The organism is Arthrobacter sp. TS-15, assembly GCF_006964045.1.
Classification (GTDB): Bacteria; Actinomycetota; Actinomycetes; order Actinomycetales; family Micrococcaceae; genus Arthrobacter.
In genome coordinates this window covers 1-56,846 of record NZ_SDXQ01000007.1, presented here as the reverse complement: position 1 = coordinate 56,846, position 56,846 = coordinate 1, and the positions used below count along the sequence as shown (strand labels likewise).

The window sequence follows — 56,846 nt, the reverse complement described above, 5'->3', positions numbered from 1 at the left end:
GCCAGTGGGCAGCAAGTCGCGGAAGAGCTTGTTGACTTTGGTTCGTGACACCACGGCCATGAGCCCGACCAGAATGGGTTCCGGTACGCGGGCAAGTGCTGTACCAGCCTCCATGCCCCGCTTCATCTTTGCCATGGCCTGGTTGATGTCACCGGCATTGACGGAGTCCTCGAACCCTTTGATCCACCCGGTGTCCATGCTGCCGTCAATGTTTACGGCGGCGTCGTACACGGCAAGTTTGTCCGGCTGGTGGGGCGTGCCTGCGAAGGCCTGGGCCGCGTTGAGCGCCACGGCGCCGCCCAAACTATGGCCCATGATGTTACGGGCGCCCGTGGCGTCCATGATGGTGCGGACATCGGCGATTTCCGTCGCCATGGAGTAATTGTGGGGTTGCTCGCTTGACTGGCCCCGGCCGCGGCGATCGTACACATCCACGGCCCAGCCTTCGCCCAGTCCCTTGGATAGGGCTATGGAAAAAGGACGGTAGATCAGAGCAGTGAGGAATGCGCCTCCAATGAGCACCACACGGCGCTCCCCGGGCGCTTCTTCCGTGCCGTAGCTGTACAAGGCGAGATTGCCGCCGTCGTGCGTTTTGATGTCCCGTTCCCTCACCGGAACATCCTAGGGGGCGCTGTCGGTTTCGTCCTCCACGGGACTACCGGGACTACCCGACAGGAACCGGGCGATCCGCGACGCGAGCCGTTTCCCGGGCCGGAGCGGACCCTCATGGAACTGAAGCGGCACCACCGCGAAAGTGATTGCCGGCACGGCACCGGCCAGAATCCGGCCGGTTTCTGCGAAATACGACGGACTCCACCCACCGCTGAGCATGAGAGTAGGGGTGGAGAGCTGCATGAAATCGTGAAGGTGGGCGTCTGCGTCCAGTACCGCGCGCATTTCCGTGACGGCGGTGGGTAGGAGGGAGCGCATCTCCAAACCCAGCCGGGTCCGGGCTGAGAGGACACTGAGCGCACGCAGCGCACCCATGGGCAGATAGGAAATCGGCCCCGCCGTTCCCAGTCCTTGCACCAGATGGGCCCAAGCGTGATCCAGCTGGCCGGAGGTTACAGCTTCCTCGAGCTCGGGCCGCCACCGGCTGTTGAGGTTGCCTGAGAGCGACACGGCGGCGTCGTACGTCACCAGCTTGTTGATTCTGGCTTGGCGCGCGGCCTGCAGTGCTACGAATCCGCCATAGCTGTGTGCCACCACATCCGTGGAGCCGGTGCGTTCCATGACGGTTTGAAGGTCCGCGATCTCAGTGCCCACAGAATAGTCGGGCGGCTGCGGTGTGGAATGTCCCCTTCCGCGCCGGTTATAACTGTGCACCGGACGTTCCAGCATGACGCTCAGCGTCCGCGCGAACGGCCAGTACAGGGCGTCGGTCACCAAGGTGCCATGAACAAGTACGACGCCGGCTGGTTCAGCAGGTGCCTTCGAACCCGGAAGGGAAGCACCTGCAGAATCGGCAGGCCGAAAGGTGTGCACCTCAAGCTGCCCGCCGCCGTCGTTCGTTTCAACCGTCCACGTTTCCACAGCCTGAGTCTATGCGTTTCCCCGATCTGGGCCCCCGGAAGTAAAGGCCCTTAATCACCGGTAAACTTAAGGATTGTGACTTCCGCAAACACCCCCGCCCAGAAAACCTCCGCAGAGCCCATCGATGCCAGCGAGCAAATGCGCATCCGTATGGAGAAGCGCGCCAAGCTGATGGAGCGCGGCACCGAGGCCTATCCGGTGGGTGTAGAACGGACCCATTCCCTCAGCGAGATCCGCGAGAAGTACGCACACCTGGAAGCCGATGAAACCACGGGAGACACCGTGGGCGTCACCGGCCGCGTCGTCTTCGTCCGCAACACTGGCAAGCTGTGCTTCGCCACGCTCCAGGAGGGCGGGGTGGACGGCAAGGGGGTGCGCCTCCAGGCAATGCTGAGCCTGGCCAATGTTGGTGAGGAAGCGCTCGCTGACTGGAAGGCCCTTGTTGACCTTGGAGACCACGTCTTTATCAAGGGCGAGGTCATCTCTTCCCGCCGCGGCGAGCTGTCTGTCATGGCCGACTCCTGGTCCATGGCATCCAAGGCCTTGCGTCCGCTCCCGGTCCTGCACGCGGAACTGAATGAGGAAACCCGTGTTCGCCAGCGCTACGTTGACCTCATGGTCCGCGACGAAGCCCGCGAAATGGTCTACAAGCGTGCAGCCATCACCCGCTCGGTCCGCGACACCCTTGACCGCCACGGTTACGTGGAGGTGGAGACTCCCATCCTGCAGCTGGTCCACGGCGGAGCTACCGCACGTCCGTTCGAGACGCACATGAACGCTTTCGACCAGAAGATGACCTTGCGCATCGCTACTGAGCTCTTCCTCAAGCGCGCCGTTGTTGGCGGCATTGACCGCGTCTATGACATGGGCCGGGTCTTCCGCAACGAAGGCGTGGACTCCACGCACAGCCCCGAATTCACCACCCTCGAATGCTACGAAGCGTGGGCGGACCAGTTCGTCATGGCCGAGCGCATGAAGGAAATCATCCTGAACGTGGCCGACGTCGTGGGGACGCGCACCATCCAGACGGACGCCGGGGAAATTAACCTCGACGGCGAATGGGCGTGGATTTCGGTGTACCCGGGTATTTCCGAAGCTGTGGGGATTGAAATTACTCCGGACACCACGGTGGATGAACTGCTGGCAATTGCTGCCAAGCACGAGGTCAAGGTGGACCCCAAATGGGACGCCGAGAAGATCGTTGTGGAACTGTTCGGCGAGATCGTGGAACCAACCCTGCTGAACCCCACATTTGTTTACGACTACCCGCCGTCCGCCCAGCCGCTGGCTCGCCCGCACCGTGAAGACGGCCGGCTCATTGAGGCCTGGGACCTGATTATTGGCGGCATGGAGCGGGGAACGGCGTTCTCTGAGCTCATTGATCCCGTGATCCAGCGTGAGCGCCTCACAGAGCAGTCCCGTCGCTCCGCTGCAGGCGACGAGGAAGCCATGCAGCTGGACGAGGACTTCCTGAGGGCCCTTGAATACGGTGCACCACCCATGGGTGGCATCGGGTTGGGTATTGACCGCCTGGTGATGCTGTTTACCGGTGCTGGTATCCGCGAAACCATCCTGTTCCCGTTGTTGAAGCCTGAAGGTCACTGATTATGGAGTACATCGCAGTCCTGGCGCCATCCATTGTGGTGGGATTGATCTTCTGGTTTGCCATGAAGTCGATCTTCAATGCGGACAAATCAGAACGTCAGGCGGAAGCCAAGGCGCAGGCCGAAGCGAATTTGAAAAACTCGGGACCTGCCTCCGAGGGGCCGGCAGCTAAATAGCTCAATTGGGTTCAGCTAACTGAAGAGAATCCAATTGCGCTTTGACGTGCATGCTTGCCGTGAACGATAATCATCAAAGGAATCCGGGGAATTTCTGAATATCCAACCCTCCAAATGAGAGGCACCTCATGGCACAGAAAGTAAAAATCATCCTCGTCGATGACCTGGATGAAGGCGCCGCGGACGAAACTGTCCGTTTTGGCCTCGATGGCGTGAGCTACGAGATGGACCTGTCCACTGCCAACGCAGCCTCGCTGCGCAAGGCGTTGGAGCCCTACGTCGCAAAGGCTAGGAAGACTTCTTCCGGTCGCGCAACCAGGGGCCGTGCAACAGCCGCACGTAACCAGGATTCCGCGCAAATCCGCCAGTGGGCCCGTGACAACGGCTACACCGTCAACAGCCGCGGTCGTATTCAGGCTGAAATTCAGGAAGCCTACCAAAAGGCCAATTCCTGATTATCCGCTGCAATGCCCCGGCAGTCTCTTGCCGGGGCATTGGCGTTTAAGGCGGAAGTTTGCGGGAGTCCCTCCCAAGCCTTGGAATATCCTGTGAATCCCCAGGAGTAGCAAGGTTCGAATACCGGCGTGAATGGGGTTTCAACTAACTCGCGGCCAAGGGCGGCCGGAAATGCTTCCGGCCCGGCGCCGCTGTGTGATGCCCGGTAAGGCGACAGGGTGACACCGGCGGCTGGCCGAGGTCAAGGGCTGGAGCCGGATTTATTCCGCAATCACGTCATGTTTCCCCTGTGGCGAACACGCCCCAAAAGTGCTTCTCAGACACGTAGCATCAAAGTACGTCGTAGCTAGGAGTGTGGCGAAATGTTTGAGAGATTTACGGACCGTGCCCGTCGCGTGGTCGTCCTTGCCCAAGAAGAGGCACGGATGCTTAACCACAATTACATCGGTACCGAGCACATCCTCTTGGGTCTGATCCACGAGGGTGAAGGCGTTGCTGCCAAGGCGCTCGAGTCCCTGAGCATTTCGCTCGATGGCGTTCGTGAGCAGGTGCAGGAGATCATCGGTCAGGGCCAGCAAGCCCCGTCCGGTCACATCCCCTTCACCCCGCGCGCCAAGAAGGTGCTTGAGCTTTCCCTCCGCGAAGCACTGCAGCTCGGCCACAACTACATCGGTACTGAGCACATCCTGCTCGGCCTCATTCGCGAAGGCGAAGGCGTGGCCGCCCAGGTGCTGGTGAAGCTTGGGGCGGACCTGAACCGGGTCCGCCAGCAGGTTATCCAGCTGCTCTCCGGCTACCAGGGCAAGGAGACCGCTGGCAGCGGCTCGGGCCAGGGCCAGCCGGAAGGTACTCCTGCCGGTTCGGTGGTGCTTGACCAGTTCGGACGCAACCTCACCCAGGCTGCCCGCGAGAACAAGCTCGATCCCGTGATCGGCCGCGAGCAGGAGATGGAACGCGTCATGCAGGTCCTCTCCCGCCGTACCAAGAACAACCCCGTCCTGATCGGTGAGCCCGGCGTCGGTAAGACTGCCGTCGTCGAAGGCCTCGCCCAGGCGATCGTCCGCGGCGATGTCCCGGAGACCATCAAGGACAAGCAGCTGTACACGCTTGACCTCGGTTCCCTGGTTGCCGGTTCCCGCTACCGCGGTGACTTCGAAGAGCGCCTGAAGAAGGTTCTCAAGGAAATCCGCACCCGCGGCGACATCATCCTCTTCATCGACGAGATTCACACCCTCGTTGGTGCAGGTGCTGCCGAGGGTGCCATCGATGCTGCATCCATCCTCAAGCCGATGCTGGCCCGTGGTGAACTCCAGACCATCGGTGCTACCACCCTTGACGAGTACCGCAAGCACATTGAGAAGGACGCTGCGCTTGAGCGTCGTTTCCAGCCCATCCAGGTCAAGGAACCCTCTGTTGCGCACGCGATCGAGATCCTCAAGGGCCTGCGTGACCGCTACGAGGCACACCACCGCGTAACGATCACCGACGGCGCCCTCGCCTCGGCGGCGCAGCTGGCCGAACGTTACATCTCGGACCGCTTCCTTCCGGACAAGGCGATCGACCTCATCGATGAAGCCGGCGCACGCCTGCGCATCCGCCGTATGACCGCTCCGCCGGAGCTCAAGGCCATGGACGAGCGCATTGCTGACGTCAAGATGGAGAAGGAATCGGCAATCGACGCCCAGGACTTCGAGGGTGCTGCCTCGCTGCGCGACAAGGAGCAGAAGCTCATTGCCGAACGCGCAGAGAAGGAACGCACATGGAAGTCCGGCGGCATGGACGACATCTCCGAGGTTGACGAGGACTTGATCGCGGAAGTTCTTGCGAACTCCACGGGCATTCCGGTCTTCAAGCTCACCGAGGAAGAGTCCTCGCGCCTGCTCAAGATGGAAGACGAGCTGCACAAGCGCGTTGTGGGCCAGGACGAGGCAATCAAGGCCCTGTCCCAGGCAATCCGCCGCACCCGTGCAGGCCTGAAGGACCCCAAGCGTCCTGGCGGCTCGTTCATCTTCGCCGGGCCCACCGGCGTCGGCAAGACCGAACTTGCCAAGGCACTTGCCGAGTTCCTGTTCGGTGAAGAGGACGCCCTCATCACGCTGGACATGTCCGAGTACTCCGAGAAGCACACGGTTTCGCGTCTCTTCGGTGCACCTCCGGGCTATGTCGGCTACGAAGAAGGCGGCCAGCTGACCGAGAAGGTCCGCCGGCGTCCGTTCTCCGTGGTCCTGTTCGACGAAGTGGAAAAGGCCCACGCGGACCTCTTCAACTCTCTCTTGCAGATTCTGGAAGACGGCCGACTGACCGACTCCCAGGGCCGCGTGGTGGACTTCAAGAACACGGTGATCATCATGACCACCAACCTTGGTACCCGCGATATCTCCAAGAGCGTGGCCACTGGCTTCCAGTCCGGTACGGACACCCAGACCGGCTACAACCGGATGCGGGCCCGCGTGACGGAGGAGCTCAAGCAGCACTTCCGCCCCGAGTTCCTCAACCGTGTTGACGACGTCGTGGTGTTCCCGCAGCTGACGCAGGACGAGATCATCGAGATCGTGGACCTGTTCGTGACCCGCTTGGAGCGTCGCCTCAAGGACAAGGACATGGGCATCGAGCTCACGCCCGCCGCCAAGGTTCTCCTGGCCACGCGTGGTTACGATCCCGCCATGGGCGCCCGGCCTCTGCGCCGGACCATCCAGCGCGAGATCGAGGACCAGCTGTCCGAGAAGATCCTGTTCGGCGAACTCCACTCCGGCGACATTGTTGTGGTGGACGTTGACGGCGAAGGTGACGACGCCAAGTTCACATTCGAAGGCAACGCCAAGCCGCGAATCCCGGAGATCGCTCCGACCGCGTAGTCTCTACAGCACAAAGCGCACCAGCACTAAGCCCCGCCCGCTCCAACAAAGAGCGGGCGGGGCTTTTGCGTTGGCGCGTGCCGAGTTTTTGTACAGATAATGCCCATAAGGTGGCTTCATAAGGGCGTTATCTGTACAAAAACTCCGAAGAAGGGAGGTGGGACCGCATGCGCGTTCTCATGGTGGCTCCGGGGACTCGGGGAGATGTCGCGCCCATGGCGGGGCTGGGAAACCGTCTACAAAACCTGGGCTATGAGGTGGCCATCGCGTCCAACCCTGCCTATGCGCCTCTGGTGGTTGAGTCGGGTTGCGAGTTCAGGCCGCTCCCCGGAGATCTTGAGGCACTGATCAGGCAACCAGCGCCCGGCGCCAACGCGTCATCCGCGGGCGTGCCCACTTTCTGGCGGAAGCTCACTGAATACATGGATGACGCCGCCACCGGTACCTTGGCTGCGGCTGAGGCCGGCGCCGACGTGATCCTGGCTAATTCAGTGGCGCCCTATGCGTACGAGATCGCCGAGGCCATGGGCATTCCGGCCATAGGCGCACATTTGCAGCCCACGGAGCCCAGTGCAGCATACCCGCCGGTGCTCATGAATTCTGCCCGAAGCCTTGGCGCTTGGGGAAACAAGATTATTGGTGAGCGCGCAGCTGCGGGCCCGGCTCCCTACGATCGCCCCAGTGCGCGCCTTCGCAAGGAGCTCGGACTGGGCAGGCAGAGCCGCGCAGCCGGTGAGCGCCGTCGTCGTAAAGCGCACGCCACTATTCTTCACGGCATCAGTCCCTCAGTGCTGCCGAGGCCTGCAGATTGGCACGCGGGCCTGGTGATGGCGGGATATTGGTGGCCGGCCGTGAGAGCGGATTGGCAGCCTCCGACGGACCTGGTGGCCTTCCTTGCCGACGGCCCACCGCCCGTTTTTGTTGGTTTTGGAAGTAGTGCCCACATCGACCCCACTTTCATCCTCGAGGCAACCCGCCGTGCCGGAGTGCGGGCTGTTGTACAGGGAGCGGACGGAGCCCTGGGTGACGATGCGATTGGCATTGGGGGCGTTCCGCATGAGTGGCTGTTCCCGCAGATGGCGGCAGTGGTACATCACGCCGGGGCGGGAACCACGGCGGCCGGCTTTCGCGCGGGAGTGCCTGCCATTGGCGTCCCGGTCTACACGGACCAGCCGCTGTGGGCGGCCCGCATTGCATCACTCGGAGCGGGTCCCCAGCCGATGCCCTATAAGAAGCTGACTCCGGAGCGTCTTGGTGACGCGATCACTCAAGCCGTCAGCACGCCGTCGTACGCGCACCGCGCCGCGGAAGTGGCGGCGGCCATCGCAGCGGAGGACGGAACCGCGCCTGTGCTCGAAGCCCTGGAAGACCTCCCAAGTAAGTAGCAGCAGAGCGCGTTTTGAGCGTTCAAAACGCGCTCTGCTGCGACTCAGTTGGGTGAATATGTGAAAGTACTGTTTCACTGTGAGTGAACCACTCTGTGATCTGGTGCACAATCCGTGTTGAATCGGACCATGGACTCTGCTGACACTCATACACGGGCCGAGCAGCCCGAAACCCCGTTCCACGACATTGACCACTACCTCGCCATCCCCCGGGTCGGTGGCCTCACCCTCAGTCCGGACGGCAAGCGATTGGTCACCACCGTGACCACGCTGAACGGCAAAGGAACCGAGTTCGCCACTGCGCTCTGGGAGCTGGACCCCAGCGGCCGGAAACACGCGCGCCGCATCACCCGCAGCTCAAAAGGCGAATCCGGTGCCGTCTTCGCTGCCAACGGCGACCTGTACTTCACCTCGGCCCGTCCCGATCCGGAAAGCCCCGACGCGGACCCCGTGAATGCACTGTGGCTGCTGCCCGCGGACGGGGGAGAGGCCCGCGTGGTCCACTCACGTTCGGGTGGCATTGGCTCGGTCATGGCCGCCCGGGACGCCCATGCCACCTTCGTCAACGCTGAGGTCCTGGCTGGATCCGCGGACGAGGAGAACGACGAGGAACGACGCAAAGCCCGCAAGGACAACAAGGTCTCGGCCATTCTGCACAGCGGCTACCCGGTCCGCTACTGGGATGCCGACCTCGGTCCGGCCGAGCCGCGGATCTTCGCGGTGGAGCAGGGTGAAGAAGAAGCCCCCGGCAAGCCGTCCACCGTGGATGCGTCAACGCCGCTGCGCCTCCGGAACCTGACACCCGGGGTCGGCGGATCGCTGCGCGAAGCCAAGACAGTGGTGAGCCCGGACGGCAAGACCATCTACACCAGCATGACCAAAGCGCTCGCGAAGGCTGACAGCCGCGAGGTGCTTGCCGCCGTCGACGTCGCGACCGGGACCGTCAAGGTCCTGCTGGACCACCCGGGAATGAGCTACTTCCCCGGTCCGGTGAGCCCGGACAACCGGACATTGGTGGTGCAGAGCGAGAGCGACACAACACCCGCGCAGGCTCCCCAAGTGAAACTCCACCTGCTCAACGTCGCCGGCGGCGAGACCACCGACTTGGAGCCGCTCGCGCACCAATGGGACCGCTGGGCCAACCCCGTCGCCTGGCTCCCCGACGGCAGCGCCGTGCTGGTAACAGCGGACGACGACGGCGCGTCGCCGGTTTTCCGGATCAGCGTCGCGGATGGAGCAGTCACTCGGGTGACGGAAGACGCCTCCGCCTATTCCGACGTCGTGGTTTCCCCGGACGGAACCACGGCGTATGCGCTCCGAAGCTCGTACGAGTTCCCCGCCGAGGCTGTACGGATTAATCTCTCCACCGGTGAGGTGGTCCGGTTGCAGGCGCCGGCGGAGCGGCCGGTTTTCAAGGGCAAGTTGGAGCGCGTGGAAACGACTGCCGAAGATGGCTCCCGTATTCCTGCATACCTGGCGCTCCCTGAGAGCGCGTCCAGGGACAACCCGGCACCGCTCCTGCTGTGGATCCACGGCGGGCCATTGGGTTCGTGGAATGCCTGGACGTGGCGCTGGAACCCGTGGCTGCTTGTAGCCAAGGGCTATGCCGTCCTCCTTCCCGACCCCGCCCTGTCCACCGGCTACGGCCAGGAGTTCATCCAGCGCGGGTGGGGCGAATGGGGAAAGAAGCCCTTCACGGACCTCATGGCCATTACGGACGCCGTGGCTGCCCGCCCGGACGTTGACGAATCGCGGACCGCGGCAATGGGCGGGTCCTTCGGCGGATACATGGCCAACTGGGTTGCCGGGCAGACCGACCGCTTCAAGGCAATCGTCACCCACGCCAGCCTGTGGGCACTGGACCAATTCGGCCCCACCACCGACGCCGCCCAGTACTGGCTCAAGGAAATGACCGTGGAAATGGCGATGGAAAACTCGCCGCACCGGAACGTGGGCAATATCAACACTCCCATGCTGGTCATCCACGGTGACAAGGATTATCGCGTTCCCATCGGCGAAGGCCTCCGCCTCTGGTACGAGCTACTGTCCTCATCCCAGCTGCCGGCCGATGAGAACGGCCAAAGCCCGCACCGCTTCCTGTACTTCCCCGACGAGAACCACTGGATCCTGCAGCCTCAGCACGCGAAGGTTTGGTACGGAGTGGTTGAGAGCTTCCTGGCCAAGCAGGTGCTGGGCGAGGACGTTCCTTTGCCGGAGGAGCTGGGAGTGTAGATCCGGTGACGCGGGAACCCTCATTGGCCGCCGCTACCGTTTGTCTTGGTGTTATCGGGACAGGATTCTGCGCAGGTCCCCGTTGAAATCGCCGCCGTAGACAAACCGGGCAAGCCATGCGATCGGCCCGATCGCTTGTGCCTGAGCGATGACATGCGAGGGTGTCCCTTGTTGCTCCAGCTGCTTCAGTTGTGCCTTCCATGCCGCTGATACCGAGCCGCTGGCTCCTCGGTCCCAATGTTCAACCGACGTTGCCGCAAGGTGTTCAGCCGCCGACCGTAAGTTTCGCATCGCCTCTTTGCGAGCTGCGGGACTGAGGTCCCGCTGGAGTTCCAGCAATCGTTTGCGGTTCAGGCGCCAAGCGAGGAGGGCCAGGAGTGCAAGTGTCAGCGTCATCTTGATGAGCCACGGTGCGACCTGCCCGGTATCAAATCCTCGATCATCGGCGACGCCCGTGGCAGCCCTGAAGGTCACGAGGCCGACGACGAAAAGTCCCACAATCAGTGTGCACACGGTTCCGTATCGTGCTGCCGGCCTTGCGGGCACCGGGAGGAAGAGTGCAACTGCCAGGAGAACGATTCCGATCACCGCGGCAGGGGAGGCTACCGAAGCTGCCTGCTCCGCGGTGATATAGGTGCTCTTGCGATCTGAAGGACCGAACATCACGGCTGCTGTCAGTGCGGCCGACAAGCCGGCGCTGAGGAGGAAGCCCCACAATGCCTGCCACAGGATTCGCTTTCGTCCCCTCGTAATGTCGGGGGCTTTTGCTAATGCACCACGACGCTCGTGCAGCCTATGCAACTCGCGGTACAGCCGCTGCCGAACCCTGTCATTTACGGCAATGGCCTTCGCTGCCGCTTCCGAGACGGCGACAACATCGCTGAGGGTGCCCTCCAGAGTGAGAACGGCCTTCTTCATCTCAATACCTTTCCAGTTGGGTGGCACCACTTGAGACTAGTTCCTCCCTGGCGTCCTGTCCGACGACCGGACTCCGGATCATCCGTTCGCGAACCATGTGGTGCTGTGTGCGCGGCCGGGACCTGTTTGCCTCGTTAGGATGGGGGAGTGAATCCGACCTTTAGCCTTCGTCCTGCCCGCACCAGCGATGTGGCGGCTATCAAGAGGCTTGTGGCCCCCTTGGCCGAGGAGCGGATCCTCATGGCCAAGGAGACTGTGGCGTACTACGAGAGCCTCCAGGAATTTCGGATTGCTGAATCCGACGATGGCGAAGTGATCGGCTGCGGGGCCCTGCACGTCATGTGGGAAGACTTGGCGGAAATCCGCACCCTTGCCGCAGCCGACTCCTGGCGCGGGCGCGGAGTGGGTCACGTCCTTGTGGAGAACCTTCTGGAAGAGGCGCGAGCCCTGGGCGTGAGCCGCGTGTTCTGCCTGACGTTCGAGGTGGACTTCTTCAAGCGTCACGGATTCGAAGTCATGGCTGACCAGTCCGTGGTTGATCCGCAGGTGTACTCGGAGCTGCTGCGCTCGCATGACGAAGGCGTTGCCGAGTTCCTTGACCTTGCCCGCGTAAAGCCCAACACCCTGGGCAACACGCGCATGATCAAGCAGCTCTAACACCCGCCGCAGCACTCTTGCGGTTTAATTTCCGCCACCAAGGCCAAGTGGCTCAGGCCTGCCCGATTATGCGTGATTTATTTTCCCTTCTCTTATATCCACTTGATGGATAAACTGATGGTGGCTTGCTGGGGAAGCTTCCACCACATCGGTCAATTGAGAGAAGATCATGCAGTCCCACGCGTCCTTTTCAGATGTTTCAGAACTCCAACTCAGCGTGCACGGCCCCGTGTTCACGCCTGCCGATCCGGGGTTCGCTCCCGAAGTAGCGGCTTTCAACCTCTCTACACAGCACCAACCTGATCTTGCCTTCGGCGCCCTCGATGCTGAGGACGTTTCCGCGGCTGTTCGCTGGGCGGCTGAGCGCGGTATGCCCGTCTCCGTCCAGTCCACCGGTCACGGCGCCACCAATGCCATTGAGGGCGGCCTGCTCATCAGCACCCGCCGGATGCTGGAGCTGAGCATTGACCCCATCGAGAAAACTGCCCGCGTTGGTGCGGGCGTCCGTTGGAAGGCCGTGGTGGATCTCGCCGCGACCTTCGGTTTGATGGGCCTCTGCGGTTCCACTACCGACGTTGGGGTGGTGGGCTACACCCTGGGCGGCGGCCTGCCCATCCTGGGCCGCAAATATGGTTTCGCCTCAGATCACGTCATTGCCTTTGAACTCGTCACCGCCGACGGCACGCAGCGCCGGGTGACCAAAGACGAGAACCCGGAGTTGTTCTACCTTCTCCGTGGCGGCAAAGGAAACCTTGGCATCGTCACGGCCATGGAATTCCATCTCTTCCCGGCGGACGATCTTTACGCCGGCGGGTTGTACTTCGACGGCGGATATGCGCCTGAGGTCCTGCGGGCATTCCGGGAGTGGGTGCCTTCGCTGCCGGTGGAGGCATCAGCGTCCATGGCGTTCCTGCGCCTCCCGGAGATGGAAATGATTCCGGAGCCACTGCGTGGAAAGTTCGTCATCCATCTCCGCTACGCCTATCAAGGTGATCCGGCAACCGCCTCGGAAGTCCTGGAGCCAATGCGCACTTGCGCACCCTTTATGATGGACGCCACCGGGCCTTTGAGCCCCACCCAATTCGACACCATTCACCAGGACCCGGACCAGCCGGTGCCTGTGCGGGAGCATGGCTTCCTGCTGGATCGTCTGGACGAACAAACCGAAGATGCCCTGTTGCGGCACTTTGGTCCCGGGGTGGACAGTCCTGTGTTGTTGGCGGAACTGCGGCTCCTAGGCGGCGCCCTGGCAAAGAGTGCGGACGGAGAAGACATTGTGGGTGGCCGTGACGCAGCGTTCAGCTTCTTTATGGGAGCCATTGCTGTCCCGCCGGTCCTGGACATCCTGCCAACAGTCTTTAACTCGGTTCATGAAGACCTTCGTCCGGCTGCCAATGCGGGGACGTTCGTGAATCTGCACGGCCACTTTGTGGATGCTGAGGACAGGGAAAGGCCGTGGCTGCCCGGTGCACGCGAACGGCTCAGGAAGGCGAAAGCGGAGCTGGATCCGAAGAATATGTTCAGCTTCGGTCACGTTGTAGGGCTTCCGGTCATCGATCAGACGGTGCTGCTGCAGGACGTTGTCTCTACCGGCGGCGACGCCGTCCTGAATAGCTAAGGGGGATGCGAACAATGGACCCCAGGGTCACGTTCCCCGATTTCTCCGCATTCCAGATCGATATGCCTTACGGATCATGGCCCCACGAAACCTCTTGGCAGGACGCGGGCCACTCGAACCCTGATCTGTACTCCGCCTTCTGGCCCGAGTATCAGGCCGGAAGTAAACCCGAGGCGGTGACAACCCAAGCGGCCGAGGATTAGCGGACCGAAAAGCAGCATCACCGGAAGGGATAGTCATTGGGGGCTGTCCCTTCCGGTCATTAAGAGGGTGGTCCTAGCGCTATTTATGCACAACCGGCGCTTCAGGCCTACCGTGCCAACAGCCCCCGGTAGTAGGGTCAGAGCACCAGCCACAGCACGCCCAGGAGCATCACATGAAAAAGCTCATTAATGATCCACGCGCCGTGGTGGACGAGTCCGTTGAAGGTTTCGGCATGGCCCATGCCGACATCGTGGACGTCCATCCCGACCCCAAATACGTCGTCCGGAAAGGCGCTCCCGTAGCGGGCAAAGTAGCCCTGGTCTCCGGTGGCGGCAGTGGTCACGAGCCCCTGCACGCGGGCTTCGTAGGCCTCGGCATGTTGGACGCCGCGGTCCCCGGCGCAGTTTTCACCTCGCCCACACCCGACCAAATCATCCCGGCAACCGTCGCCGTGGACTCAGGCGCCGGCGTCGTCCATATTGTGAAGAACTACACCGGCGATGTCCTGAATTTCGAAACGGCCGCCGAAATGGCGCAGGCTGAAGGCGTACGTGTCCGTTCAGTGTTGGTCAACGACGACGTCGCGGTGGAAGACTCGCTGTACACGGCTGGCAGGCGCGGGGTTGGTGGAACGGTCCTGGTGGAGAAAATCGCCGGCGCATCCGCCCAGCGAGGCGACGACCTTGACGCTGTCACCGCCATCGCTGAGCGCGTAGTGGCCAATGTGCGGACCATGGGTGTTGCCCTGTCCGGCTGCACGGTTCCGCACGCTGGTACGCCGAGTTTTGAACTCGCGGAGAATGAGATTGAGATCGGCATCGGCATTCATGGCGAACCTGGACGGCACAAGATTGCGATGGAAAGTGCTGACGCCATCACGGACCGCCTCCTGGAGCCTGTGCTGGAGGACCTGGCCCTCGCGTCAGGCGAGAAGGTACTGCTCTTCGTCAATGGCATGGGCGGCACCCCGCAGAGCGAGTTGTACATCGTGTACCGACGCGCTGCCCAAGTTCTGGCCGAGCGCGGCGCCACCGTGGAGCGCTCGCTGGTGGGGAACTACGTGACCTCCCTGGAGATGCAAGGGTGCTCAGTGTCCGTGCTGCGCCTCGATGACGAGCTGACCAGGCTGTGGGACGCGCCCGTCCACACTGCAGCCCTGCGGTGGGGAGCCTGAGCATGGGTTTGGACGTTCAGTGGGCGCTGGAATGGTTGAAACTCTCCGCTAAAGCCATGGACGAACATCGGGTTGAGCTCATTGAGCTGGACCGGGCGATCGGCGACTCGGACCACGGCGAGAACATGGACCGGGGATTCCAAGCTGTGCTGCAGAAGCTCGACGAGACCTCGCCCGAGACTCCCGGAGCGGCGTTGAAGGCTGCAGCGATGGCGCTCATGTCCAAGGTGGGCGGAGCTGCCGGACCGCTTTACGGCACGGCGTATCTGCGGGCAGCAACCTCCCTGGGGGACGCGAACGACATTGAAGCGGAGGCGTTAGCCGCAGCCCTCGTGGCCGCCCGTGATGGCGTGGTGGCCCGGGGCAAAGCCGAGCTCGGCGACAAGACAATGATCGACGCCTGGACGCCGGCGGTTGAAGCTGCCCAAAAGGCGGCCGCGAGCGGTGCAAGCGTGCTGGCGGTTCTGGAAGCGGCTGCGGACGCTGCCGAAACCGGGGCCGTGGCCACCGATCCTTTGGTGGCACGCAAGGGGCGGGCCAGCTACCTGGGGGAGCGCAGTGAAGGCCATCGCGACCCCGGCGCCGCTTCCACCGCGCTGCTCCTCCGCGCGGCCGCAGCAGCTGCCGCCGGTTCCACTGGCGATACAGGAACCGACGCCGTATGACCGTGGGGATTGTGGTGGTGTCGCACAGCAGCAAGATTGCTGAGGGTGCGGTGGAACTCGCCGCGCAGATGGCACCCGACGTCGAACTCGCCGCCGCCGGGGGAACTGACGACGATCGAATCGGAACCAGCCTGGAGAAGGTGCTGGCCGCCGTCGAGCAGTCCCTGGTTGATTCCGGGGGCGACGGCGTGGTGGTGCTGACCGATCTTGGTTCTGCTGTGATGACAGCCGAGTCAGCGGTGGAGTTCGCCAGCGATCCCGATGCTGTCCTCCTCGCCGATGCGCCGCTGGTTGAGGGGCTCGTTGCTGCGGCCGTCGCCGCTCAGGGAGGTGCCGGCGTCGAGGATGTCCGCAAAGCAGCCGAAGCTGTGGCGTTCGGCAACACGCCCGCAGGTGATGCGGGCCCGGAGGCCCCTGATGTCAAGGATGAGCCGGATGCAAGCGGTGAATTCGAGCTCATCAATCCCTTGGGAATGCATGCCAGGCCGGCGGCTAAAATCGCCGGCGGGCTGTCCGGGCTGGATGTGGAGGTGACGGTCAACGGCGTTGATGGCATGTCCATCATGGCGCTCATGGCATTGGCCGCCGGCAAGGGTTCCACCCTGCGCGTTGAAGCGATCGGCAAGGACGCCTCGAAGGCCGTGGAGTACGTGGGGCGGCTTGTGGAGGAAGGGTTTGGAGAACTCTAGGTTCTGACAATTTTCTCCGAAATATTGCTAAGTACACTGATTAGTGATGTTGTAGAGGTACAGGTTCACTACAAGGAAGAGGTACGAAACATGGGTGCTGACGACAAGATGGAGAACGCTGGCGAGAAGCTGGGCGGCAAGGCTAAGGAAGCTGCCGGAAAGCTGACGGACAACGAGCGTCTGGAAGCCGAAGGCAAGGGCGACCAGACGAAAGCCGACCTCAAAGGTGCCGGCGAGAAGCTGAAAGATGCCTTCAAGAAGGATTAAGAATCCAGGCAGGGCCGCTGCAATTGCAGCGGCCCTGCCTTGTTTCTGAGGCGGTTGTTGTGTGAGACGTCGCTTGGCGGCGCCCTATCTTATGGAGGATCTTGGTGAACATACTGGTAAAAGTGTTTGGCCTGGCAATTGGCCTTGGAGCTGGCACGCTCGCAAACAAAACGCTCGAAGGCCTCTGGGAGAAGAAGACCGGCAAACCTGCCCCCAAAGACAGCACGGACCTCAACGATTCACTACCGGGCGTGCTTGTGTTCGCCGTTGTTTCCGCAGGCGTGGGCGCAATAGTTCACGTTCTCACCCAGCGCGGCACCAAGAGTGCCATTGCCCGCATGAAGAAAACTGCTGACGAGGTTTAACACATGGCTATAGCTAAATACCCGAGTGTGGTTATCGATTGTCCTGATGCCGGCGCCTTGGCCGCCTTTTACGGCGAGCTCTTCGGCTGGGAAGTGGAGGACAAAGGTGACTGGTTTGATATCCGACCCAGCGACGGCAGCAACTGCATCTCCTTCCAACAAGTGGAGGTGTACCAGGCGCCCAAATGGCCCGGCCAGACCATCCCGCAGCAAATGCACCTGGACATGATCGTGGAGGATTTGGACAAGGGCGAGGAAGTTGCCCTGTCCCTTGGTGCGAGCAAGGCTGACCACCAGCCAGGAGAAACGTTCAGGGTGCTCCTTGACCCGGCCGGGCATCCATTCTGCCTCTGCCTCACGTAACGGAAGCCCGCCGGGCATGGCCTCTTAGTGAGTTCAGCCCTGCTGGGCGGCCCACTCATCAACGCGGCGGTTGCTCTCTTCCTCCGAGATATCCTCAACCCGCGTCATGATGGACCAGCGCACGCCGAACGGATCGCGAATGCTCGCGTAACGGTCACCTGAGACGAACGTGGACAGCGGCTCGCGGATAGTTGCCCCAGCATGTTCGGCCTTCTTGACCAGTCCGTCCGCGTCCTGGCAATACAGGCCGAGGGAGTAGCAATCGTCCTCGCCGCTTGGCGCCGGCACCAGATGGTATTCCGGGTTGGGCTCGCCGAGTTGAAGGTGGCCGTTGCCGAAGTCGAGTTCGGCGTGGACAACCACCCCTCCCATCTCGGTCTCGCCCACAACCCTGGCCCCGAACACATCACGGTAGAACGCAATGGCTTCCTTGGCGTTGGGCACCGAGAGGAACGGCGTCAGGCTTGTCAGGCCGATCGGGATGCCATGTGTGGTGTGCTCGCCGTGGGCTGCTGTGATGGACTCTGTGCTTGTGGTATCTGTCATGGTTATGACGCTACGGGCACCTTGCCCTGTTGCGCTTGGAGATTTGCGACAGCTTTGATCCTCAGTGGAGAGGCTCCAATGGAAGGTTCGTTCAAGGGCATCCTGTATCCGGCGCGACTGCCCACCTTCCATCGCATCCCGGCTCCGGCTTCTGTGTCCCATTTGGTGCAGTGGTTCTGGATTCCGGAGTGGGACATCGAACCCGGCCGGTCATCACGGCAACATGTGATCGCCTACCCCACATCCAACCTGGTGGTGCAAGGCGATGCGGTGGAGTTCTCCGGGCCAACCACCCGCGCCGCCTACCGCGACCTGACAGGCCAGGGCTGGGCCGTGGGCGCACTACTCCGGCCCGCAGCAGTGCCGCTTTTCACCGACAACCCCGCCGCTCTCCGCGATCAGGAAGTGGTGCTGGACTTCGCCCACCTTCAGAAGGCAGTGTCGGCAGCCATGACGGCCACTTCAGGTGGCAACACGCACGACGGCGGCGCTCGCCGAGAGCGGGCAGTGGAAGCCTTTGTTGCGTGGCTGGTTTCGCTGGAGTGCGTTGCTGACGAGGAAGCCCTGCTCGCGAACCGGATGGTGGATGTGATCGCATCCGAGCCCGATGTGTTCTTGATTGAGGATGTGGCGTCCCGTCTTGCCGTATCGCCCAGAACCCTGCAAAGAATCGCTGCAAAGTACGTCGGGTTGAGCCCTTCCGCCCTCATACGGCGCCGCAGATTGCAGGATGCCGCCGAGCTTGCCCGGTCCAACCCAACAGCGGACCTTGCGGCGATCGCCGTCGAACTTGGCTACGCAGATCATGCGCACCTAACGAACGACTTCCGTAAGTACCTGGGTTTCACGCCAAGTGGTTACCGGAAGGCTGTTGGGGGACCACCGGGATAGTGTTTGCCCGAACCCGGCTCGCTCATGGTGACTAGGAGGCGGTTCACGTGGCAGCTGCAGGCGCTGTACACGTTGCGGGAAGGACGAAGACGACTCCGGCGGTTCGAGGCTCATCATCGACGCAGGCGCATAGCCAGCACTACCGCTGCCGCAAACCTGCTCCGTCCAGCGTCAGGCCAGCCGAAATGACCCGCCCACACTGCTCACCGTAAGGGTACTCACCTCGGGGAGTGAAGGTCAGGGTACGCGTCGGCAACGCGACACCGGCCCGGGAAAAGCCAGTCACGGTTGCCTCAAGAGGACTTTCGGACAGCGCGGGGAGCTCCATAAACCCGTGAAGCGTCCCGTCAGGCGAGGATGTCGCAGAGCACACGCCATCGGGCGTGCAGCCCTGGTCCACGGAGGTTGCCCCGGGGTTCAGCATGAGGTCCTTCTCCGTGCAGATGCCATCCTGGCAGGCCTTCAATCGAAGCGAAGCGACGTCCGGGGCATAGTCCGCCGCCACGGTCAGGGATACGCCGGCAACGTGCCCGATCGCCGGACAACCCACGGGTTCGGCGAGGCAGCCGGGAAGCAATGCTGCGGTCCCGGCAAGGGTCAACGCCAATCCAATTCTGCCCATGCTTCAGGGTAGGCCTGCACTCAGTGGGTGTCGCGGGAATGCCGCTGGCGCAGGGCAAACGGCGCCTGCATTGTTATGGATCCTGGAAGCCTGTTGCCCAACCGATACCGCACCCGGCCAAAGCTACGCCGGAAGCCGCAGACCGCCGTCGTGCATTTCCGCCAAACCGTCCATCAAGAGACCCTCCAAGGCGCGCTCGAGTTGCTCGGGCGCGGAGTTGAGCCGGTGCAGTGCGGCGAGCGGGATTCCGACGCCGGACGGCGCGAACCCGAGATCCGCCGGTGCTTGCTGGAACATTTCGCGGGGCACCGGGGTGGCCGCCTCGCGGAGGACGGCCATCACGGCACCGCGCACCTGGCGGTCCGTGCCGTGCCAGGACTGCCCCTTTGGAGTGTACGACGGCGGCGGCTCGCCGGCGGCGAGCCAGGCGCAACTGGAACGGACCGGGCATTCAGCGCACTTGGGACTGCGGGCGGTGCACACCATGGCGCCGAGTTCCATGACCGAAGCGTTCCAGTGCACGGACAACTCCTGGTCCTCGGGCATGAGGGCCGCGGCCAGCCGCATCTCCGCAGCGGTCAAGGCCGGCGCCGGGAGCGCGCTGCCGGAGATGAGCCGCGCGTGGACGCGCCGGATGTTGGTGTCCACCACTGTTTCGCGCCGGCCGAACGCAAAAGCCGCGACGGCGGCCGCCGTGTAGTTGCCTACACCCGGCAAGTCCAGGAGCTCGTCAAAAGTGTCAGGAACCTTGCCGCCGTGCTGATCACGGATTGCGACGGCGGCCGCGTGCAGCCGCAGAGCCCGGCGTGGATAACCGAGCCGCCCCCAATGGCGGACGGCTGCGCCCGACGGTTCGTCGGCAAGGTGGGCGGGTGTGGGCCAGCGTTCCATCCAGTCGAGCCAGACCGGCAGCACGCGGACAACGGGTGTTTGCTGAAGCATCACTTCGCTAACCAGGATGCCCCACGCGCTGCAATCCGGCTCGCGCCACGGGAGGTCGCGGGCCGCCTCAGCGAACCACTGATCAAGGGCTTGGTGGAGGCCTGCCAGCTGGCCTGAATCGGGAAGTGTCATGCTGCCATCCACTGTAGTGGAATCCGGAGGCATGGCGGTCCGGGAGAGCCCATGGCCGACGTCACACAGGCCGGCATGAGGCTCTTTCGGCGTGGAGGTTAGGTCCCAATGCGGCTGCGAGCCTAGCCTAGAACCATGGCCAACAAGGGTAAGCAGACGCCGACCGCGCGCACATCAGCGGCGGCGAAGGGCGCTTCCCCCAGCGCAAAGCGACGGCCGAGCCCTGCCGTGTACCGGCGCCGTCGGCAAGTGTTTTTCGGCGCCCTGCTGCTGGTTATCGTAGTGGTAATCGGCGGCGTCGTGGCCCTCGCCGGCGCGCTCTCCGGAAATCCGGAGCCGCAGGCCGTCAGCACGTCCCAGGCATCAACGGCGCCGACGCCGGGAAGTACACCGACGGGCACAGCGGCGGCATCGCCGTCGCCCACACCCGTGTGCGACTTGAACTTGATGACTGTGGCCGCCAAGACCGATAAGCCCGCTTACGGTCCGGAGGAAAAGCCGCTGCTGACTATGACCATCACCAATGGCGGCACGGCCCCGTGTGAGGTCAACGTGGGCACCTCCCAAATGGAGTACCTGCTGATGAGCGGCTCGGACCGGATCTTCTCCTCCAAGGACTGTCAGACGGGCGGCGAGGATCTCATCAAGACCATCCAGCCCGGCAAGAGCGAGACGGCGAACTTCCCGTGGCAGCGCAACCGGACGCTGGAAGGCTGTGCCAGCATCGCGGCCACGCCGGGCGCGGGCGGCGCCTACTACACGTTCGAAGCCCGCCTGGGGAACAAGGCGAGCCCCAAGGTCGCCTTCCAGCTGAACTAGTTCTCGTCCGAAACAGGGCCCGACGGCGGCCGTCGCCTTTAGAGGAACCGGTCCAGCAGGCTCGCTTCGGCCATGCGGCTCAATCCTTCGCGGACTGTGCGGGCTCGCTGATCGCCGATTCCGTCCACGGTCATGAGGTCGTCAATAGTGGCAGCCATGAGGTTCTGGAGTCCGCCGAAGTAGTCCACCAAACGGTCGGCCACTGCCTTGGGAACGGACTTGAGGCCGGACAGGAGGCGGTACCCGCGCGGCTGAACCACGGCGTCCAGCTGCTCTACTCCGCCGGCGAAGCCAATGATGTGGGCAATGCGGCTGAGGTCGATCAATTCTGTGGGGCCAAGGTTGAGGAGTGCCTGGACGGCTTCCTCGATCTGCTCAGGAGTGGCGTCGGGATCGGAGTAGTCGCGGATGATGACTTCGCTCCCCGGGCCGCGGCCTACGGTGAGTTCTTCCACCTGGAGGGAGAGCAGTCGGCCGTCTTCACCGAGTTCCAGCACGTACTGGGCGATTTCCTCGGAGATACGGCGGACCATTTCCTGGCGCTGCAGGGTGACCGCAACGTCCCTGACCGTGACCAGTGCTTCGATCTCCAGGGCCGAAAGTGAGCTGGTGACCTGGTCCAGTCTGGCGCTGTACCGCTCCAAGGTTGCCAGGGCCTGGTTGGCGCGGGCGAGGACCTTTTCGGAGCCTTCCAGGACGTGGCGCAAACCGTTCACGTAGAGGGCGATGATTTGCATGGATTGGCTGACGGAAATAACGGGAACGCCGGTCTGGATGGCTACACGTTCTGCGGTGCGGTGCCTGGTGCCTGATTCCTGGGTTTCGATGCTGGAATCGGGAACCAGTTGGACGGCGGCCCGGACAATGTTGCTGGCATCCTTGTCACAGATGATGGCGCCGTCCATCTTGGCCAGTTCGCGCAGACGTGTTGGGGAGAAATCGATGCCGATGTCGAATCCGCCGGAACAGATGGAGTCGATGGTGCGGTCGTAGCCCAGCACGATCAACGCACCAGTCCGTCCACGAAGAATGCGTTCAAGGCCGTCACGCAGCGGAGTTCCGGGTGCGACTCTGGCAAGGGTCGCCTTGAGCGACTCTTCCGGGCTCCGGGCCATAGGGTTTCCCTTCGAAGGTGCAAGCCATGGCTCACAGACAAGCTGAATCCGGCGTCAGCGAGCACTACCAAAAATGCCCACATGACGACAAGCACAATGATAGGGCTTCCGGACACCGTTAACCGCACCAGCAAGCCCCAAAGTGGGTCATTTCGTGATGTTCGGTGCTGCCTCGAAAGTGGTTTGGCTGCCGATTGATGAAACCCTATTTCCGTCAACCGGCCGCCCACCGCGCTAGCGCTGGCCGCGGCCAAGGCCTGTCAGCAAGGCAGTGCCTGCCTCCCGCCACAGTCCTTGGTTGCCCGGCAAGGAGGTACTTTCTTCCAGATATTTAATCCAATCGCCGTATTCGCTGATGTCCCGCGCGCTGGCCGCAGCTACGGCATCGCATGCGAATCCCACTGCCGTGCTCCCATCGTCCAAGGTGATGGACCCCAGCAGCATGGGTTCGGGCAAGTCAGCGAGGAAAGACCCCAGGGCGGACTCGGACAGCAACCACCGCTCTGCAACCAGCCCGGTTCCCTGTTCAGATCGAACCACGCCAGGCTTAGGGGGTGTGGTTTCCAGCGCCACCATGCGGTACCTCGCCGCAGTGACTACCCGGCCATCCCAGAAAGCTCCACGCCGCTCAAGTTCCGCCGCCAACGGCTGGCCCTTCCGGTGGGCGCCCACCACCACAAGAGGTACGACGACGGCGCCCGCGGCAACCGGCCAGGGAACCTTTGGCGCGGCGTCGCTGGCAGCGGCAGCTCCGGCAGCGAACAGTCCCGGCTTCTCCGGGGTGAGCTCGATCCGCCGTGCAATGTCCGCGGCCACGCCGTCCTCGAAAGTTCGGGCCACCACAGTGAGACCGAACTGGGAGACGCTCCCTGACTCCCCGGTTTCAGCGGTGTCAGTGACAGTCCCGGCCGGCACTGCCACAGCGCTGAGGTCGAAAAGGTTGCAGAAATTGGTATACGTACCCATCCGGGAATTGACCCCCACGGGATCGGCCGCGACCTCTGCCAGCGTCGGATGGAAAGGTGCGGTTGGCACGATCAGGGCATCGAAGCCCTCCAGTCGCAGCATGGCCTCACGGCGGAGCTTCTCCAGGGCCCCGGTGTCAGTCACGTACTTGTGCGCAGGGACCTTGCCCGCGGCTGTGATGATCCCGGCCACTGTGGGGTCGAGCGTGGCGGAAACCCCTCCGTCCTGCACCGTGTCAACAAAGCTGCCGACGGCGGCATAGCGTTCGGCCACCAATCCGCCGTCGTACAGCAGCCGTGCAGCCTCAAGGAAGACGTCCAGCTCGATGGCTTCGGCCACCACGCCCGTGGAGCGCAGCCGTTCGATCTGTGCCTTGAACTCGAGCGCCCACGCGTCCGGGAGGGCAGGCAGGGCAGCGGGGTAGGCCACCCGCGGTGTGGCCGGCGCAGCGAGTTTGACGTCCGCGGGCCAGCTGCGCCCCTCACCGGCCATGATGCCCATGGCGAGCTCGGCCGTGGCGAGGTCGCGCGCGAAAATCGTGGCGGTGTCCCAGGAACGGCACGCCGGAACTACGCCGTCGGTGGACACCACGCCCAGGGTTGGTTTGATCCCCACAATTCCTTGCAGCGCCGCGGGAATCCGGCCCGAACCGGCGGTGTCCGTCCCGATGGCAAGGTCCACCAGGCCCAAGGCCACTGCCACGGCAGAACCCGAACTCGAACCGCCGGAAATCCTCTCAGGACGCCGCGAATCGCGCACAGCTCCATACGGGCTGCGGGTACCCACCAGTCCCGTGGCGAACTGGTCCAGGTTGGTAGCTCCCAGCACCAACGCCCCCGCAGCGCGGAGCCTCGCAACCGGCACCGCATCCCGGGCGGGCACCTCGCCAAAACCGGGGCACGCCGCCGTCGTCATCACACCGGCAACGTCCACGTTGTTCTTCACGGCGAGCAGGAGACCCGCAAGCGGCAGGTCCTCCCCGGCGGCAGTCGCGGCGTCGATCCTTGCCGCCTCTGCGAGCAGTTCATCCCGCCCGCGGAGGTGGACCCAGATTTCAGGGCGGTCGACGGCGTCAATCGCCTCAAGCGCGGCAAGGACGCGTTCCGCAGTGGTGACTTTGGGGCTGATCATAGTGCGCTTCCTTCCAGCACAAGTGCCGGTTCCCGGACATCCACAGGCTCAAGCACCACCAAAGCCTCGCCTGCTACCACCTGCGCGCCGGCCGTGGGCAGGACTCGTTGGACCACACCATCCACCGGAGCCTGGATGACCGTCTCCATCTTCATGGCCTCCAGGGAAACCAACGACTGGCCGGCTACCACCACGTCGCCGGGTTCCACGTCCACTTTCCACACACTCGCGGCGAACGGGGACGTGACCAAGGTGCCGCCGTCGGGAATCACCACATCGTCCGCCGGCGGGGCCAGGGAAACAGCCTGCTCTGCGCGATCGAACTCGCCGGCTTCCTCCCACGCCTGACGTTCAACGGCGAATGCGGCCGCCTGTGTTTCACGGAACTCCGCAATGGAGACGCTGTTGCGTTCCAGGAATTCCTCATGTTCGGCCAGCGAGAAGGTTCCGTCCTCAATCTCCACCCCACGGCCCCTGCCGGCAGCCATATCCGCCCGAAGATCCAGGAGTTCCTCAGGGCTGACGGGGTACCAGGAAATGCGGTCGAAGAACCGGAGCAGCCACGGGGAGCCCGGCTCAAAGGGCGCAGCGTCCGCATAGCGCGACCAGACTTGCGTGGTCCGTCCAACAAACTGGTAACCGCCGGGACCCTCCATGCCGTAAATGCACATGTAGGCACCGCCAATGCCCACGGCGTTTTCCGGGGTCCACGTGCGGGCGGGGTTGTATTTGGTGGTGACCAGCCGGTGCCGCGGATCCAAGGGCGTTGCCACCGGAGCTCCGAGGTATACGTCGCCCAGCCCCAACACCAGATACTCGGCGTTGAAGACGGTATCAAAAACGTCGTTCACGGAGTCCAAGCCATTGATACGGCGGATGAACTCGATGTTCCACGGGCACCAGGGGGCGTCGTCGCGGACACCGGCCATGTAACGCTCAATGGCTTCACGGGTTGCGGGATCATCCCAAGACAACGGGAGCCGGACGCTGCGGCTGGGCACCACCAGCTCCGAACTAGCAGGCAGTGAAGCATCCACCTCGCGCACAAGGCCCAGCAGTTTGGACGTGGGCAGGAGGGACGGATCGGCCTTGATCTGCAAGGACCGGATGCCCGGAGTCAGATCCACGATGCCCGGGACACCAAGGCGTTCGAGTTCCTGGTGCAGGGCGTGGACCCGTGCGCGGAGGCCAAGGTCCAGCACCATATCCCCGTATTCCACCAGAAGATTGTCATCACCTGAGCGGCGGAAGGTGACCGCAGGCCGGCCCTCGCCTTCGGGCACCCGGCCCAGCACGCCGTCGTCGCCGTCTCCGCGCAGCACCCCGGCTGCGCTGCTGCTGAAGTCCGTTCCGCCCGGGAGTATCAGCTGCCGTGCAGCGCCGAGTTCCTTGACGGACGGTGCATCAACCGATCGGATCGGCGCGAAACGGACCTTGTCGCCGGGCCGCAACTGCCCCAACTTCCAGCGCTCGCCGGTCACCACGGTGACGGGGCAGACAAAACCGCCAAGGCTGGGACCATCCGGGCCCAGCAGGATGGGGGTGTCGCCGGTGAAGTCCAGGGCGCCTACCGAGTAGGCGGTGTCGTGAATATTGGAGGGGTGCAGTCCGGCCTCGCCGCCATCATTGCGCGCCCAGCGCGGTTTGGGCCCGATCAGGCGGACGCCGGTGCGGGCGGAGTTGAAGTGAACCTCATATTCGGCGGAATAGAGCTCCTCTATGTCTTCGCGTTGGAAGAATTCCGGTGCGCCATGGGGCCCTTCCACCACCTTCAGCTCCCATTCGGAAGTGAGCACCGGGCGGCTCTCGGCCGGGACCGCGCCGGGGACCGTTTCAGGCAGGTGACCGGTGACCGTTCGGAGCACATCGCTGGCCCGCAGCACACGGCCGCCGTGGCCGCCGAACTGGCCCAAGGTGAAGGTGGACGCGCTGCCAAGGTACTGGGGAACATCCAGCCCGCCTTCAAACAGGATGTAACCCCGCAGCCCGGAACCGTCAGCCGAGCCGACATCCAACAGGCCGTTCCCGGGGACGGTGATGGGCTCCCAAGTGTTAGCCGCGACGCCGTTGACGGTGACGGCGACGTCAGCGCCGGTGACGCACACCGTGGTGGCGTGGGTGAACCGAAGCGCCGGCCCGGCCATGGTGAACTCCAACCCGGGCGCGCCCTCGGGGTTACCCAGGGCGGTGTTGCCCAGCCGGAACGACAAGTCATCCATGGGACCACTGGGCGGCACGCCGATCTGCCACAGTCCGGTCCTGCCCGGCCAGTCCTGCACGCTGGTTTGGAGGCCCGGCCGTTCAACGGTGATCCGCGGTTCGGGATCACCTACGGAGTCCAGGGTTCCGGTGGAATGTTCTGCAGCTCGGACCACGTCCATCCCGGCCACGGCACGCAGCATGCCCAGGTTCGTCTCAATGCCATCAATGCGGGTCTCTGCCAGCGCAGCGGCCAGGGCGTCGAAGGCGGCGTCGCGGGTGGTACCGGACGTGATGACCTTGCCCAGCAGGGGATCGTAGCTGGTGGAGACTTCGCTGCCGGTTTCCACCCAGGCGTCAATGCGTACGACGTCGGAGGCCGGGTACTGCGCGTTGGTGACGGTTCCGGCGCTGGGCTGGAAATTGCGGGCAGGGTCTTCTGCGTAGATGCGGGCTTCCACGGCATGTCCTGAGACGGGCACGCTGTCCGGCACGCCATCAAGCACGGGCTCCTGCTGGGCCAGATTCAGCATCCACTCCACCAGGTCCACGCCGGTGATGGCTTCGGTGACGGGGTGCTCAACTTGCAGCCGGGCGTTGACTTCCAGGAAGGATGCTTCCTGGCGGACGGGGTCGTAGACGAACTCCACTGTGCCTGCAGAGCGGTAGCCCACGGAGGCGCAGAGTGCGCGGGAGCTCCGGTGTAGTTCCTCCCGCAAAGCGTCCGGGAGATCCGGCGCGGGCGCTTCTTCGAGTACTTTCTGGTGGCGTCGTTGCAGCGAGCAGTCACGGTCACCGAGGCTTACGACGCGGCCCTCACCGTCGCCGAATACCTGGACTTCCACGTGGCGGGCGTGCTCGATGTACCTCTCAGCGAAGACCCCGGCGGTCCCGAAGCTGGAGCTGGCCAAGCGGGCCACCCGGGAGTAATTGCTGCGGAGGTCCGCTTCGTCGCGGCACACTGCCATGCCGATTCCGCCGCCACCGCCGGTTGCTTTGAGCATGAGCGGGTAGCCGATGGTTTCCGCTGCTGCCACGGCCTCGTCCACGTCTTCCAGCAGGCCGGATCCCGCGATCATGGGAACCCCGGCGCGCTGGGCTGCATCCCGCGCGGTGTGCTTGGTCCCGAAGATTCGGAGCTGTTGGGGGGTAGGCCCCACAAAGACGAGCCCTGCTGCCTCCACAGCTTCGGCGAAAGCAGCATCTTCGGACAAGAATCCGTAGCCGGGGTGAATGGCGCCGGCACCGGTGGCAGCCGCCGCACTGAGGATGGCTTCAACCTTCAGGTAGGACTCCTTGGCCGGTGCTGGTCCCAACAGGACGGCCTCATCTGCGAGCTTCACATGCTTGGCGCCACGGTCAGCCTCGGAGAAAACGGCGACAGTGCGCAGCCCCGCCTTGCGTGCCGACTCGATGATCCGGCAGGCGATCTCTCCGCGGTTGGCAATGAGGAGGGTGTCGAAACGGGTCATGCGCGGGCCTCCGGACGTGTGACGATCATGCGCACCGGCGTGGGGTTGAAACCGTTGCAAGGGTTGTTGATTTGAGGGCAGTTGGACACCAGCACCAGGGTGTCCACCTCGGCGCGGAGTGCCACCCGCTTACCCGGTGCGGACAACCCGTCCACGATGCCCAGGGCACCATCCGGGTCCACCGGCACGTTCATGAACCAGTTGATGTTGGACACCAGGTCCTTCTTGCCCAGGTCCCACTTGGCGCCTTCAATGAGGAAGTTCTCCACGCAGGCGTGCTGTTCATGGGTGTGCTGCCCGTAGCGGAGGGTGTTGGATTCCTGCGAGCAGGCGCCGCCGATGGTGTCGTGGATGCCCACTTCATCGGCCACCACGGTCATGAGTTCCTGGCCGCTGTCCGAACGGAGAACCGAGCCGGTGGTGAGGAAGATCGAGCCCTGGCTGGCGATTGTCATGGCGGCGGAGTATCGCGTGCCGGTGTCATGTGCTGCGTAGAGGATGCAATCCACGGCCTGATTACCGTCCAGGTCCACGATGGTGAGCACGTCGCCGGCAGCCACTACGGCCGACCATGGGCCGCGGGCTTCCACCAGCTCGTCCAGTACCACTTTCCCCGCTATGAGCGCGGGGCTGATTTCTGCGATGGCGTTCATGCGGAAGTCCTTGCGTTGTAGTCGAGTTCAGTGTTGTGGAGGGCAAGACGCCCTTCCGGGCCAAGGTCAACAGTGGAGGTTCCGTCCACCAGGGCTGTGAGGTCCTGCGGCGCACGCCACGCGACGATGTCCACAGCGCTGCCTGTGAACTCCGGGCGTGGGTCCAGCGGGTGGGCGGTATTGGTCAGTACCAGCACCGCGTCCATGTGGAGGAGAAGTTCGACGACGGCCCCGGCGCCGGCGCTGCCGGCAAACTGCGTGCGGCCATTCCGGTCCACGGTGACGCCCTTGAAGAACGACAACGACGGCGGTAGTTGCCTTTGGCTGACTCCGTGCTTCATGCCGCCGAGGGTGAGGAGTTCGCGGCCTGCCGGTGACGGACTGTGGGCTGATCCGGCACCGTACTTGGCGGTGTTACCGGCCAGGCTGGTGGTGCCGGTGAGGGCATCGTGCTTGCCGGAGGAATCAGCCACCACGGTTGCCATCAGACGGCCGGCGTCGGAGAGAAGCGGGTGGCCCGTGGTTATGTAGGCCTGCCAAGGGACTTTTACGGTGTCCGCAACGTTGAGCCGCTCATGCTGGGCACCGCTTCGGAGGACGACAGCGTGAACGCAAGCATCGCCGTCGAGGTCCGTGAGCCTCAAGCGCGTCCCGCGGGCCAGTTCCATATGGGTGTAGCGGCCGAAGGCGAGGGTCTCCGCCCAGGTCAGCGAGTCCTTCGCCTCGGCAGGGAGGTTTTCGATCAGGCGGGCCGGGGCAGAAGCTGGCGGGACGTGGATCATGGTTTCGGCCGTGCGCCCGTGCTGGGCTCGTGCGTGCAGCTTGGCGCCGGCTGTTGTGGCGGTGCCTTCAGGGGTCTGTGTTTCAAGAGTCTGTGTCATGGCAATCATTTCTGTGCTTGAACTGTCTGTGCTTGAACGTGAAGTGGTCTGATGTTGGGCGGGTCAGCCCGCGTTGGCGGATTCCGCGGCCAGCGCCGCCTTGTCCTCCCGAACCCGGATGTTCCGCCGGACCCAGATACCCAGGAGCAGGACGGCGCCCACCATGATGGGGGCGGAGTAGAGCAGGATCCCGTGTTCACCGGAGGGGTCATACACTTCGGGGCGGGGCCAGGACAGGTTGATGACCATCAGTGCGCCATACATGACGGCGAGGATGTTGACCGGTAAGCCCCAACGGCCCAGGGAGAAGAGCCCGGCCGGCATGGTCTGACCCACCCGGTTCCAATCGCCGCGGAAACGGCTGAGCAGCTGCGGAACCGTGACCATCAGGTACGCCAGGTACACCATCACGATGCACACACTGCAAAGGGTGGTGAAGAGGGCGGAGTTGCCGATGTTGATGGCAAGGATGCCCACCGCCAGGGCGCCAATCGCGATGGAGGGCCACATGGGGGTTCCACGCTGCGGGTGGACCGTGGAGAGCAGGGCCGAGGCGGGCAGTTTGCCATCGCGGGCCATGGAGAAGACCAGCCGCGAACCCGCCGTTTGGATGGCCAAAGTGCACACGAAGATGGCGATGGCCACGTCAACCAGCAGCACTTTGCCCCAGAACGTACCCAGCACGGCAGTGAGCACGTAGGGCAGTCCCTCGGTGGCGAGCCGGCCGTCGTCCAGACTTGGCGCTGCCATCAGCGCGGCGATGATCATGAGTCCGCCGCCAATACCGGAGATGATCAGTGCTGAAAGGATGGTGCGCGGGGCCGTCTTGCGGGGGTTCTTGGTTTCCTCCGAGAGCTCCCCTGCGGAGTTGAAGCCCACCATGACGTACGCGGCCATCAACCCGGACACCAGGAAGGCGCCGACGGCGCCCAGGTCCGAGGTTGTAACAACACTGACGTCCGCCACTACCTCCGGGCCACGCTGGGCGGCCGAGAACAGGGCAAGGATGACGGCGGCGACGCCCACGATCTCGCAGGTGACGCCGATGGAGTTGACGTGAGACATGAGCTTCACGCCCAGGCAATTAATCACGGTAGTAACCACCAGGAGTATGGCGCCAAGGATGACGGCGTTCGCCGCACCCGTGGTGGAGGTCAGAGAGGGGTCGCCGCCCACCAACTGGAAGCCATCCCACAACTGGGGGAGGACCACCTGGAGTGCGATGGCTGCTGCGGCAGCAGTGATGACCTGGGCGATGGACATGAACCAGCCGGCGAACCAGCCCACCACTTCGCCGCCCATGCGGCGCGACCACTGATAGACGGCGCCGGACAACGGGTACCGGGCGGCGAGCTCTGCAAAGTTCAATGCCACAAGGAGCTGGCCCATCAGCACCACCGGCCACGTCCAGAAGAAAGCAGGACCGGCGAAGGAGTAGCCAAAGGCGAAGAGCTGGAAGATGGTGGTCAGGATGGAGACGAACGAAAAACCTGCGGCGAACGATGCGTAGCGGCCCAGCTTGCGGTGCAGGGTGGGCTGGTAGCCGAGTGCTGTCAGGTCTGCATCATCAGTGCGGCCGGCCGCCGTCGAAAGGGTGGAAGTCATCGGTTTCTCCGTGTCTGGAACGGGATGTGGAACCAGCCCGGAGAGGCTTATGATCACCCGTCCGGAATATCGGTCACTTGATAGTTTTCCAGCACGGTGTCCCCGCAGCGTTTCGCAGATGTAAAGCCTGGGTTACCGCGTGTTTCCGGGGCGTAAATGAAAACTCACCACCACGGGAGGCGGCCGTGAACGGGAACTTTGGGGTTGGCGCGGTGCAAGAATGAAGGGTGACTACAGCCGGACCGGGACGCCCCCGTAAGCAGCAGGCGGTGCGCCCTGGGGCCACCGCCCGCGAAGAGATACTGGATGCGGCAGCCGAGCTTTTCACGGGCCAGGGGTTCGCGAACACCTCCACCCGGGCAATCGCCGATGCCGTGGGAATACGGCAATCGTCGCTCTATCACCACTTCTCCACCAAGGACGAAATCCTGGGTGAGCTGCTCGGCGGGACGGTGTCCACCAGCCTGGCGTTTGCCCGGGCTGTGCGGGATCATTCCGACGACGCCGGCCTGGCTGCGGCACGGTTGCACGCGGTGGTGTCGTTTGACGGTTCACAGCTGTGCAGTTCGCGCTGGAACCTGGGGGTGCTCTACCACCTCCCGGAAGCCAGGGCAGAGATCTTCCGACCCTTCATGGCAGCCCGCAAGGAACTCAGGACTATCTACGGCGAGTTGGGGCGGGAACTGGCGGCCATCTGTGACGCCGACCCGGGCCTGGGAGACACCGCGTTCCGGCTGGTGGAGTCCTTGATCAACCTCCGCGCGGACGGGCTGATCGCAAAAGATTCGGCATCCACCACCGCCGATACCGTGTTGACGCTGGCCGGGCTGAGGCGCGATCTCCCGGCAGTGAGGGCTGCAGGCAAGGAGCTCATCCTCCGCTTTGGAGGGGTTGCCTTGCGGGCGCCAGCCGAATCTCTCGCCGGCTAAGTCGTTCTTGGTGCCACATCCAGAGGAACGGGAGCGTCTCCCTCCTTGACTCCGTTTCTTGCGACGTAAGTACTGCGTTCATCACTGATGCCCGTCCTGTCATAGACGTACAGCGTTACTTCGTCGAAGAGATCGGCAAGGGGGTCGTTGAATAGGGCCACGGCATTGGCATTGCACGTGCTGGCTGTCGTCGCGCCAGCTACATAGAGGCCGTCGATCGCCTCCGGAGGTGTAAACCGTCCGCCAAGATGGGAGCCCGTGCCCGCAAACGCTTGCTCGCGACCACCCCACCAGCGTTCGCGGGCCTGCGCTTTAGCAGTCTCGCGGCTCACTTCTACGTCGACGACAGTGAGATGGCTATAGTCGCCGGTCAGGAGCCATTTGAGGTAGCGGTCTTTGAGGTTTGGCCACGAAAAAGTGCCCTCAATGGCAACGTTCACGCCGTCTTCAATCGATCGCCGCAAAACCGCGTTCGCTAGATCGGCAGATTCCGTGTGGACAAGCGAGGCCAACTCATTGGGCAATAGCGCGCGCCCGTCCGGCAGCTGAAGATCGAGGAGATCGTCAAATATGCCGTCGGTGCAAGCAGTTTCAAGAAGATGCTCCTTGATGACATCCGGGTCGATGACCCGATATCCCGTAAGCCCAAGCTTTTTCACCTCGGTTGACTTCCCGGCGCCGGGTGGACCAGCAGTGATGAGAGCCGCAGACCCATCCTTACCAAGGTCTGCGGCGTCTGATGTGTAGCTCTCGATCAGCTCAGAATGGAATTTACGGCGCAACTTATCCCGTGCGTCATAAAAGACCGCTGTTGATCGGTGGGAGTCCTTATGAAGAAAGGACCCAAGCTGTGACAGACGAATCAACTCGCGCTCGGTGCGCAACCGCGCGTCCATTGCCGTCATCCAGGTCCCCCTTGGTAGTGTCCGCGGAGGACCTGCGAACATGCTCCAAGAGGTAGTCGAAGTCGTCGTCACTCAGCAGGCCTCTGTGAAGCGCATCTGTGACTTGCTCCCAAGAGCCTGAGGTTCGAACGCTCAGCGGATTTTCCGGCTGAGCATCCTGCGCGAAACTGTAGTTCCAGCTTACAAGCTCGGTCAGCATGGACGCGTGATCCAACTGGCCAGCAGCGTGCCGCAGGATCACCTCACGAGGAGACCTGGCGATCGCGGCAGGCACTGCCTCAACACGCCGCAGTATTCTGGAAACTTCTGCCTGCGAAATCCCGGCATCGTTGGCTATTGCCGTCTGGGAGGCGCCGTCCTTGTGCGCTGCCATCACCGCGCGAATGTGATCCAAGCGCGCCAGTTCCTTCTGCGCGTAGGCGATCTGAAGAGGCCTCAGGGTCGTCGGCATGATTGGGTTTCTCCTTCCGCCGAAGGCTATACCAAATGTATAGCTGTACCTCAGTCTTGTCCTGCGGCTGCGCACTGTCAACACGAGCTACGTCACTTTGCTCGTCCCGGGAGCGGAGTCTTGCCTCGGTTGTTTAGTAATCCACCTGACGCTTCATCTTGTTCCCCAGCCATAGCATCGCCAGGCTCACCACCAGGAAGCCGACGGAAATAGCGAGGGCAAACACCACCACGCCGCCCCAACCGCCGGCCCGGGCAGGGTCAATGAACCAGTACGGGTACCAGTTGACCAAAGCCCCGCGAATGAGGCTGTAAACCAGGTAGCCAACAGGGTAGAGCAGCCAATACCAAATGTGCTTGGGGCGCAGGGTGGCGCGCGGCGGTTGAAACAGCCAGTCCGCAACCATCACCACTGGCATCAGGTAGTGCACCACAAAGTTGACCCACGGAAGCAGCGAGCCGAGGTCCTCACCCGCCAATAGCGCACCAAAGACGAGCCCCACCACGGCCATGGCGATGGTGGCCGTGCCGCGCGTAACATCGTCCGCCTCGGTAGGCCGTTTCCGGACCAACACCCGGTACCCACTGATCAGGAGCACCAACGCAGCGAAGATATTGGACAGGTTGGTGAAGTAGCTGAAGAAGTTCCACAGGTCATAGCCCAGGCCAAGATGAACCGTCAGCTGTGTTCCCACCGCCACCAACGTCAGAAGGCCAAAGAAAAAGCGTCCCCCGATAAGCACATTCCGTTTGGTCATGCCTCTCATCCTCGCTGACTGCACACCCTGAACCGCCCCGACACCCCGGGGCAGGATCAGGTGATCAGCAGTTCCAGGGCCTCGGCCAAGTGGCCCACTTCGCGCACCGAGAAGCCCTCCGGGATTACACCTGCACCCGCAGGGCTCGCCGGGACAATGGCGTGCGTGAAGCCGAGCCGGTGGGCTTCCTGGATGCGCTGGTTGATCCCCGGCACGGGGCGCACCTCGCCCGCCAAGCCAACCTCGCCGAAAGCAATGAGTCGTTGGGGGAGTGCCTTGCGGGACTTGGCCGAAGCTACGGCCAAAGCAACAGCCAGGTCCGTGGCCGGTTCGGTCAGCTTCACGCCGCCCACGGTCGCCACATAGGAATCGTCCTTGTGCAACTTGCAGCCGGCACGCTGCTGAAGAACGGCCAGCAGCATGGCCACCCGGGAGCTCTCCAGCCCGCTGGTAGCACGGCGGGGTTGCGAGTTGGGACTCTCGGCAAGGAGCGACTGCACCTCTGCAAGCAGCGGCCTGCGACCCTCCATGGTCACAGTGATGCAGGTGCCCGAAACGGGCTCACGGGTCCGTGAAACGAACAAACCGCTGGGATCAGCCAACCCCTCGATGCCCGTTTCGTTGAGGTCGAAGCATCCGACGTCGTCCGTGGCACCGTAGCGGTTCTTCACGGCGCGGAGCAGGCGCAGACGGGAGTGGCGCTCGCCTTCGAACTGGCACACCACGTCTACCAGGTGTTCCAACAAACGCGGGCCGGCGATGGTGCCTTCCTTGGTCACGTGGCCCACCAGCAGCGTGGTCATGTTGCGTCGCTTGGCCGCAGAGATGATGGACGCCGCCACCTCACGAATCTGGGACACACCGCCCGCGCTGCCCTCCACGTCCGCGCTGCTTAGCGTCTGAACGGAGTCCACAATCAGCAACTTGGGTTCAAGCTTCTCCACCTGGCCCAGTGCCTGGCCAAGATCTGTTTCAGCCGAAAGATAAAGGGTGTGGGCCACGGCGTCGATCCGCTCGGCCCGCAACTTCACCTGCGCCGCCGACTCCTCGCCCGTGATGTACAGGACATCCTGTCCCGTGCGCGCGAATTTCGCAGCTACATCCAGCAGCAGCGTGGACTTCCCGACGCCGGGTTCCCCAGCCAGCAGGATGACGGCACCGGGGACCAACCCTCCTCCCAGGACGCGGTCCAACTCGTCCACTCCCGTGGGCAGGAACGCCGCGGTGGTCCCATCCACCTCAGCGATCCGGCGGGCCGGCTCCAAAACTGTTGCGGCCGCCGTCGTACGCGCTACCGTGGCGCCGTACTCCTCCACGGTTCCCCAGGCCTGGCACTCACCGCAGCGGCCCACCCACTTGATGGCGGTCCAGCCGCATTCGGCGCATTTGTAAGCGGGTGTCTTGGAAGCGCGGGAGGTCTTGGAAGCCATGGGTTCCAGCGTAGTGGCGGGGACTGACAGTATTAGCCACCGGGTGGACGCTACAGCGCCGGGAGCACCGCCCGGGCCTCGTCCGGTTCCATGCCGCTCGCCTCCAGCAGATCAACCATGAGTGGCCGGAACAGCATCACCACGGTTTCTCCCTCGAGCCTTTGCACGTCCAGCATCTTGGGATGCAGGCGCGCCGCAATGTCTGAAAGTTCGTTCCGGGCCCGGCGCAGATGCACCCGCCGTGTGCCCTCGCTCTGCTCCGACAACCCAATGGTCATCTCGTCGATCGCCGCGGCAGTTTCCTGAAGGACTTCGGAGATGCTCTCGATCGCTTCGTCGGACAACGCGGCATGGTTGATTGCGCTGGTGAGGCGCCGGGCAAACACCCGGCTGTTACGCAACGCCAGGTCGATGTACTCCAGGGAGTGCTCCAAGTCGGCAAGCTCATCGCGGTGCCTCCGATGTGCCGGTGCCAGTGTGGCGACCTCACCGGAAGCCCGCAGAGTCTGCCGCATCCGATCCACCAAAGGCTGGCAGTTCCGGCCACGGATCAGGGCATGCCAGGCCTGGGTGGAATCGCTGTCGATCATGGCCTTGGCACACTCACGCAGCACCTCCGAAAGCTCATGCAGGATCTTCTGGACATCCTTACGGGGCTCCCGGCGCGGGTCCTTCGGCACCAGGAATGTCACCAGCAGCGCAAAAACGCCACCCACCACGGCATCCAGGCTTCGGGTAAACGGCCCACCTGCCGGCGCCGGCAGCAGGACCACCAGCAACGACTGCAAGCCCAGTTGGGTAGTGAAGATGGTGCCGCTGTCCAGGAACCTGGCCAGCAGGATGGAAAAAAGAAGCACGACGGCGGCCTGCCAGATCCCAGCGCCCAGCCAGTGAAGCAGCAGGTCACCAACCACGATGCCCAGCGTGCAGCCAAGACCCACCTCGATCACCCGGCGCAGGCGTGGATCGCGGGAGAAACCGAGGGCAATCAAGGATGAAGTAGCGGCAAACAAAGGACCCTGGTGGCCCAGCACGTACTCAGCGAAAGCGTAGGCACCCACGGCGCACACCGTCATCTGAATGGCCGGCGTCAACGAATTCCGGCTGCGAACCAATCCGGTCCTGACTCTTGCGCGCAGGAACCTCTTGCTTGCAGTAAATCCCTTTGCGGCAGCCATGCCTCCAAGTGTATTTGGCCAACCCCTCCCAACTACCTCAAGCCAGGTACCCCTCAAGGTGGCACGCGCCACATAACCCAATGGTCCGCCGTCGTTCATCTTCCGTTCACCTTGCACTGCAGATCCCGTTACCTGCGCTCCTTACCTTCAGTAAAGGAACACATTGGTCCACAGCTCGCGCACGCCGAAATCTCCGTTCGGCCCGCATCGAAGAATCCCTGGAAGGGGCACATCCAAGTGAAGGCAACTCACTTCGGCCGCAACGCGGCAATCGCGGTCATCGCAGCCGGCGCTCTCGCGCTCACTGCTTGCGGTTCAGACAACGCAACCGGCACCACTGGCGGCACCCAGTCGGCAGCTACCGGCCCCAAGGTCACCGGCACCCTGACCGGCATCGGCGCGTCCTCCACCGGCGCAGCAATGGATGCTTGGAAGGCCGGCTTCTCCGCCGCAAACTCCGGCGCGACTGTTCAGTACTCCCCGGACGGTTCCGGCGCAGGCCGCAAGGCCATCATCGACGGCTCGGCACAGTTCGCCGGCTCCGATGCCTACCTGAAGGACGAAGAGCTTGAGAGCTCCAAGGCCAAGTGCGGTCCCGACGGCGCCATCAACATCCCGGTGTACATCTCCCCGATCGCTGTTGCCTTCAACGTCCCCGGCGTCACGGACCTCAAGCTCGACGCCGCGACCGTCGCCAAGATCTTCCGCGGCGAAATCGCCAAGTGGAACGATCCCGCAATCGCCGCCCTCAACGAAGGCGTCACCCTGCCGGACCTCAAGGTCACCCCCGTGAACCGCTCTGACGACTCCGGCACCACCACCAACTTCACCGACTACCTCGCAGCTTCCGCTCCCGAGGTTTGGACGGACAAGGCTGCCGGCATCTGGCCCGCAACCCTGGCAGGCGAGAACGCCAAGGGCACCTCCGGTGTGGTCAAGACCGTCACCGACACCCCGGGCGCCGTGACCTACGCTGATGACTCCGCCGTTTCCGGCAAGCTGGGCACCGCCTCCATCAAGGTGGGCGACGAATTCGTCAAGATCTCCGCTGAAGCCGCTGCCAAGGCCGTTGAAGCCGGCAAGCCCGTTGACGGCCGCGCCGCCAACGATGTTGCCATCAAGCTGGACCGCAAGACCACCGCATCGGGTGCCTACCCCGTAGTCCTGGTCTCGTACCACGTTGTCTGCACCACCTACGAGACCAAGGAAGTTGCTGACCTGGTCAAGGGCTTCGAAAGCTACGTCGTTTCCGACGAAGGACAGAAGACCGCAGCTGACGCCGCGAAGTCCGCACCGCTCTCCAAGGCGCTGCAGGACAAGGCAAAGGCCGCTATCGAAACCATCAAGGCCAAGGCCTAAGGTTTCCCGGCGGGTTTGCTGAACCCGGCTGAACACTGAAGTTCCCTGTCCCGCTCTCCGGTGGCCACCGCGGCACCGGTGCGGGGCAGGGAACTTAGCCATGTAAGACCAGTTCACTCCAGACTGAAGGAACGTGAAGTGACCACCAACTCCCTGACAACCTCCCAAGGCGCAGGACGCGCCGGGGACAAGGTTTTCTCCGGGGCCGCCATGGCCGCAGGGTGCCTGATTCTCGCGGTCCTCTTCGGAGTCGCGTTGTTCCTTGTGGTGCAGGCAATCCCTGCCCTGACCGCTCCGGCTGAGGACATCCAGGGCGGCAACGGCTTCTTCGCCTACATCGCCCCGATCGTGGTGGGCACACTGATTGCCGCCGTGATCGCCCTCGTCATCGCCACCCCCGTGGCAATCGGCGTGGCACTGTTCATCTCCCACTACGCTCCGCGCCGGCTCGCTGCCGGCCTGGGCTACGTGGTGGACCTGCTCGCAGCCATCCCTTCCGTTGTCTACGGCGCCTGGGGTGCGGCTTTCCTGGCCAAGGAGATCTCCCCGGCCTATGACTGGCTGGCCACCTACCTCGGCTGGATCCCCATCTTCGAAGGACCGGCGTCCGCCACCGGCAAGACCATCCTGACCGCCGGCATCGTCCTGTCCGTCATGGTCCTGCCCATCATCACCTCCCTGTCCCGCGAAATCTTCCTGCAGACCCCCAAGCTGCACGAGGAAGCCGCGCTGGCACTCGGAGCCACCCGCTGGGAAATGATCAAGATGGCCGTGCTGCCCTTCGGCCGTCCGGGCATCATCAGCGCCATCATGCTGGGCTTGGGCCGGGCACTTGGCGAGACCATGGCCGTTGCCCTGGTGCTCTCCTCCGGTGTCCTCACTGCCAGTCTCATCCAGTCCGGCAACCAGACCATCGCCGCGGAAATCGCACTGAACTTCCCGGAAGCCAGCGGTATCAAGGTCAACACGTTGATCGCCGCCGGCCTGGTGCTGTTCGTCATCACCCTGGGCGTGAACATGATCGCCCGCTGGATCATCACCCGGCACAAAGAATTCTCGGGAGCCAACTAAATGTCCGCCACAGTAGTCCGCAAGCGCTCAGCGCTCACCAAGGGCCAGTTGCCCAAGTTCGCGCCCTACATTGTCCTGGCCGTCGCACTCATTGTGGGCGCGGCCATCATGGCGCTCATCGGCTTCAACGCCTTCGGCTGGGGCATCGTCTCCGCCATCCTGTTTGCCGTGGTCCTGGTTTCCTGGAGCGGGGCCGTTGAAGGTTCCAGGAAGGCCAAGGACAAGCTCGCCACATGCCTTGTGGTGGGCTCGTTCCTGATTGCACTCCTGCCCCTGATCTCGGTGATCTTCACCGTGCTGGTCAACGGCATTCCCGGCCTCATCACTCCCGGCTTCCTGGGCACGTCCATGAACGGTGTCACCGGCGCGTATGACAACAAGGCAGTGGAGGAAGGCGCCCCGGTCCTGGGCGGTATCTACCACGCACTGCTGGGCACCATCCAGATCACGCTCCTTGCCACGGTCATCTCCGTACCCGTGGGTCTTCTCACCTCCATCTACCTGGTGGAATACGGCAACGGCCGTCCGCTGGCCCGCGCCATCACGTTCTTCGTGGATGTCATGACCGGCATCCCGTCGATCGTGGCCGGCCTCTTCGCGGCAGCGTTCTTCTTCGCCATCGTGGGCCCCGGCACCAAGACCGGTGCGGTAGCCGCCGTCGCGCTTTCAGTCCTGATGATCCCTGTTGTTGTCCGCTCCAGCGAGGAAATGCTCAAGATCGTCCCCAACGAGCTCCGCGAAGCCTCCTACGCCCTGGGCGTCCGGAAGTGGCGCACCGTCACCAAGGTGGTTATCCCGACGGCGATCTCCGGCATCGCGTCCGGCGTCACCCTGGCAATCGCCCGCGTGATCGGTGAAACCGCGCCCATCCTGGTGACCGCCGGCTTCGCCACCACCATCAACAACAACGTCTTCAGCGGCTGGATGGCCTCGCTGCCCACGTTCATTTATACGCAGATCCTCAACCCGACGTCGCCGTCCAACCCTGAGCCGTCGGATCAGCGGGCCTGGGGCGCGGCGCTGGTGCTGATCATCCTGGTGATGCTCCTGAACCTCGGAGCCCGCCTCATCGCCCGTCTGTTCGCGCCCAAAACTGGCCGCTAGCCGGGCCGGCCGCCGGTTAATGGCGGCCCCTTCACACTTCCAAACCCCCAAGGAACAAAGGAACACCATGTCCAAGCGCATCGACGTCAAAGACCTCAATGTCTACTACGGCAACTTCCTGGCCGTCGAGGACGTCAACATCAACATCCAGGCCAAGTCCGTTACGGCCTTCATCGGCCCGTCCGGCTGCGGCAAGTCCACCTTCCTCCGCACGCTGAACCGCATGCACGAGGTCCTTCCCGGCGCACGCGTCGAAGGCGAGGTCCTCCTGGATGGCGACAACCTCTACGGCCCCGGCGTGGACCCCGTAACGGTCCGCACCCAGGTGGGCATGGTCTTCCAGCGCCCCAACCCGTTCCCCACCATGTCCATCCGCGACAATGTGCTGGCCGGCGTGAAGCTGAATAACAAGAAGATCTCCAAGGGCGCAGCCGACGCCCTGGTGGAGAAGTCCCTGGTGGGCGCCAACCTGTGGAACGAGGTCAAGGACCGCCTGGACAAGCCCGGCTCCGGTCTTTCCGGTGGCCAGCAGCAGCGCCTGTGCATCGCCCGCGCCATCGCCGTTGAACCCCAGGTGATCCTCATGGACGAGCCCTGCTCCGCCCTGGACCCCATCTCCACCCTGGCTGTTGAGGACCTCATCAACGAGCTCAAGGACCAGTACACCGTGGTGATCGTTACCCACAACATGCAGCAGGCCGCGCGCGTGTCCGACAAGACCGCGTTCTTCAACATCGCCGGCACCGGCAAGCCCGGCAAGCTCATCGAATTCGCTGACACCACCAGCATCTTCAACAACCCCGCACAGAAGGCCACGGAAGACTACGTCTCCGGCCGCTTCGGATAAGGGGTCCTGCAGATTCCGGCTTCTATGGGGGGAGTCGGCACAGAACGACGGCGGCCGTCGCCTTGGGGGTACGGCCGCCGTCGTTTTTTCTTGCCCAACTGAGGGCTCACTGCGACATTTGCTGTTACTTAGTTCGGTGCGTCCGCGAGGGTTAGAGGTCCGCGAGGGGCGAGAACGCCAGCTCCAGGATGAAGGCCGCTGCGGCCGTGATCAACGGCGTTGCCACCCAGAACAGCAGGATTCTCCGGACCAGGCGCCTATTCACAGCGTGGAACCGCTGGTTCACGCCGGCGCCCAGCACGGACGCGGTCAACGTGTGGGTGGTGGAGAGCGGCAGGTGAAAACCGATTGCGCCCACGAACAGCATCACGGACGTCAAGGTTTGTGCCACGAAACCTCGCAATGGATCAACCCGAATCAGTTTGTGTCCAAGGGTGTGGGAGATCCGCCAGCCGCCGAACATCGTCCCCGCAGTGAGCATGACGGCGGTGAGCAGGAGGGTCCAGAGGGGCACGTCGCTGCCACTGGACAGGCCCGCGGCCACGACCGCGAGCACCATCACAGCTGCCGTGCGCTGACCATCCTGGAGGCCATGGCCGAAGGCCACAGCTGCGGTGGAGACGGCCTGCGCCCGGCGGAACCGCCGGTTGACCACGTTCGGTTGCGTGTAGCGTGCAGCCCACGTCACTGGCCAAACCAGCAGGTACGCAGCCACGAACGCGATCACGGGCGAGAGCAGCAGGGGCAGGGCAACTTGGGCGAGCAGCACGTTGTCCATGCCGCCCACCGCGTTCCCGCCCACAAGAATGCTCGCGGCGCCGGCACCAATCAGGCCGCCAACCAGCGAGTTCGTCGAAGACAAGGGAATGCCGCGCCACCACGCGTAGACGCCCCACAAGATAGCGGCGGTGAGCGCGGAGGCCAGCATGGTGAGGCCGCTGGTCCCACTGGGCAGAGTGATCCACGACTGCGTGAAGGCGAGAATGAACGTGCCGCTGAGCATGGCACCCACAAAATTGAAGATGGCCGCCAGGAGCACAGCAATCGACGGCGTGAGGGCGCGGGTCCGGGTGGAAAGTGCGACGGCGTTGGAGACGTCGCGGAAGCCGTTGAGGAACGCGAACCCGGAGGCCAAAGCAACGACGAGGACCAGGAAGGCGAGGGTCACGTCATGATTCCTTGACGATGATGCTGCCCACCTGAGTGGCGACCTTCCGCATGTCCTTGGTAACTTCCACCAATTGGTTGGCGATGTCGCGATGCCGGGCGTACTGCGTGGACTTCATGTCCTTGAGCATCTCGGCCACCCAGATCCGGTGGGAGCGTTCTGCACGCTTGGCGAGCCTCAGGATTTCGATCCAGTAGTCCTCAAGCTCGTCCAGGTCCTCGAGCTTTCGCATCGCATCCACGGTGAGCTCGGCCTGCCGGCTGATGATCTCCAGCTGGTCCGCAGCACGTTTGGGCAGTCGGTCCAGTTTGTAGAGCGCTACGAGGTCCCCGGCTGCGTCGAGCTTCTCCATGGCCTCGTTGAGGTGGCGGGAGAGGGTGTACATGTCCTCGCGGGGGAGCGGGTTCACGAAGCTGGTCCGCATGTGCGTCAGCAGCGCGAAATGGAGGTCCAAGGATTTGGATTCGTGCTCGTGCAGCTCTTCGGCGAGGCGCTGGTGCTCGCTGGCCGGCGCGCCGAGTATTTCCGAGAGCGTTCCAGTCGCGGCAACAATGACGCCGGCCATCTGCGCGAGCAGTACGAGCCCGGCAGGTTCCTGGGGAAAAAGGCGCAGCTTCATGTCGCTTCCGGGCTGGGGACGGGTGGGCACGGGCAGTTTGACTTGACGCCGCCCGTTTCCGTCCCAACTTTACCGGCACTGCCGCGGGGTCTGCGAAGTTCACGCAGCGTTGCGGGTACTTCTCCCCATCGCTGTGCCTCCGCAACCATGCGACACTTGGTCAAGTACCAATTAATCCACTGAATGGGGGAAGCATGCGCTTGAACTATGTCATGAAAATTTCCGGTATCGCCGCTGCCGGCCTGTTGGCTCTGACGGCTTGTGGTGGGACCACGGCAGGCTCCACGACGGGTTCCGAACCGTCGTCATCCTCCTCCGCCGCGGCTTCACCGTCCGCGTCTGCGTCCCCGCTGGCCTCCACCTCGTCCGAGGGCGCCGGCACTTCCTCCGGCTCGTACAAGGTAGCCGCCTGGGCACTGCCCATCTCCGAGGCCGGGGACAAACTGGGCACCATCAAGGGCGACAGCTTCAGTGTGGATGTCTACCAGGTTGCCACTGACGTTGCATCCAAGGACAGCATGTTCGTGGACAAGGAAACCAAGGAAAACCTGCTCAAGAAGGGCGACCCCGTGGTGTACCTGAACTACGTGGTGACCAACACCTCTTCAGCTGATATCCCCCTGAGCCACTCGCTGATCACTCCCAACGCAAAGTACACGGACTGGAAGTACCTCGGCGGAATGCCTTCGGACTCCAGCAGCGATGGGTACAAGAAGCACGGACTTTCCAGCTCCGGCGTGAAGCTGAAGGAGAAGGACCCGTTCGTGCTGAAGCCGGGTGAGTCCTTCAACATTGCGGAGAACTTTGCCTACACGGCCGGTAAGGAAACCGAAATCAAGGTGACCATGACGCCGCAGGATGCTGCCGGCGACCTTGATCATGACAAGAAGGAAACAGCTGAGACCACGGTCACGCTGAAGTAGTTAATACCGCGAAGGCCCGGGCCGGCATCACTGCCAGTCCGGGCCTTCGGCGTTTGGGCATAAAAATGGTGCCGAACCGGATACGCCTCTCGGCGGTAGGCCGCTCGAAGCGGCTATATGTTGAAGCCCGGGGGTTTCGCGGTTCGACACCAGCTTTAGTTTTCACCGTCAGGCGGGCTAAGTCAACATTGACAGGCCGGGCCCGACGTGGGTAGGTTTGGCCCCTTTTTCCGGCTAGTCCAGCTCACCCAGGCGCCACGCATTGGCCGCGTGCTCAAGGTCTTCGGCGGTCTTCACCAGCTGGTGTGAATTGCGGGTGAGCTTGCTGGCATGGCCCTCGTTACTGTGCTCCGCGCCGTCGGCAAGAGTCGCCTGGCCCAGCGCCACTACGCGGCAGAAAGCGGCGGAACGTTCCAGCGCGACGTCGAACTCGCCGTCGAAAGCGCCGGACAAGATGGCGTCAGCCATGGTCTTCATTTCCTCGGCTCCCGGCGGCTCAGCGGCACCTGCCACCACATTGGACACCTGCGCGGTGTCGCGACCGGCCCTGAAGTAAACGGAGATCCTCTCAGGATTCTGAATGGTGGCGGCGCGGAGGGCATAGAGCCTCCAGAGCGCGCCGGGCAACGAGCGCGCGGGACTTTCGGCCCACATCTCGGCGATGGCTTCGAGGCCCTGCTCGTCAGCCAGCTTCACCAGCCGGCTTGTGACCGTGGGATCGTCGCTGTCGCGGCCGCGTCTGACCAGGGCTTGGGCGGCGAGGTGGGCTGCTTCCGAGACCCGCGCGGGGTCGGCACCACCTGCGAACGGTTCGAAATCGATGGGCGCGAAGGGCTTGGGCTTGTGGTGCCTGTTCGCTCCGCCGTACGCACGTGATCCTGGCTGTTCGCTCATGAGTTCACCGTACTCCTGTGCTCTGGTGGGGTCGAGTGAGGACCCTGGCCAGTCGGCGCCCGGTGCCGCCACCACCTACTTTGGCGCCGCATAGGGTTCGACACGCCGCCCCAGGCTCCCGCCGTCGTCGTCCGCGGTTCAGAGTGGGTCACGACGGCGCACGTCACCTTCAGTTCCTCGCTGGCCTTGACCTTGGGGTACAGTATTTATGGCTGTTTCAACAGCTGGAGGGGCCTTTAGCTCAGTTGGTAGAGCATCGGACTTTTAATCCGTGGGTCGTGGGTTCGATCCCCACAGGGCCCACCCTCCTAGACAGGCCGGAGACCTTGAGTCTCCGGCCTGTTTTTTGTCTCCGCCCGGACGCGCGGGCGCTCTGACCCCCGTCAACGGACAAATCACCGCCGCGCGGCAGGGTGAATTGTCCGTTGGGTGGGGTTTCCCGAAAAAAATCTCTTGACTCCCACCCATGCGTAACGCCAGCATGGTTTCTATAACGTTGTAGAAACCCGCAATAACCAGCAGACAAGGACCCACCCTTTGGGAAACCCAGAAAACCCTACGGCCAAAATCACCATCGACCCCGCGTTCGTCGTGGGCCCTGTCAGGAGGAAGACGTTCGGCGCTTTCGTGGAGCACCTGGGCAGGTGTGTGTACACGGGCATCTTCGAACCCGGGCACCCCAAAGCCGACGACGACGGTTTCCGCACCGACGTCCTGGAACTCACCAAGGAACTCGGCGTCTCCACGGTCCGCTATCCGGGCGGCAACTTCGTCTCGGGCTACCGCTGGGAAGACGGGGTAGGGCCCAAGGAGGACCGCCCCACGCGCCTCGACCTCGCATGGCACTCCAGCGACCCCAATTTGGTGGGTGTGGACGAGTTCGCCAAATGGTCAGCGAAGGCCGGAGTCGAACCCATGATGGCCGTGAATCTGGGCACCAGGGGCACACAGGAAGCATTGGATCTGCTGGAATACTCCAACATCAAGGGTGGGACGGCCCTGTCCGAACAGCGCAAAGCGAATGGCGCCGTCGAGCCTCACAACATCACCATGTGGTGCCTCGGGAATGAGATGGACGGCTTCTGGCAGATCGGCCACAAAAAGGCCGGCGAGTACGCGCGGGTCGCGGCGGAGACTGCCCGGGCCATGCGGATGGTCAACCCGGACCTGGAGCTGGTTGCCTGCGGGAGCTCGGCGCCCACCATGCCCACGTTCGGCGAATGGGAGCGTGTGGTCCTCAATGAGACGTACGAGCTGGTGGATCTGATTTCCGCGCACCAGTACTTCGAGGACTTCGGGGACCTGCAGGAACACCTGTCTGCCGGGCACCGGATGGAGGCCTTTATCAAGGACCTGGTTTCACACATCGATCATGTGAAGTCGTCCACCAAGTCCGATAAGCAGGTCAATATTTCCTTTGACGAGTGGAACGTCTGGCACATGTCGCGCGACGAATCCAAGGCACCCACAGGGGATGACTGGCCTGTGGCACCGGTGCTGCTCGAGGACCGCTACACCGTGGCGGACGCCGTGGTGGTGGGCGATCTCCTCATTACGCTGCTGCGGAACACGGACCGGGTGCATTCTGCCAGCCTGGCCCAGTTGGTCAACGTGATCGCACCGATCATGACCGAGCCGGGTGGCCGGGCTTGGAAGCAGACCACGTTCCACCCGTTCGCGCTTACCTCGCAGCATGCCTCGGGCACGGTGCTGAACCTCGCCGTCGAATCCCCGCAGCTGGAGAGTGAAAAGACGTCCGGGTTCACGTCACTGTCAGCTGTGGCGACCTATGACGCCGAAGCCAAAGAGGCCGTGGTCTTCGCTGTGAACCGCTCGGCGACGGACGTGCTGACACTGGATGCCGCCGTCGGAAGCCTCGGCGCAAGCAAAGTCATCGAGGCCGTGACCTACACGAACAAGGACCCGTACTGGCAGGCAACGGCTGACGACTCGACGTCAGTCCTGCCGTCCGAAAACGTCAGTGCAAAGCTCGACGGCGGTCGGCTCACCGCAGAGCTTCCGGCCGTGAGTTGGAGCATGATCCGGTTGTCGCTGGACTCATAGGCGAATCGCCAGAGAGCTAGGCGATCTGCTGCGTGCCGTCGTGGAACATGGGGTACGCAGAAATTGGTGTCACAGTGGCTGACAGGGTCGGCTCCGGTGCCTGCGTTGCGGGCGCCGGGGCAGGCTGGTCACCGGTCACGATCTCCATGGATTCCATGTCCAGCAGGCGTCGGCTGCCGGTTTCGTCCTGGAGCCAAAAGAGGTCCGTGCCCACTACTGTTTTGACCACGGTGCCCCGGTGATAGAGGCGGCCGTTGTGCCAAGCCTCAACGTATTCACCCGGCTTCAGTGCGTGTGGCTCGTCCTGGCTACCCGGCATGGTGCCGAATGCCTGCGCCAGGCTGGCCTGCGTTTTCAGTGCCTGAAATAGATCCCTGTTTGCAATGCTCATGTCTGCTCCCCTCAGCTGTATCCGTCCGTTGCCCCCAGCATTGCGCATCTATGTTGCAGGCGCGTTGCACGGGGATGAGCGGAATGTGACAGGTGGCGGGGCGCAGGCGCGGACACCTCACTACATCTGCAACGATGTATACCGAGCCGGAAATGAACCAGAAGGAGCCCTGCATGGCCGTGACCATGAACGACGTCGCACGCGCGGCAGGAGTGTCCTTGAAGACGGTCTCCAATGTCATCAATAACTACGAGTTCATCCGGCCCGCCACCAAGCAGCGGGTCCTTGATGCTATTGAAGAGCTCGGGTACCAAACAAACCTGACGGCCCGAAGCCTCCGCTCCGGAAAGACCAACATGCTCGGGCTGGTGCTGGCCGACCTCTCCATCCCGTACTATGCCGAGCTGGCCTCGGACATCATGAAGGCCGCTTGGGCCCGCGGCTACCGGGTTTTGGTGGAGCAATCCGGCAACGAGGCAGAGCACGAGAAAGCTGCGCTTCAGGGCCAGTTCCGCAGCCTCACCGACGGCCTCCTTTTCATCCCACTGGCCTTGCAAGCCGAGCAGATCATCGCCTCCGCCGGCAAGAAACCGTTGGTCCTCCTGGGCGAATTCGTGCAGGACCCCCGGCTGGACATGGTCCTCATCCAAAACCAGGAGGCTGCCGCCGCCGTCACCACGCACCTGCTGGCGGGCGGCCGCCGTCGTATAGCCGTCCTGGGCGCGCACGACGGCGACGAAGCCGGCAGCAACGGCCTCCGCCTTCGCGGTTACCGGGCTGCGCTCGCTGACGCCGGGGTGGAGCATGACCCGGCGCTGGTGGTCCCCTGCGATTGGAGGCGCGACGGCGGTGCTGACGCCACCGCGCGGTTGCTGGACAGCGGCGTGGAATTCGACGCCGTTTTCGGGCTCAACGATGCCCTCGCTTTAGGGGCGATGCACGAACTCCTGCTCCGTGGCCGGAAAGTCCCGGAGGAGATTGCCGTGGCCGGGTTCGATGACATTGACGAGTCGCGGTTCGCGTCGCCGTCGTTGACTACTGTGGCGCCGGGGCGGGCGGAAATTGCGGAGCGGGCCGTCGAACTCCTCATCCAGCGGATCGAAAGCAAAGATGCGCTGCGTGCCGTCCAGCAGCCGGCGGCGGCGTTCGAAATGCGGGTCAGGCAGTCCGCTCCGTAGGTCGTCATTGTCCCGGCCGCTAGGGTTTTATGAATGAACGCTATTCCTGCCGCCCTCATCACCCCTGCCGTCATGATCGACACCGATGTCCTGGACCGGAACATCGAACGGATGGCAGCGAGCATGCGCGGGCGCGGGCTGGGACTCCGTCCGCACGTGAAGACGCACAAGACGCTGGAAATTGCGCGCAAGCAGCTCGCCGCGGGAGCCGTTGGCATCACTGTGGCCACGATCGGGGAGGCCGAGGTCTTCGCTGCGGACGGCGTGAAGGACATCTTCATCGCTTACCCCCTCTGGGTTGAAGCGCCGCATGCGGAACGTCTTCGCGCGTTGACGGCCACGTGCCGCCTCGCCGTCGGCGTGGATTCGATGGAAAGCGCGACGGCGATGGGCGGCCAGCTTGGCGCGGATGCCGGCAGTATTGAGGTGCTGATCGAAGTGGACAGCGGGCACCACCGAAGCGGAGTCCTGCCGGACGAGGTGGTGGATGTTGCCAGGGCAGCCACGGCGGCGGGTTTGGCCGTGGCCGGTGTTTTCACCTTCCCGGGGCATAGCTACAAGCCCGGCATGCCCACAGGTGCTGTGGGTAACGAGAATGAAGCGCTGGGTCTTGCGGCAACGGCGCTGACTTCCGCTGGTTTCCACGTGAGGACCATCAGCGGGGGGTCCACGCCCACGGCCCTGATCACCGGTGAATCCGCAGCCACGGAACTGCGTCCCGGAGTTTACGTGTTCGGCGACGCCCAGCAACTGGAACTGGAGCGCTGCGGCTGGGATGACATCGCTCTGACGGTCGCCGCCACAGTGGTCAGCAGGCACGAAGCCCGTGGCGGGAACGTGCGCCGGGTTGTGGTGGACGCCGGCAGCAAGATCCTGGGCAGTGACCGCCCGGACTGGGCTACCGGGTACGGGCGGCTCCCCGAATTCCCTGAGGCTCGCGTCACGGCGTTGTCCGAGCACCACGCCACGGTTGTGTGGCCGGACTCCTCGGAACTGCCGCCCTTGGGCACGCGGCTCCGAGTCATCCCCAACCATGTGTGCCTCACTATGAATCTGGTGGACGAGGTCACTGTGGTGCGCGGCGGGGCTGTGGTGGAGCAGTGGAGCGTTGCGGCTCGGGGCCGAAACAACTAGGCCGATTCTTGACCAGGACGAGGTGGAGGAATGGCACGATTCCCGGTGCCAGTGCAAATTTCCATGGCATGCGCTTCACTGGAATGACTCCTCCATCCCGTTTTTGAAGGACAGGCCTTGACGTACTCTGATGTGATTCCCTCCCTCCCCAAGCCCGAGCATCCCCGTCCACAGCTGGTCCGTGACAAATGGCTGAACCTCAACGGCAACTGGGAATTTGAGATCGACGCCGGTGACTCCGGTTTGGAGCGCGGACTCACCACGCGTGAACTCAACAGCCGGATCCTGGTTCCGTTCGCACCGGAGTCCGCCCTTTCGGGGATTGAGCACGTAGATTTCATGGAAGCCGTCTGGTACCGGCGCACCGTGTCCATCCCTCAGGAGTGGGCCGGACAGAACGTCCTTTTGCATTTTGGCGCGGTGGATCACGACGCCACGGTGTGGGTAAACGGCGTGGAAGTAGCCCGTCACCGTGGTGGCTTCACGCCTTTCACGGCAGACCTCGGAGGAGTGGCAGAGCCCGGTACTGACGCCGTGGTTGTGGTTCGAGCCAGAGACTCACGGCACGAGATGCAGGCCCGGGGCAAGCAAGCCACCTGGTACAACAACACCCACTGCCAATACACGCGGACCACCGGAATTTGGCAGACCGTCTGGATGGAAGCGGTGCCTGAGATTCACATCAAACGCCTCCGCATGACCCCCAACCTTGCCGATTCCAGCATCACCCTGGAGGTGCCGGTCAGCCAGAACCGAAGTGGACATTCTGTCACCGCCGTCCTCAGCGATGGCAGCGAGCTGCGTGTAGATGCCGCGGCCAAAGCCGACCTGGATCTCACGCCCTCCCTTCGACTGGAAATCCCTGCAGAATCACTGCGCCCTTGGTCCACCGAAGATCCTTTCCTCTATGACCTGGAGGTCAGCGTCCGCGACTCCTCCGGCAATGTGATTGATCAGGTCAGCAGCTACGCAGCGGTTCGATCGGTTGCCTTGGACGGCAAAGTGGTCCGCATCAACGGCAAAGCAGTCTTCCAACGGCTGATCCTGGATCAGGGCTACTGGCCGGAGTCCTTGATGACGTCGCCGGACGATGCTGCCCTCGTCAAGGACATTGAATTGTCCATGGCCGCAGGCTTCAATGGTGCCCGGCTTCACCAGAAGGTCTTTGAGGAACGCTTCCTCTATCACGCCGATCGCCTGGGTTACCTGGTGTGGGGTGAGTTCGGCGACTGGGGTGTCTCCGGCGGCGGAACGGTGGGTCACAATCAAAGGCCCACAGCGAGCTTCGTGGCGCAATGGCTGGAGGTGCTCAAGCGCGATTTCAATCACCCCTCCATCATTGGTTGGTGCCCTCTCAACGAGACCCACCAAGTGATGCACGATCGCCCCACGATACTTGATGACGTCACGGAAGCCATGTTCCTTGCCACCAAGCTCGCTGATCCTACGCGTCCGGTCATCGATGCCTCCGGTTACTCACATCGCATTCGGGAGACCGACATTTACGACTCGCACTCGTATGAACAGGATCCGGACCGGTTCCGCATGGAACAACAGGGCCTTGCGGACGGAAAGCCGTACATCAACCGCACGGCGGACGGCCAGGAGTATTCAGTGCCTTATGCAGGCCAGCCCTACTTCGTCTCCGAATTCGGCGGGATCTGGTGGAACGAACTTGAGGCCCGCCAGGCCGTGGACGGAAGCGACGTCGCCTCTTCATGGGGCTACGGCCAGCGCGTCAGCAGTGAGGAAGAGTTCTACACCCGATTCGATGGACTCTGTGCCGTATTGCTGGAGAACGAGGATATGTTCGGTTACTGCTACACGCAGCTGACGGATGTGTTCCAGGAGAAGAACGGCATCTTCAACTTCGACCGCAGCAACAAGTTCGATCTGGAGAGGATCCGCGCCAGCCAGCTGCGGCCTGCCGCGATCGAAACCCGGTGGGCGTAGGCTACGTGGCACTCATGAAGACCTAACCTCGCAGTTAAGCCGCAGTTAAGCCCCGGCTGGAACACCCGCGAGCAGCGTGTGGAACTCCCGGTTGTGATAAACCAGTGGAGCTGAACCGGACGGGTTAGCCCGGATGTCCACAACTTTCGCTGCCAGCAGCACTGAGCCCCCCAGCGGCGCCCGATGGATGATTTCGCACCGTAATGCCCAGACGGCCTCCTTGAGCAGGGGCTCTCCTGTGGGCAGGACCTCCCATTCCATGGTGTCCGTGAATCGCGGGGCGGATGGGTCCGCGAAGGCGCGGACGAGCTCCAGCTGATCGGCGCCCACCAGATGCACCACGATTGTTTGCGCGGCTGCGATGACGGAGGCTGATCGCCCGCCGGTCACAGAGAAAGCGAGTATCGCCGGATCCACGGCCACAGATGCCACCGATGATGCCGTCAGCCCCACTGCTCCCTCTGGTCCCGTTGCTGTGACAATCGAGACTCCTGCCGGATGGGCGCGGAACGCGGCCCTGAAAAGTTCGCCGACTAGCTCGGATGGCACGGGCTTGGGATGGGTCATTAACGCACTTTCATGGGGCTGGTGGGGATGGCGGCCTCTCAGACGCACACCTCATTGATGCTAGAACCTCAACAATGGTTGAGGTCAATTCCTGAGAAATCGACCCCCGCCCGTGACGCCGTGGAAACGTAGCCGAAACTTCCGCTCCCTACGCTGAACACAATGTCCAAGTGCCCGGCGTCCCAGGAGTAACCATGCATCTTTTGCCCCGTGAGCAGGAGAAACTCATGATCGTGGTGGCCGCCGACCTCGCACGGCGTCGCCAAGGGAGGGGGCTCAAACTGAACTACCCCGAAGCTGTGGCGATCATCAGCTACGAGCTCATCGAAGGCGCCCGCGACGGCAAGTCAGTCGCCCAACTCATGAGCTACGGAAGCACCCTGTTGCGCCGCGAAGACGTGATGGAAGGCGTGCCTGAGATGATCCACGACGTCCAGATCGAAGCCACTTTTCCCGACGGCACCAAGCTGGTCACCGTCCACAACCCCATCCGTTAGGAGCCCCCATGATCCCCGGTGAATACAGGCTCCAGCCCGGTCCCGTCGTGTGTAACAGCGGCCGCCAGGCGATCGCCGTCGAGGTTGTGAACCGCGGCGACCGCCCCGTGCAGGTCGGTTCGCACTATCACTTTGCCGAGGCCAACAGGGCCCTGGAATTCGACCGCGAAGCCGCCTACGGCCGTCGGCTGGACATCCCCGCGGGTACTGCCGCACGGTTCGAGCCAGGGGACAGGAAGACGGTCCACCTGATCGAACTCGCGGGGACGCGCGAGGTGCACGGCCTCAGCAACGCAGTTAACGGAAAGCTCGACGGCGGAACTTCAGTAACCGGGGAACCCCGCCCGGGCGTCGCAGCGGAAAGGGACCACCAGTGAGTTTCGAGATTCCCCGCAAGCAGTACGCCGAACTGTACGGCCCGACCACCGGTGACGCCATCCGCCTTGCCGACACCGAACTGTTCCTCGAAATCGAGAAGGACTACACGGTATACGGCGAAGAAGTGGTGTTCGGCGGCGGCAAAGTCATCCGAGACGGCATGGGCCAAAACGGTCAGCTCACCCGCGCGGAGGACATCCCGGACACCGTGATCACCAACGTGGTAATCCTGGATTACACCGGTATCTACAAAGCGGATGTGGCCTTAAAGGACGGCCACATCTTCAAGATCGGTAAGGCAGGCAACCCGCAGATCACCGACGGCGTGGACATCGTGATCGGCGCCAGCACGGAAATCATCGCGGGTGAACGGAAGATCCTCACAGCCGGCGGCATCGATACCCACATTCACTTCATCTCCCCGGAGCAGGTCCCGGCGGCGCTCTGCAATGGCATCACCACGATGGTTGGCGGGGGCACCGGCCCAGCCGAAGGCACCAAAGCCACCACCATCACGCCCGGCGCCTGGCACATCTCACGGATGCTGCAAGCCGCCGAAGGGCTCCCGGTCAACATCGGCCTGTTCGGGAAGGGCCACGCCTCCGCCGTCGAGCCCCTCGCAGAACAGATCCGCGCCGGTGCAGTGGGGCTCAAAGTCCACGAGGACTGGGGCTCCACCACGTCCTCTATTGACATGTCCCTGCGCGTTGCCGACGAATACGACGTCCAAGTAGCCATCCACACGGACACCCTCAACGAATGCGGCTTCGTGGAAGACACCATTCGCGCGATCGATGGACGGGTCATCCACACGTTCCACACCGAAGGCGCAGGCGGAGGCCACGCCCCGGACATCATCAAAATCGCCGGGCTGCCCAACGTGCTCCCCGCGTCCACCAACCCCACGCTGCCCTACACCAAAAACACCATCGAAGAGCACCTGGACATGCTCATGGTCTGCCACCACCTCAACCCGGACATCCCCGAAGACGTGGCCTTCGCCGACTCCCGCATCCGCGCCGAAACCATCGCCGCCGAAGACGTCCTCCACGACCTCGGCATCTTCGCCATCACATCGTCCGACTCCCAGGCCATGGGCCGCGTCGGCGAGGTGGTCACGCGTACCTGGCAGGTGGCCGATGCCATGAAGCGCCAGCGCGGGGTTCTGAAGGATCCATCCGGAACCGCGCATGGTTCCGCCGAATCCGACAACTTCCGGCTCAAGCGCTACGTGGCCAAATACACCATCAACCCCGCCATCGCCCAAGGCATGGCAGACGTCATCGGATCCGTGGAAGAAGGCAAGTTCGCAGACCTGGTCCTCTGGGACCCCGCGTTCTTCGGTGTGAAACCCGAACTCGTCATCAAAGGCGGCCAAATCGCCTACGCACTCATGGGAGACTCCAACGCCTCAATCCCCACACCGCAACCGCGCACCATGCGGCCCATGTTCGCAACCTACGGCAAGGCCCGCCAACAAACGTCCATCACGTTCCTGTCCCAGGCCGCCATTGACGCCGGAGTGCCCGAAGACCTCGGCCTCGAACGCATCATCAAACCCGTCTCCGGCATCCGCAACCTCAGCAAAGCGGATCTCAAATACAACGGCGAAACCCCGGACATCGCCGTCGACCCCGAAACCTACAAGGTAACCGTCGACGGCGTCGAAGTCACCTCCCAGCCCTCCGACGTGCTGCCCATGGCCCAGCGCTACTTCCTCTTCTAGGAGCCACCATGATCATCGAAAAAATCCTGGGCAACCTCCACGAACAACCCGCTGACTACACAGGCCACCACAAAGAAAAAGTAGTGCTGCCCAGCGCCCTCCTCGTCAAACGCATCCAACGCGTCACCACCGACCACGGCAAAGAACTCGGCATCCGGCTCCCCACCGGCACCGGAGACCTCCGAGACGGCGACATCCTCGCCATCAACGACAACAACGTCATCATCATCTCCGTACTGCCCACCGACGTCCTGGTCATAGGGCCACGGAGCATCCACGAAATGGGCGTCGTGGCACATTCGCTCGGCAACCGGCATTTGCAGGCACAATTCTTCGACGCTGCGTCTGAATACGGGGCCGAAGTCATGGTGTGCCAGTACGACCACACGGTCGAAGACTATTTGAAGAGCGTCGGCGTCCCCTACGACAGGCAAGAGCGGGTCATGCCGGTGCCATTCCGCCATGCAGAGCATTCGCACTAGAGTCATGCGTCGCATCAGGTTGGGTGCGCGCGCTTGCGCTCCACTGGGAAGGGGGCCGTGCCCGTCCCCAGCCGCTCCCAACCTTCGCAAGCTCAGGTCGGGGCCCTCGCGGCAGTGGGCCCCCCGCGGGGCCCGCCACGCCGCGGCCCCCTTCCCAGCTCCGCTCCAGCGCACAGACCGCACCGGCGGCGGTGCGGCTTGAGCCCGACATATCAGCTTGCTCTTCAACAGTTGACTGACTCAGCTTTGCCTACGGGGGCGTTTGCTCATTCTTTGGGGTTTGAGAGCTACATCCACCGTGAGTTGGTTCGTGATGAGATCACTTTTGGGAAGTGGTTGGGTGCTTTTGTGGGGCAGCAGTTGGTCTTTTCCGAGGGGTTGGCCGTTCGCTTTCTTTATGAGGGGGTGGATGTCGGCTTGCTGGATGGGGTGTTGTCTTCGCAGTTGTTGGCTCGGGAAGTGCGGGAGGCTTCGCTCAAAATGGGTGGGCGGTTGTTGGAAATTGGCGGGGAGGTGTTCCCGTCGGCTGAGTTGGAAGAGTATCGGGGGCTCGTTCGGGCGGGGTTGGCCTCGGGGCATCAACCTCTGGCTTTTGGCGTCATTGCGCGGTCTTTGGGGGTTCCCTTTGAGGCGGCGTTGTCTGCCTATCTGTTTGCCACCGTTACCTCGCTGACGCAGAACGCCGTGCGGGCCATACCGCTCGGGCAGAACGCCGGGCAGCGGGTACTTCGGGACGCGCACGACGCCGTTGCTGCCGCCATCCAGGATGTAGCACAGCTGTGCTGGGACGACTTTGGGGCCGTCAGCCCCGGCCTCGAAATTTCACAAATGCGGCACGAACGGCAACGTGCCCGCATGTTCATGAGCTAGCAAGTGCAAAGGACAGACAACATGACAGAACCCATCAAAATCGGCGTCGGCGGGCCCGTCGGAGCAGGCAAAACCCAGCTCGTTGAACGCATCACCCGGCACATGAGCCGCGACATCTCCATGGCCGCCATCACCAACGACATCTACACCATCGAAGACGCCAAAATCCTCGCCGCCAACGGCATCCTGCCCGAGGACCGGATCATCGGCGTCGAAACCGGCGGCTGCCCCCACACCGCCATCCGCGAAGACACCTCCATGAACACCGCAGCCATCGACGAACTCAAGACCAGGCACCCCGACCTGCAAGTGATCTTCGTCGAATCCGGCGGCGACAACCTCTCCGCAACCTTCAGCCCAGAACTCGTCGACTTCTCCATCTACATCATCGACGTAGCCCAAGGCGAAAAAATCCCCCGCAAAGCCGGCCAAGGCATGATCAAATCCGACCTCTTCATCATCAACAAAACAGACCTCGCGCCCCACGTCGGAGCGGACCTCTCAGTCATGGAGAGGGACTCCAAAGAGTTCCGCGGCAACAAGCCGTTCTGCTTTACCAACCTCAAAACGGACGAAGGCCTGGACGAGGTCCTCAACTGGATCCGCCGCGACGTCCTGATGCTCGATCTAACACCGTGAGGGTTCTTGGGGCGGCGCCCGCGCCGGATTTTGGGCCGTGCCCGCTTCGCGATGCCCGCCACGCCGCGGCCCAAAAATCCGGCTCGGCCGCCTCGACGGTTTCGTCACCACCGGAGATGCGCCTATGAACACGACGACGCAGGTCGAATTCGGCTCAGATGTTGTGGGGGACGTGGGGCCTGACTCCGCGTTGATT

General features: G+C 63.2%; 54 protein-coding genes and 1 tRNA gene (1 of these 55 running past the window's edge). 33 read left to right on the top strand and 22 right to left on the bottom strand.

The window, feature by feature from the left end; translation table 11 throughout:
• Together EU811_RS03755 and EU811_RS03750 are read right to left on the bottom strand one after the other, a co-directional pair.
• Positions 1–612 carry the 5' portion of an alpha/beta fold hydrolase gene (locus EU811_RS03755; protein ID WP_142937176.1) on the bottom strand. The gene continues 243 nt to the left of window position 1, outside the view, so the window shows 612 of its 855 coding nt (coding positions 1–612); its start codon is at positions 610–612; its stop codon lies beyond the left edge, outside the window.
• Positions 613–621: 9 nt separating this feature from the next.
• Complete coding sequence (locus tag EU811_RS03750) at positions 622–1,533, bottom strand: alpha/beta fold hydrolase (RefSeq protein ID WP_142937175.1); 912 nt, start codon at positions 1,531–1,533, stop codon at positions 622–624.
• A 75-nt stretch (positions 1,534–1,608) separates the two neighbouring features.
• Here EU811_RS03750 and lysS point away from each other — a divergent pair, with 75 nt between their 5' ends.
• The 6 genes from lysS to EU811_RS03725 all read left to right on the top strand — a co-directional run bounded on the left by lysS (position 1,609) and on the right by EU811_RS03725 (position 10,242).
• A complete protein-coding gene (lysS, locus tag EU811_RS03745; protein WP_142937174.1) occupies positions 1,609–3,138 on the top strand; it encodes a lysine--tRNA ligase in 1,530 nt (509 codons plus the stop codon).
• 2 nt (positions 3,139–3,140) lie between these two features.
• On the top strand, positions 3,141–3,314 hold the full coding sequence (locus EU811_RS23745; protein ID WP_011772935.1) for a hypothetical protein: 174 nt from the start codon (positions 3,141–3,143) through the stop codon (positions 3,312–3,314).
• 128 nt (positions 3,315–3,442) lie between these two features.
• Positions 3,443–3,769 (top strand): histone-like nucleoid-structuring protein Lsr2, encoded by a 327-nt coding sequence (locus EU811_RS03740; RefSeq protein ID WP_014920382.1) that lies wholly within the window; start codon positions 3,443–3,445, stop codon positions 3,767–3,769.
• Between the two features lie 363 nt (positions 3,770–4,132).
• Positions 4,133–6,625 carry an ATP-dependent Clp protease ATP-binding subunit gene (locus EU811_RS03735; RefSeq protein ID WP_026541632.1) on the top strand — a complete coding sequence of 831 codons (2,493 nt, stop codon included), beginning with the start codon at positions 4,133–4,135 and terminating at the stop codon, positions 6,623–6,625.
• Positions 6,626–6,792: 167 nt separating this feature from the next.
• Positions 6,793–8,010 carry a glycosyltransferase gene (locus tag EU811_RS03730; RefSeq protein WP_142937173.1) on the top strand — a complete coding sequence of 406 codons (1,218 nt, stop codon included), beginning with the start codon at positions 6,793–6,795 and terminating at the stop codon, positions 8,008–8,010.
• 129 nt (positions 8,011–8,139) lie between these two features.
• Positions 8,140–10,242: a S9 family peptidase gene (locus EU811_RS03725; RefSeq protein WP_187697074.1), complete on the top strand. Its 2,103-nt coding sequence runs from the start codon at positions 8,140–8,142 to the stop codon at positions 10,240–10,242.
• Between the two features lie 51 nt (positions 10,243–10,293).
• On the opposite strand, the gene EU811_RS03720 is transcribed toward EU811_RS03725, so the two are convergent.
• Complete coding sequence (locus EU811_RS03720) at positions 10,294–11,160, bottom strand: hypothetical protein (protein WP_142937171.1); 867 nt, start codon at positions 11,158–11,160, stop codon at positions 10,294–10,296.
• Between the two features lie 147 nt (positions 11,161–11,307).
• Here EU811_RS03720 and EU811_RS03715 point away from each other — a divergent pair, with 147 nt between their 5' ends.
• From EU811_RS03715 to EU811_RS03675, 8 genes are all read left to right on the top strand, one after another.
• Positions 11,308–11,817 carry an amino-acid N-acetyltransferase gene (locus tag EU811_RS03715; protein ID WP_142937170.1) on the top strand — a complete coding sequence of 170 codons (510 nt, stop codon included), beginning with the start codon at positions 11,308–11,310 and terminating at the stop codon, positions 11,815–11,817.
• 169 nt (positions 11,818–11,986) lie between these two features.
• A complete protein-coding gene (locus EU811_RS03710) occupies positions 11,987–13,435 on the top strand; it encodes an FAD-binding oxidoreductase (protein WP_142937169.1) in 1,449 nt (482 codons plus the stop codon).
• Between the two features lie 376 nt (positions 13,436–13,811).
• Positions 13,812–14,813, top strand: a complete 1,002-nt coding sequence (gene dhaK, locus EU811_RS03700; protein ID WP_142937167.1) for a dihydroxyacetone kinase subunit DhaK — start codon at positions 13,812–13,814, stop codon at positions 14,811–14,813.
• A gap of 2 nt (positions 14,814–14,815) precedes the next feature.
• Positions 14,816–15,478, top strand: a complete 663-nt coding sequence (gene dhaL / locus EU811_RS03695) for a dihydroxyacetone kinase subunit DhaL (RefSeq protein ID WP_142937166.1) — start codon at positions 14,816–14,818, stop codon at positions 15,476–15,478.
• Positions 15,475–16,167, top strand: a complete 693-nt coding sequence (gene dhaM / locus EU811_RS03690; RefSeq protein ID WP_142937165.1) for a dihydroxyacetone kinase phosphoryl donor subunit DhaM — start codon at positions 15,475–15,477, stop codon at positions 16,165–16,167. Before dhaL ends, dhaM begins: the two co-directional genes overlap by 4 nt.
• A gap of 90 nt (positions 16,168–16,257) precedes the next feature.
• Positions 16,258–16,434: a CsbD family protein gene (locus tag EU811_RS03685; protein WP_035760998.1), complete on the top strand. Its 177-nt coding sequence runs from the start codon at positions 16,258–16,260 to the stop codon at positions 16,432–16,434.
• A gap of 104 nt (positions 16,435–16,538) precedes the next feature.
• Positions 16,539–16,799: a DUF4235 domain-containing protein gene (locus tag EU811_RS03680; RefSeq protein WP_142937164.1), complete on the top strand. Its 261-nt coding sequence runs from the start codon at positions 16,539–16,541 to the stop codon at positions 16,797–16,799.
• 3 nt (positions 16,800–16,802) lie between these two features.
• Positions 16,803–17,162 (top strand): VOC family protein, encoded by a 360-nt coding sequence (locus tag EU811_RS03675; protein ID WP_142937163.1) that lies wholly within the window; start codon positions 16,803–16,805, stop codon positions 17,160–17,162.
• A 33-nt stretch (positions 17,163–17,195) separates the two neighbouring features.
• Here the strand turns inward: EU811_RS03675 and EU811_RS03670 are convergent, their stop codons facing one another.
• Complete coding sequence (locus EU811_RS03670) at positions 17,196–17,708, bottom strand: VOC family protein (RefSeq protein WP_142937162.1); 513 nt, start codon at positions 17,706–17,708, stop codon at positions 17,196–17,198.
• 78 nt (positions 17,709–17,786) lie between these two features.
• Here EU811_RS03670 and EU811_RS03665 point away from each other — a divergent pair, with 78 nt between their 5' ends.
• A complete protein-coding gene (locus EU811_RS03665; RefSeq protein WP_142937161.1) occupies positions 17,787–18,599 on the top strand; it encodes a helix-turn-helix transcriptional regulator in 813 nt (270 codons plus the stop codon).
• Between the two features lie 139 nt (positions 18,600–18,738).
• Here EU811_RS03665 and EU811_RS03660 read toward each other — a convergent pair whose 3' ends face one another.
• Together EU811_RS03660 and EU811_RS03655 are read right to left on the bottom strand one after the other, a co-directional pair.
• Entirely contained in the window at positions 18,739–19,221 is a 483-nt protein-coding gene (locus EU811_RS03660; RefSeq protein WP_142937160.1) for a hypothetical protein, read from the bottom strand.
• Positions 19,222–19,344: 123 nt separating this feature from the next.
• Positions 19,345–20,295, bottom strand: a complete 951-nt coding sequence (locus EU811_RS03655) for an A/G-specific adenine glycosylase (protein ID WP_142937159.1) — start codon at positions 20,293–20,295, stop codon at positions 19,345–19,347.
• 135 nt (positions 20,296–20,430) lie between these two features.
• Here EU811_RS03655 and EU811_RS03650 point away from each other — a divergent pair, with 135 nt between their 5' ends.
• A complete protein-coding gene (locus EU811_RS03650) occupies positions 20,431–21,114 on the top strand; it encodes a hypothetical protein (protein WP_142937158.1) in 684 nt (227 codons plus the stop codon).
• Positions 21,115–21,152: 38 nt separating this feature from the next.
• On the opposite strand, the gene disA is transcribed toward EU811_RS03650, so the two are convergent.
• From disA to EU811_RS03620, 6 genes are all read right to left on the bottom strand, one after another.
• Complete coding sequence (gene disA, locus EU811_RS03645; RefSeq protein ID WP_011772955.1) at positions 21,153–22,229, bottom strand: DNA integrity scanning diadenylate cyclase DisA; 1,077 nt, start codon at positions 22,227–22,229, stop codon at positions 21,153–21,155.
• Positions 22,230–22,463: 234 nt separating this feature from the next.
• Positions 22,464–24,326 carry an allophanate hydrolase gene (gene atzF, locus EU811_RS03640; protein ID WP_142937157.1) on the bottom strand — a complete coding sequence of 621 codons (1,863 nt, stop codon included), beginning with the start codon at positions 24,324–24,326 and terminating at the stop codon, positions 22,464–22,466.
• A complete protein-coding gene (gene uca / locus EU811_RS03635; RefSeq protein WP_142937156.1) occupies positions 24,323–27,997 on the bottom strand; it encodes an urea carboxylase in 3,675 nt (1,224 codons plus the stop codon). Before uca ends, atzF begins: the two co-directional genes overlap by 4 nt.
• Positions 27,994–28,650: an urea amidolyase associated protein UAAP2 gene (locus EU811_RS03630; RefSeq protein WP_142937155.1), complete on the bottom strand. Its 657-nt coding sequence runs from the start codon at positions 28,648–28,650 to the stop codon at positions 27,994–27,996. The genes uca and EU811_RS03630 overlap by 4 nt, the downstream gene beginning before the upstream one ends.
• Positions 28,647–29,540 carry an urea amidolyase associated protein UAAP1 gene (locus tag EU811_RS03625; protein ID WP_142937154.1) on the bottom strand — a complete coding sequence of 298 codons (894 nt, stop codon included), beginning with the start codon at positions 29,538–29,540 and terminating at the stop codon, positions 28,647–28,649. The genes EU811_RS03630 and EU811_RS03625 overlap by 4 nt, the downstream gene beginning before the upstream one ends.
• Before the next feature lie 54 nt (positions 29,541–29,594).
• Complete coding sequence (locus EU811_RS03620) at positions 29,595–31,136, bottom strand: amino acid permease (RefSeq protein WP_142937153.1); 1,542 nt, start codon at positions 31,134–31,136, stop codon at positions 29,595–29,597.
• A 227-nt stretch (positions 31,137–31,363) separates the two neighbouring features.
• Here EU811_RS03620 and EU811_RS03615 point away from each other — a divergent pair, with 227 nt between their 5' ends.
• Positions 31,364–32,065, top strand: coding sequence for a TetR/AcrR family transcriptional regulator (locus tag EU811_RS03615; protein ID WP_142937152.1), 702 nt, complete (start codon positions 31,364–31,366; stop codon positions 32,063–32,065).
• Here EU811_RS03615 and EU811_RS03610 read toward each other — a convergent pair.
• From EU811_RS03610 to EU811_RS03590, 5 genes are all read right to left on the bottom strand, one after another.
• Complete coding sequence (locus EU811_RS03610; RefSeq protein WP_160147618.1) at positions 32,062–32,970, bottom strand: zeta toxin family protein; 909 nt, start codon at positions 32,968–32,970, stop codon at positions 32,062–32,064. The two genes, EU811_RS03615 and EU811_RS03610, sit on opposite strands and share 4 nt — an antisense overlap.
• Positions 32,894–33,421: a hypothetical protein gene (locus EU811_RS03605; RefSeq protein ID WP_142937150.1), complete on the bottom strand. Its 528-nt coding sequence runs from the start codon at positions 33,419–33,421 to the stop codon at positions 32,894–32,896. The genes EU811_RS03610 and EU811_RS03605 overlap by 77 nt, the downstream gene beginning before the upstream one ends.
• Before the next feature lie 133 nt (positions 33,422–33,554).
• Positions 33,555–34,178 carry a Pr6Pr family membrane protein gene (locus tag EU811_RS03600; protein ID WP_142937149.1) on the bottom strand — a complete coding sequence of 208 codons (624 nt, stop codon included), beginning with the start codon at positions 34,176–34,178 and terminating at the stop codon, positions 33,555–33,557.
• Between the two features lie 56 nt (positions 34,179–34,234).
• Positions 34,235–35,608, bottom strand: a complete 1,374-nt coding sequence (radA, locus tag EU811_RS03595; protein ID WP_142937148.1) for a DNA repair protein RadA — start codon at positions 35,606–35,608, stop codon at positions 34,235–34,237.
• A 50-nt stretch (positions 35,609–35,658) separates the two neighbouring features.
• Positions 35,659–36,786 (bottom strand): FUSC family protein, encoded by a 1,128-nt coding sequence (locus EU811_RS03590; protein ID WP_142937147.1) that lies wholly within the window; start codon positions 36,784–36,786, stop codon positions 35,659–35,661.
• Positions 36,787–37,023: 237 nt separating this feature from the next.
• Here EU811_RS03590 and pstS point away from each other — a divergent pair, with 237 nt between their 5' ends.
• From pstS to pstB, 4 genes are all read left to right on the top strand, one after another.
• Entirely contained in the window at positions 37,024–38,145 is a 1,122-nt protein-coding gene (gene pstS, locus EU811_RS03585) for a phosphate ABC transporter substrate-binding protein PstS (protein ID WP_142937146.1), read from the top strand.
• A gap of 138 nt (positions 38,146–38,283) precedes the next feature.
• Complete coding sequence (gene pstC / locus EU811_RS03580; RefSeq protein ID WP_024819033.1) at positions 38,284–39,216, top strand: phosphate ABC transporter permease subunit PstC; 933 nt, start codon at positions 38,284–38,286, stop codon at positions 39,214–39,216.
• Positions 39,217–40,320, top strand: a complete 1,104-nt coding sequence (pstA, locus tag EU811_RS03575) for a phosphate ABC transporter permease PstA (RefSeq protein ID WP_142937145.1) — start codon at positions 39,217–39,219, stop codon at positions 40,318–40,320.
• A gap of 67 nt (positions 40,321–40,387) precedes the next feature.
• Positions 40,388–41,167 carry a phosphate ABC transporter ATP-binding protein PstB gene (gene pstB / locus EU811_RS03570; protein WP_017197024.1) on the top strand — a complete coding sequence of 260 codons (780 nt, stop codon included), beginning with the start codon at positions 40,388–40,390 and terminating at the stop codon, positions 41,165–41,167.
• A gap of 151 nt (positions 41,168–41,318) precedes the next feature.
• Here pstB and EU811_RS03565 read toward each other — a convergent pair whose 3' ends face one another.
• Positions 41,319–42,335 carry an inorganic phosphate transporter gene (locus EU811_RS03565; protein ID WP_142937144.1) on the bottom strand — a complete coding sequence of 339 codons (1,017 nt, stop codon included), beginning with the start codon at positions 42,333–42,335 and terminating at the stop codon, positions 41,319–41,321.
• Position 42,336: 1 nt separating this feature from the next.
• Positions 42,337–42,954, bottom strand: coding sequence for a DUF47 domain-containing protein (locus tag EU811_RS03560; protein ID WP_043469600.1), 618 nt, complete (start codon positions 42,952–42,954; stop codon positions 42,337–42,339).
• Between the two features lie 194 nt (positions 42,955–43,148).
• On the opposite strand from EU811_RS03560, the gene EU811_RS03555 reads away from it, so the two are divergent.
• A complete protein-coding gene (locus EU811_RS03555; protein WP_142937143.1) occupies positions 43,149–43,877 on the top strand; it encodes a hypothetical protein in 729 nt (242 codons plus the stop codon).
• A 234-nt stretch (positions 43,878–44,111) separates the two neighbouring features.
• Here the strand turns inward: EU811_RS03555 and EU811_RS03550 are convergent, their stop codons facing one another.
• Positions 44,112–44,771: a hypothetical protein gene (locus EU811_RS03550; RefSeq protein ID WP_142937142.1), complete on the bottom strand. Its 660-nt coding sequence runs from the start codon at positions 44,769–44,771 to the stop codon at positions 44,112–44,114.
• A gap of 230 nt (positions 44,772–45,001) precedes the next feature.
• Here EU811_RS03550 and EU811_RS03545 point away from each other — a divergent pair.
• Positions 45,002–45,074 (top strand) — tRNA-Lys (locus tag EU811_RS03545).
• A gap of 234 nt (positions 45,075–45,308) precedes the next feature.
• Complete coding sequence (gene arfA / locus EU811_RS03540; RefSeq protein WP_142937141.1) at positions 45,309–46,835, top strand: arabinosylfuranosidase ArfA; 1,527 nt, start codon at positions 45,309–45,311, stop codon at positions 46,833–46,835.
• 16 nt (positions 46,836–46,851) lie between these two features.
• Here arfA and EU811_RS03535 read toward each other — a convergent pair whose 3' ends face one another.
• Positions 46,852–47,226, bottom strand: coding sequence for a hypothetical protein (locus EU811_RS03535; protein WP_142937140.1), 375 nt, complete (start codon positions 47,224–47,226; stop codon positions 46,852–46,854).
• Positions 47,227–47,399: 173 nt separating this feature from the next.
• On the opposite strand from EU811_RS03535, the gene EU811_RS03530 reads away from it, so the two are divergent.
• The 3 genes from EU811_RS03530 (at position 47,400) to EU811_RS03520 (ending at position 51,491) form a co-directional block, all read left to right on the top strand.
• Positions 47,400–48,404 (top strand): LacI family DNA-binding transcriptional regulator, encoded by a 1,005-nt coding sequence (locus EU811_RS03530; protein WP_142937139.1) that lies wholly within the window; start codon positions 47,400–47,402, stop codon positions 48,402–48,404.
• A 33-nt stretch (positions 48,405–48,437) separates the two neighbouring features.
• Positions 48,438–49,538, top strand: a complete 1,101-nt coding sequence (locus EU811_RS03525) for a D-TA family PLP-dependent enzyme (protein ID WP_142937138.1) — start codon at positions 48,438–48,440, stop codon at positions 49,536–49,538.
• Between the two features lie 132 nt (positions 49,539–49,670).
• Entirely contained in the window at positions 49,671–51,491 is a 1,821-nt protein-coding gene (locus EU811_RS03520; RefSeq protein WP_142937179.1) for a glycoside hydrolase family 2 protein, read from the top strand.
• Between the two features lie 45 nt (positions 51,492–51,536).
• Here the strand turns inward: EU811_RS03520 and EU811_RS03515 are convergent, their stop codons facing one another.
• The gene (locus EU811_RS03515; protein WP_142937137.1) at positions 51,537–52,058 is read right to left on the bottom strand and encodes a flavin reductase family protein; all 522 of its coding nucleotides are present in this window, start codon (positions 52,056–52,058) and stop codon (positions 51,537–51,539) included.
• 194 nt (positions 52,059–52,252) lie between these two features.
• Between EU811_RS03515 and EU811_RS03510 the strand changes: the two genes are divergently transcribed.
• The 6 genes from EU811_RS03510 to ureG all read left to right on the top strand — a co-directional run bounded on the left by EU811_RS03510 (position 52,253) and on the right by ureG (position 56,650).
• On the top strand, positions 52,253–52,555 hold the full coding sequence (locus EU811_RS03510) for an urease subunit gamma (protein WP_142937136.1): 303 nt from the start codon (positions 52,253–52,255) through the stop codon (positions 52,553–52,555).
• 8 nt (positions 52,556–52,563) lie between these two features.
• Entirely contained in the window at positions 52,564–52,932 is a 369-nt protein-coding gene (locus EU811_RS03505) for an urease subunit beta (RefSeq protein WP_142937135.1), read from the top strand.
• Positions 52,929–54,659 (top strand): urease subunit alpha, encoded by a 1,731-nt coding sequence (gene ureC, locus EU811_RS03500; RefSeq protein WP_142937134.1) that lies wholly within the window; start codon positions 52,929–52,931, stop codon positions 54,657–54,659. The genes EU811_RS03505 and ureC overlap by 4 nt, the downstream gene beginning before the upstream one ends.
• An 8-nt stretch (positions 54,660–54,667) precedes the next feature.
• Positions 54,668–55,141, top strand: a complete 474-nt coding sequence (gene ureE, locus EU811_RS03495) for an urease accessory protein UreE (RefSeq protein ID WP_142937133.1) — start codon at positions 54,668–54,670, stop codon at positions 55,139–55,141.
• Between the two features lie 198 nt (positions 55,142–55,339).
• Positions 55,340–56,011, top strand: coding sequence for an urease accessory protein UreF (locus tag EU811_RS03490; protein ID WP_142937132.1), 672 nt, complete (start codon positions 55,340–55,342; stop codon positions 56,009–56,011).
• A 21-nt stretch (positions 56,012–56,032) separates the two neighbouring features.
• The gene (gene ureG, locus EU811_RS03485) at positions 56,033–56,650 is read left to right on the top strand and encodes an urease accessory protein UreG (RefSeq protein WP_142937131.1); all 618 of its coding nucleotides are present in this window, start codon (positions 56,033–56,035) and stop codon (positions 56,648–56,650) included.
• The last annotated feature ends 196 nt before the right edge of the window (positions 56,651–56,846 follow it).

Coding starts and splice junctions, on each gene's coding strand:
- EU811_RS23745 (WP_011772935.1), top strand. CDS start 3,141: ATGGAGTACATCGCAGTCCTGGCGCCATCCATTGTGGTGGGATTGATC.
- EU811_RS03740 (WP_014920382.1), top strand. CDS start 3,443: ATGGCACAGAAAGTAAAAATCATCCTCGTCGATGACCTGGATGAAGGC.
- EU811_RS03735 (WP_026541632.1), top strand. CDS start 4,133: ATGTTTGAGAGATTTACGGACCGTGCCCGTCGCGTGGTCGTCCTTGCC.
- EU811_RS03730 (WP_142937173.1), top strand. CDS start 6,793: ATGCGCGTTCTCATGGTGGCTCCGGGGACTCGGGGAGATGTCGCGCCC.
- EU811_RS03725 (WP_187697074.1), top strand. CDS start 8,140: ATGGACTCTGCTGACACTCATACACGGGCCGAGCAGCCCGAAACCCCG.
- EU811_RS03720 (WP_142937171.1), bottom strand. CDS start 11,160: ATGAAGAAGGCCGTTCTCACTCTGGAGGGCACCCTCAGCGATGTTGTC.
- EU811_RS03710 (WP_142937169.1), top strand. CDS start 11,987: ATGCAGTCCCACGCGTCCTTTTCAGATGTTTCAGAACTCCAACTCAGC.
- dhaK (WP_142937167.1), top strand. CDS start 13,812: ATGAAAAAGCTCATTAATGATCCACGCGCCGTGGTGGACGAGTCCGTT.
- dhaL (WP_142937166.1), top strand. CDS start 14,816: ATGGGTTTGGACGTTCAGTGGGCGCTGGAATGGTTGAAACTCTCCGCT.
- dhaM (WP_142937165.1), top strand. CDS start 15,475: ATGACCGTGGGGATTGTGGTGGTGTCGCACAGCAGCAAGATTGCTGAG.
- EU811_RS03685 (WP_035760998.1), top strand. CDS start 16,258: ATGGGTGCTGACGACAAGATGGAGAACGCTGGCGAGAAGCTGGGCGGC.
- EU811_RS03675 (WP_142937163.1), top strand. CDS start 16,803: ATGGCTATAGCTAAATACCCGAGTGTGGTTATCGATTGTCCTGATGCC.
- EU811_RS03670 (WP_142937162.1), bottom strand. CDS start 17,708: ATGACAGATACCACAAGCACAGAGTCCATCACAGCAGCCCACGGCGAG.
- EU811_RS03665 (WP_142937161.1), top strand. CDS start 17,787: ATGGAAGGTTCGTTCAAGGGCATCCTGTATCCGGCGCGACTGCCCACC.
- EU811_RS03660 (WP_142937160.1), bottom strand. CDS start 19,221: ATGGGCAGAATTGGATTGGCGTTGACCCTTGCCGGGACCGCAGCATTG.
- EU811_RS03655 (WP_142937159.1), bottom strand. CDS start 20,295: ATGACACTTCCCGATTCAGGCCAGCTGGCAGGCCTCCACCAAGCCCTT.
- EU811_RS03650 (WP_142937158.1), top strand. CDS start 20,431: ATGGCCAACAAGGGTAAGCAGACGCCGACCGCGCGCACATCAGCGGCG.
- disA (WP_011772955.1), bottom strand. CDS start 22,229: ATGGCCCGGAGCCCGGAAGAGTCGCTCAAGGCGACCCTTGCCAGAGTC.
- atzF (WP_142937157.1), bottom strand. CDS start 24,326: ATGATCAGCCCCAAAGTCACCACTGCGGAACGCGTCCTTGCCGCGCTT.
- uca (WP_142937156.1), bottom strand. CDS start 27,997: ATGACCCGTTTCGACACCCTCCTCATTGCCAACCGCGGAGAGATCGCC.
- EU811_RS03630 (WP_142937155.1), bottom strand. CDS start 28,650: ATGAACGCCATCGCAGAAATCAGCCCCGCGCTCATAGCGGGGAAAGTG.
- EU811_RS03625 (WP_142937154.1), bottom strand. CDS start 29,540: ATGATTGCCATGACACAGACTCTTGAAACACAGACCCCTGAAGGCACC.
- EU811_RS03620 (WP_142937153.1), bottom strand. CDS start 31,136: ATGACTTCCACCCTTTCGACGGCGGCCGGCCGCACTGATGATGCAGAC.
- EU811_RS03610 (WP_160147618.1), bottom strand. CDS start 32,970: ATGACGGCAATGGACGCGCGGTTGCGCACCGAGCGCGAGTTGATTCGT.
- EU811_RS03605 (WP_142937150.1), bottom strand. CDS start 33,421: ATGCCGACGACCCTGAGGCCTCTTCAGATCGCCTACGCGCAGAAGGAA.
- EU811_RS03600 (WP_142937149.1), bottom strand. CDS start 34,178: ATGACCAAACGGAATGTGCTTATCGGGGGACGCTTTTTCTTTGGCCTT.
- radA (WP_142937148.1), bottom strand. CDS start 35,608: ATGGCTTCCAAGACCTCCCGCGCTTCCAAGACACCCGCTTACAAATGC.
- EU811_RS03590 (WP_142937147.1), bottom strand. CDS start 36,786: ATGGCTGCCGCAAAGGGATTTACTGCAAGCAAGAGGTTCCTGCGCGCA.
- pstA (WP_142937145.1), top strand. CDS start 39,217: ATGTCCGCCACAGTAGTCCGCAAGCGCTCAGCGCTCACCAAGGGCCAG.
- pstB (WP_017197024.1), top strand. CDS start 40,388: ATGTCCAAGCGCATCGACGTCAAAGACCTCAATGTCTACTACGGCAAC.
- EU811_RS03560 (WP_043469600.1), bottom strand. CDS start 42,954: ATGAAGCTGCGCCTTTTTCCCCAGGAACCTGCCGGGCTCGTACTGCTC.
- EU811_RS03555 (WP_142937143.1), top strand. CDS start 43,149: ATGCGCTTGAACTATGTCATGAAAATTTCCGGTATCGCCGCTGCCGGC.
- EU811_RS03550 (WP_142937142.1), bottom strand. CDS start 44,771: ATGAGCGAACAGCCAGGATCACGTGCGTACGGCGGAGCGAACAGGCAC.
- EU811_RS03535 (WP_142937140.1), bottom strand. CDS start 47,226: ATGAGCATTGCAAACAGGGATCTATTTCAGGCACTGAAAACGCAGGCC.
- EU811_RS03530 (WP_142937139.1), top strand. CDS start 47,400: ATGGCCGTGACCATGAACGACGTCGCACGCGCGGCAGGAGTGTCCTTG.
- EU811_RS03525 (WP_142937138.1), top strand. CDS start 48,438: ATGAACGCTATTCCTGCCGCCCTCATCACCCCTGCCGTCATGATCGAC.
- EU811_RS03515 (WP_142937137.1), bottom strand. CDS start 52,058: ATGACCCATCCCAAGCCCGTGCCATCCGAGCTAGTCGGCGAACTTTTC.
- EU811_RS03510 (WP_142937136.1), top strand. CDS start 52,253: ATGCATCTTTTGCCCCGTGAGCAGGAGAAACTCATGATCGTGGTGGCC.
- EU811_RS03505 (WP_142937135.1), top strand. CDS start 52,564: ATGATCCCCGGTGAATACAGGCTCCAGCCCGGTCCCGTCGTGTGTAAC.
- ureE (WP_142937133.1), top strand. CDS start 54,668: ATGATCATCGAAAAAATCCTGGGCAACCTCCACGAACAACCCGCTGAC.
- ureG (WP_142937131.1), top strand. CDS start 56,033: ATGACAGAACCCATCAAAATCGGCGTCGGCGGGCCCGTCGGAGCAGGC.